General features: G+C 67.9%; 47 protein-coding genes (1 of these 47 cut by a window edge). 19 read left to right on the top strand and 28 right to left on the bottom strand.

The genetic code is table 11. The features are described 5' to 3' along the window. The first annotated feature begins 141 nt into the window (after positions 1-141). Positions 142-1,890 carry an LpqB family beta-propeller domain-containing protein gene (locus CLV71_RS17770; RefSeq protein WP_133903853.1) on the top strand — a complete coding sequence of 583 codons (1,749 nt, stop codon included), beginning with the start codon at positions 142-144 and terminating at the stop codon, positions 1,888-1,890. Between the two features lie 51 nt (positions 1,891-1,941). On the opposite strand, the gene CLV71_RS17765 is transcribed toward CLV71_RS17770, so the two are convergent. After that, positions 1,942-2,559: a ComF family protein gene (locus CLV71_RS17765; RefSeq protein ID WP_133903852.1), complete on the bottom strand. Its 618-nt coding sequence runs from the start codon at positions 2,557-2,559 to the stop codon at positions 1,942-1,944. A 543-nt stretch (positions 2,560-3,102) separates the two neighbouring features. Here CLV71_RS17765 and hpf point away from each other — a divergent pair. Together hpf and secA are read left to right on the top strand one after the other, a co-directional pair. Continuing rightward, positions 3,103-3,774: a ribosome hibernation-promoting factor, HPF/YfiA family gene (hpf, locus tag CLV71_RS17760; protein WP_133903851.1), complete on the top strand. Its 672-nt coding sequence runs from the start codon at positions 3,103-3,105 to the stop codon at positions 3,772-3,774. A 198-nt stretch (positions 3,775-3,972) separates the two neighbouring features. Continuing rightward, positions 3,973-6,855, top strand: coding sequence for a preprotein translocase subunit SecA (gene secA, locus CLV71_RS17755; RefSeq protein WP_133903850.1), 2,883 nt, complete (start codon positions 3,973-3,975; stop codon positions 6,853-6,855). 62 nt (positions 6,856-6,917) lie between these two features. Here the strand turns inward: secA and CLV71_RS17750 are convergent, their stop codons facing one another. The 3 genes from CLV71_RS17750 to CLV71_RS17740 all read right to left on the bottom strand — a co-directional run bounded on the left by CLV71_RS17750 (position 6,918) and on the right by CLV71_RS17740 (position 11,256). Beyond that, positions 6,918-7,556, bottom strand: a complete 639-nt coding sequence (locus CLV71_RS17750) for a hypothetical protein (protein WP_133903849.1) — start codon at positions 7,554-7,556, stop codon at positions 6,918-6,920. 144 nt (positions 7,557-7,700) lie between these two features. Then, complete coding sequence (locus CLV71_RS17745; protein WP_133903848.1) at positions 7,701-10,610, bottom strand: AfsR/SARP family transcriptional regulator; 2,910 nt, start codon at positions 10,608-10,610, stop codon at positions 7,701-7,703. A 139-nt stretch (positions 10,611-10,749) separates the two neighbouring features. After that, positions 10,750-11,256 (bottom strand): DUF6912 family protein, encoded by a 507-nt coding sequence (locus tag CLV71_RS17740; protein WP_133903847.1) that lies wholly within the window; start codon positions 11,254-11,256, stop codon positions 10,750-10,752. A gap of 83 nt (positions 11,257-11,339) precedes the next feature. On the opposite strand from CLV71_RS17740, the gene CLV71_RS17735 reads away from it, so the two are divergent. Continuing rightward, positions 11,340-12,059, top strand: coding sequence for a TrmH family RNA methyltransferase (locus CLV71_RS17735; RefSeq protein WP_243866533.1), 720 nt, complete (start codon positions 11,340-11,342; stop codon positions 12,057-12,059). Here CLV71_RS17735 and CLV71_RS17730 read toward each other — a convergent pair. Then, positions 12,053-13,060 carry a medium chain dehydrogenase/reductase family protein gene (locus tag CLV71_RS17730; protein WP_133903845.1) on the bottom strand — a complete coding sequence of 336 codons (1,008 nt, stop codon included), beginning with the start codon at positions 13,058-13,060 and terminating at the stop codon, positions 12,053-12,055. The two genes, CLV71_RS17735 and CLV71_RS17730, sit on opposite strands and share 7 nt — an antisense overlap. Before the next feature lie 79 nt (positions 13,061-13,139). Between CLV71_RS17730 and CLV71_RS17725 the strand changes: the two genes are divergently transcribed. Then, positions 13,140-13,796 carry a TetR/AcrR family transcriptional regulator gene (locus CLV71_RS17725; protein ID WP_133903844.1) on the top strand — a complete coding sequence of 219 codons (657 nt, stop codon included), beginning with the start codon at positions 13,140-13,142 and terminating at the stop codon, positions 13,794-13,796. 51 nt (positions 13,797-13,847) lie between these two features. Next, positions 13,848-15,476: an L-glutamate gamma-semialdehyde dehydrogenase gene (pruA, locus tag CLV71_RS17720; protein WP_133903843.1), complete on the top strand. Its 1,629-nt coding sequence runs from the start codon at positions 13,848-13,850 to the stop codon at positions 15,474-15,476. A 79-nt stretch (positions 15,477-15,555) separates the two neighbouring features. On the opposite strand, the gene CLV71_RS17715 is transcribed toward pruA, so the two are convergent. Then, positions 15,556-16,533 (bottom strand): LCP family protein, encoded by a 978-nt coding sequence (locus tag CLV71_RS17715; RefSeq protein WP_133903842.1) that lies wholly within the window; start codon positions 16,531-16,533, stop codon positions 15,556-15,558. Beyond that, entirely contained in the window at positions 16,530-17,036 is a 507-nt protein-coding gene (locus CLV71_RS17710) for a SigE family RNA polymerase sigma factor (protein ID WP_133903841.1), read from the bottom strand. Before CLV71_RS17710 ends, CLV71_RS17715 begins: the two co-directional genes overlap by 4 nt. Before the next feature lie 362 nt (positions 17,037-17,398). On the opposite strand from CLV71_RS17710, the gene CLV71_RS17705 reads away from it, so the two are divergent. Both CLV71_RS17705 and CLV71_RS17700 read left to right on the top strand, forming a co-directional pair. After that, positions 17,399-20,611, top strand: a complete 3,213-nt coding sequence (locus CLV71_RS17705; RefSeq protein ID WP_133903840.1) for a S8 family peptidase — start codon at positions 17,399-17,401, stop codon at positions 20,609-20,611. Positions 20,612-20,643: 32 nt separating this feature from the next. Next, positions 20,644-21,411, top strand: coding sequence for an alpha/beta fold hydrolase (locus CLV71_RS17700; protein WP_208297595.1), 768 nt, complete (start codon positions 20,644-20,646; stop codon positions 21,409-21,411). A gap of 43 nt (positions 21,412-21,454) precedes the next feature. Here the strand turns inward: CLV71_RS17700 and CLV71_RS17695 are convergent, their stop codons facing one another. The 3 genes from CLV71_RS17695 to aroA all read right to left on the bottom strand — a co-directional run bounded on the left by CLV71_RS17695 (position 21,455) and on the right by aroA (position 24,612). Further along, positions 21,455-22,252, bottom strand: coding sequence for an SCO4651 family lipoprotein (locus CLV71_RS17695; RefSeq protein WP_133903839.1), 798 nt, complete (start codon positions 22,250-22,252; stop codon positions 21,455-21,457). Positions 22,253-22,324: 72 nt separating this feature from the next. Then, a complete protein-coding gene (gene rsgA, locus CLV71_RS17690; protein WP_424923883.1) occupies positions 22,325-23,377 on the bottom strand; it encodes a ribosome small subunit-dependent GTPase A in 1,053 nt (350 codons plus the stop codon). Then, on the bottom strand, positions 23,347-24,612 hold the full coding sequence (gene aroA / locus CLV71_RS17685; RefSeq protein WP_133903837.1) for a 3-phosphoshikimate 1-carboxyvinyltransferase: 1,266 nt from the start codon (positions 24,610-24,612) through the stop codon (positions 23,347-23,349). Before aroA ends, rsgA begins: the two co-directional genes overlap by 31 nt. Before the next feature lie 80 nt (positions 24,613-24,692). Here aroA and CLV71_RS17680 point away from each other — a divergent pair, with 80 nt between their 5' ends. The 5 genes from CLV71_RS17680 to CLV71_RS17660 all read left to right on the top strand — a co-directional run bounded on the left by CLV71_RS17680 (position 24,693) and on the right by CLV71_RS17660 (position 28,631). Continuing rightward, positions 24,693-25,445 (top strand): SOS response-associated peptidase, encoded by a 753-nt coding sequence (locus tag CLV71_RS17680; protein WP_133903921.1) that lies wholly within the window; start codon positions 24,693-24,695, stop codon positions 25,443-25,445. Further along, positions 25,442-26,053 carry an alpha/beta hydrolase family protein gene (locus CLV71_RS17675; protein WP_133903836.1) on the top strand — a complete coding sequence of 204 codons (612 nt, stop codon included), beginning with the start codon at positions 25,442-25,444 and terminating at the stop codon, positions 26,051-26,053. The genes CLV71_RS17680 and CLV71_RS17675 overlap by 4 nt, the downstream gene beginning before the upstream one ends. 140 nt (positions 26,054-26,193) lie before the next feature. Continuing rightward, entirely contained in the window at positions 26,194-26,835 is a 642-nt protein-coding gene (locus CLV71_RS17670) for a sigma-70 family RNA polymerase sigma factor (protein WP_166664141.1), read from the top strand. Further along, on the top strand, positions 26,832-27,125 hold the full coding sequence (gene rsrA / locus CLV71_RS17665) for a mycothiol system anti-sigma-R factor (RefSeq protein WP_133903834.1): 294 nt from the start codon (positions 26,832-26,834) through the stop codon (positions 27,123-27,125). The genes CLV71_RS17670 and rsrA overlap by 4 nt, the downstream gene beginning before the upstream one ends. A 15-nt stretch (positions 27,126-27,140) precedes the next feature. Then, positions 27,141-28,631 (top strand): sensor histidine kinase, encoded by a 1,491-nt coding sequence (locus CLV71_RS17660; RefSeq protein ID WP_133903833.1) that lies wholly within the window; start codon positions 27,141-27,143, stop codon positions 28,629-28,631. 70 nt (positions 28,632-28,701) lie between these two features. Here the strand turns inward: CLV71_RS17660 and CLV71_RS17655 are convergent, their stop codons facing one another. After that, entirely contained in the window at positions 28,702-28,956 is a 255-nt protein-coding gene (locus CLV71_RS17655; RefSeq protein WP_133903832.1) for a WhiB family transcriptional regulator, read from the bottom strand. A gap of 229 nt (positions 28,957-29,185) precedes the next feature. Next, positions 29,186-30,121, bottom strand: a complete 936-nt coding sequence (locus CLV71_RS17650) for a diacylglycerol/lipid kinase family protein (RefSeq protein WP_133903831.1) — start codon at positions 30,119-30,121, stop codon at positions 29,186-29,188. Positions 30,122-30,179: 58 nt separating this feature from the next. On the opposite strand from CLV71_RS17650, the gene CLV71_RS17645 reads away from it, so the two are divergent. Both CLV71_RS17645 and CLV71_RS17640 read left to right on the top strand, forming a co-directional pair. Beyond that, a complete protein-coding gene (locus CLV71_RS17645) occupies positions 30,180-30,572 on the top strand; it encodes a hypothetical protein (protein WP_133903830.1) in 393 nt (130 codons plus the stop codon). A 94-nt stretch (positions 30,573-30,666) separates the two neighbouring features. Continuing rightward, entirely contained in the window at positions 30,667-31,392 is a 726-nt protein-coding gene (locus CLV71_RS17640) for a S1 family peptidase (protein ID WP_133903829.1), read from the top strand. A 44-nt stretch (positions 31,393-31,436) separates the two neighbouring features. On the opposite strand, the gene CLV71_RS17635 is transcribed toward CLV71_RS17640, so the two are convergent. After that, entirely contained in the window at positions 31,437-31,910 is a 474-nt protein-coding gene (locus CLV71_RS17635; RefSeq protein ID WP_133903828.1) for a GNAT family N-acetyltransferase, read from the bottom strand. Then, positions 31,903-32,514 carry an acid phosphatase gene (locus tag CLV71_RS17630; protein ID WP_133903827.1) on the bottom strand — a complete coding sequence of 204 codons (612 nt, stop codon included), beginning with the start codon at positions 32,512-32,514 and terminating at the stop codon, positions 31,903-31,905. The genes CLV71_RS17635 and CLV71_RS17630 overlap by 8 nt, the downstream gene beginning before the upstream one ends. Positions 32,515-32,633: 119 nt before the next feature. Here CLV71_RS17630 and CLV71_RS17625 point away from each other — a divergent pair, with 119 nt between their 5' ends. Both CLV71_RS17625 and CLV71_RS17620 read left to right on the top strand, forming a co-directional pair. Further along, complete coding sequence (locus CLV71_RS17625; RefSeq protein WP_133903826.1) at positions 32,634-33,059, top strand: SRPBCC domain-containing protein; 426 nt, start codon at positions 32,634-32,636, stop codon at positions 33,057-33,059. After that, positions 33,056-33,547 carry a TetR/AcrR family transcriptional regulator gene (locus CLV71_RS17620; protein WP_133903825.1) on the top strand — a complete coding sequence of 164 codons (492 nt, stop codon included), beginning with the start codon at positions 33,056-33,058 and terminating at the stop codon, positions 33,545-33,547. Before CLV71_RS17625 ends, CLV71_RS17620 begins: the two co-directional genes overlap by 4 nt. Before the next feature lie 3 nt (positions 33,548-33,550). Here the strand turns inward: CLV71_RS17620 and CLV71_RS17615 are convergent, their stop codons facing one another. The 13 genes from CLV71_RS17615 to CLV71_RS17555 all read right to left on the bottom strand — a co-directional run bounded on the left by CLV71_RS17615 (position 33,551) and on the right by CLV71_RS17555 (position 45,545). Further along, complete coding sequence (locus CLV71_RS17615) at positions 33,551-34,678, bottom strand: toll/interleukin-1 receptor domain-containing protein (protein ID WP_133903824.1); 1,128 nt, start codon at positions 34,676-34,678, stop codon at positions 33,551-33,553. A gap of 103 nt (positions 34,679-34,781) precedes the next feature. After that, positions 34,782-35,561, bottom strand: coding sequence for a hypothetical protein (locus CLV71_RS17610; RefSeq protein ID WP_208297594.1), 780 nt, complete (start codon positions 35,559-35,561; stop codon positions 34,782-34,784). 55 nt (positions 35,562-35,616) lie between these two features. Beyond that, positions 35,617-35,877, bottom strand: coding sequence for a hypothetical protein (locus CLV71_RS17605; protein ID WP_133903822.1), 261 nt, complete (start codon positions 35,875-35,877; stop codon positions 35,617-35,619). Between the two features lie 369 nt (positions 35,878-36,246). Next, positions 36,247-36,996: a HEPN domain-containing protein gene (locus tag CLV71_RS17600; protein WP_133903821.1), complete on the bottom strand. Its 750-nt coding sequence runs from the start codon at positions 36,994-36,996 to the stop codon at positions 36,247-36,249. Then, positions 36,993-38,150 carry a DUF262 domain-containing protein gene (locus CLV71_RS17595; RefSeq protein WP_133903820.1) on the bottom strand — a complete coding sequence of 386 codons (1,158 nt, stop codon included), beginning with the start codon at positions 38,148-38,150 and terminating at the stop codon, positions 36,993-36,995. The genes CLV71_RS17600 and CLV71_RS17595 overlap by 4 nt, the downstream gene beginning before the upstream one ends. Before the next feature lie 261 nt (positions 38,151-38,411). Next, the gene (locus CLV71_RS17590; protein WP_133903819.1) at positions 38,412-39,668 is read right to left on the bottom strand and encodes a tyrosine-type recombinase/integrase; all 1,257 of its coding nucleotides are present in this window, start codon (positions 39,666-39,668) and stop codon (positions 38,412-38,414) included. Positions 39,669-39,704: 36 nt separating this feature from the next. Then, positions 39,705-39,887: a helix-turn-helix transcriptional regulator gene (locus CLV71_RS17585; RefSeq protein ID WP_133903818.1), complete on the bottom strand. Its 183-nt coding sequence runs from the start codon at positions 39,885-39,887 to the stop codon at positions 39,705-39,707. Further along, a complete protein-coding gene (locus CLV71_RS17580; RefSeq protein WP_133903817.1) occupies positions 39,884-41,488 on the bottom strand; it encodes a replication initiator in 1,605 nt (534 codons plus the stop codon). Before CLV71_RS17580 ends, CLV71_RS17585 begins: the two co-directional genes overlap by 4 nt. After that, positions 41,488-41,934: a hypothetical protein gene (locus tag CLV71_RS17575; RefSeq protein WP_133903816.1), complete on the bottom strand. Its 447-nt coding sequence runs from the start codon at positions 41,932-41,934 to the stop codon at positions 41,488-41,490. The genes CLV71_RS17580 and CLV71_RS17575 overlap by 1 nt, the downstream gene beginning before the upstream one ends. Before the next feature lie 31 nt (positions 41,935-41,965). Continuing rightward, positions 41,966-43,552, bottom strand: coding sequence for an FtsK/SpoIIIE domain-containing protein (locus CLV71_RS17570; protein WP_133903815.1), 1,587 nt, complete (start codon positions 43,550-43,552; stop codon positions 41,966-41,968). A 320-nt stretch (positions 43,553-43,872) separates the two neighbouring features. Continuing rightward, positions 43,873-44,397 (bottom strand): helix-turn-helix domain-containing protein, encoded by a 525-nt coding sequence (locus CLV71_RS17565; RefSeq protein WP_133903814.1) that lies wholly within the window; start codon positions 44,395-44,397, stop codon positions 43,873-43,875. Continuing rightward, positions 44,394-44,639, bottom strand: a complete 246-nt coding sequence (locus tag CLV71_RS17560) for an AMED_5909 family protein (protein WP_133903813.1) — start codon at positions 44,637-44,639, stop codon at positions 44,394-44,396. Before CLV71_RS17560 ends, CLV71_RS17565 begins: the two co-directional genes overlap by 4 nt. A 459-nt stretch (positions 44,640-45,098) precedes the next feature. After that, on the bottom strand, positions 45,099-45,545 hold the full coding sequence (locus CLV71_RS17555) for a hypothetical protein (protein ID WP_133903812.1): 447 nt from the start codon (positions 45,543-45,545) through the stop codon (positions 45,099-45,101). Positions 45,546-45,702: 157 nt separating this feature from the next. Here CLV71_RS17555 and CLV71_RS17550 point away from each other — a divergent pair, with 157 nt between their 5' ends. Together CLV71_RS17550 and CLV71_RS17545 are read left to right on the top strand one after the other, a co-directional pair. Further along, entirely contained in the window at positions 45,703-46,482 is a 780-nt protein-coding gene (locus CLV71_RS17550; RefSeq protein ID WP_133903811.1) for a hypothetical protein, read from the top strand. 17 nt (positions 46,483-46,499) lie between these two features. After that, entirely contained in the window at positions 46,500-46,889 is a 390-nt protein-coding gene (locus CLV71_RS17545; RefSeq protein WP_133903810.1) for a VOC family protein, read from the top strand. An 84-nt stretch (positions 46,890-46,973) separates the two neighbouring features. Here CLV71_RS17545 and CLV71_RS17540 read toward each other — a convergent pair whose 3' ends face one another. Continuing rightward, positions 46,974-47,968 carry the 3' portion of a hypothetical protein gene (locus CLV71_RS17540; RefSeq protein ID WP_133903809.1) on the bottom strand. Its footprint extends 76 nt past the window's final position, so the window shows 995 of its 1,071 coding nt (coding positions 77-1,071); its start codon lies off the right edge, out of view — the gene reads right to left on this strand; the stop codon is at positions 46,974-46,976.

Below are 47,968 nucleotides of genomic sequence, written 5' to 3'. Positions count from 1 at the left end.
CTCCAGGGACGCCGTCTCATGACAGTCCTCGCAGGACAAGCGAAGCAAGCGTTCCCCGGAGGTCCCGGCCATGAACGAAGGTAGTCCTATCAGCGGAACCTGCGGAGCGTTCCGGCGCATCGAAGCGGACGAGGTGGCGTCATGAGGCGCCGTGCCTACGCCGCACTGCTGCTCGCCGCCCTGCTGCTCGTGGCAGGGTGCGCGAACATCCCGGAGGAGTCGACACCGCACGCGGTGCGCGACGACCAGCAGCAGCCCACCGAGGCCGTCCAGCAGCCACCGACGCCCAACCTCAACGCGTTCGACCTCGTGCGCGAGTTCGTCCGCAGGTCCGGCAACCCCGACGCGGCCAGGCAGTACCTGACGGCCAAGGGCCAGTCGGCGTGGAAGAGCGAGGAAAAGCCGACGATCATCCACGACACGTTCGGCACCGTCCCGCAGCAGAACCAGGACCAACGGCAGTCCGGCGAGGACCAGGGCGGCGTCGAGGACACCCGCGTCACGGTGATACTGCGGGTGACCGAGCTCGGCCGCCTCGGCCAGGACAACGCGTTCATCCCGTCGATCAACGAGAACACGTACCGGGTCGGCGTCGTGCGGGACAAGGGACAGTGGCGCATCGACGTGCCGCCGGACCACGTGTACGTGCCACTGGCCGACTTCAACATCAGCTACCGGCCCGTCACCCTGTACTTCTTCGACCCGGACCTGCGCATCACCGTGCCCGACCAGCGCTACGTCGCCGCCGAGCCCGAGGAGGGCCTGCCGACGCGGGTGATCGCCGTGCTGCTCAGCGGCCCGTCGGACTCGATGCGCAGCTCGGTCGTCTCCCCGCTGAAGGGCGTCGGCGCACGCACCAACGTCGTGCCCGACTCCGACGGCACCCTGGTCGTCGACCTGGTCCCGCTGGGCGACAAGAGCGAGGAACAGCGTGAGCTGATCGCCGCCCAGATCGTCCTGACGATGCAGAGCGTGACCTACAGCAGGCTGCGCATCAAGGGCGACGGACAGGACCTCATCCAGGGCCACGGCGACTGGCGACCGGGTGACATCAAGCAGTACGACGCGTCGACCAAGCCGAGCCCGGACCAGCCGGGGCTGGTGAGCTCGGGCGGCAGACTGCGCACGCTGCTCGACGGCAAGTCGGTCCCCGGCCCGGCGGGTAACGGCGAGTACGACGTCGTGAGCGCGGCACAGTCCATCGACGGCGGTCAGCTCGCGGTCGTCACCCAGGTCGGCGACAAGCTCCGACTGCGGGTCGGCGCCTACGGCCAGCCGCTGCAGGAGATCAACCTCGACGCGACGACCATGACCAGACCCACCTGGCGCGTGTCCACGGCCGAGGGCCAGGACGCGAGCGAGGTGTGGACCGTCGAGGACGGCAACGTCGTCCGCATCGTCCGTGCCGGCGACGAGACCTGGAAGTCGGTCGAGGTCAACGCGTCGTCGCTGGACAGCTTCGGGCCGATCCGTGAGCTGCGCCTGTCCCGGGACGGCACCCGCGCGGCGATCGTCACGGCCAGCGGGAAGCTGGTCGTCACCGCCGTCGTGCGCGACAAGGACTCGGTGAGCCTCTCCCTGCCGCGCACCCTCCAGCCGAGGATGATCATCAGTGCCGTGGGGGTGGACTGGCTCAACCAGCACACCCTCGTCGTCGTGACCGGTCAGACGGACCTTCCGGTGCTCCGCCTGTCGGTGGACGGACTGATGATCGACACCTTCGACTCGAACAACCTGCAGTTCCCGATGCACTCGGTGACGGCGGCACCGGAGCGCGATGTCGTCGTCACCGACAACGCCGCGGTGCTCGTCGCTCCCGGGCTCGGACAGGTCTGGCGCCAGCTGCAGAACGGCCAGGGGTCGACCGCGATCCCGTTCTACCCGGGCTGACGGGCTACACGGCGATCACTTCCTTCGGTGGGAGGGTCATGGGTCCTTCCTTCAGGCCGTGGCGGTGAACGCCAGGACGGTCGTCTGTCTCGTGCCCGCCGCGGCCAGGGCGGCCACGCAGGCCACCGCGGTCGCGCCGGTGGTGATCACGTCGTCGAGCAGGACGGCTGACGGCGGACCGGGGCCCGAGGTCCGCAGCCGGCCACTGAGGTTGGCCACCCGGGCCCTCGGGTCGAGGCCGACCGAGTCCCTGGCGCGGCCCGACAGCCGCAGCACGGGAGCCACCGAGGCCTGGTGGCCCGCCCGCGTCAGGGCCAGCGCGCACGCGCGTGCCACCGCCACCATGTGCTGGCCGTAGCGGGCCCTGGCGGCGGACGGGCGCGACGGCGCCGGAACGAGCGTGAACGGCCCCGCCCGGATCGTCGGGAGGGCGGCGGCCAGTGCGCCACCGAGCACCCCGGACAGTCGGTGACGGCCCTTTTCCTTGTAGGCCAACACTGCCCGCCGGGCCGGGCCCGTGTACCCGGTCAACGCGTACGCATGGCGAAGGCCGGGGCGGGGTACCCGCACGACACCGAGCGAGCGGGCGCAGGCCGGGCACCACGGCGTGCCGGGGAGGTCGCAGCCTGCGCAGTGGTCGGGGAGGACGAGGTCCAGTATCGAACGCATGGTCGTATTGTGCCCGCGTCCACCGACAACCGCCTCCCGGGAGCCGCGCGAGGAACGGGTTGGTTGGACACACAAAGTGGAGTTTCGCCACGTGAACAGGGTTCATACCCCCGACCGGGTGAACTTCGGAGGGGAACTTCGATCATCGGAAGATCGTTGGGCGGGTATGTCAAAGGCGCTGAACCGACTGGAAAGTAGGCCCACTGTGCCTGGTCGGGACGGCGGAACGCGGTTCGTGTCTCCCGCGGGCGAGGCGCGGGGCGGGCGCGGGAACCGCGTCGCGCTCAGTAACGCTGGTGGGACCGGCAAGTTCGCCCCCCGCAGGGGCTTTTGCAAAGGCACAACGCGGGATAACGTCTCGGCATCAGCTTTCCCGGTTTCCGCAGGGAGGAGGCGAGCAGCCATGCCCCTGGCGCCGGAGGAGCGCTGAGGCGGGGAGTCCCCTCAAGCCCCTTTCTGGCCGTCCACCGACCAACATGGACCCCAGAACTGTCCGGCGCCGTTGTACACCCACTATCTCGCTGTTGGCGAGGGAGGTTGTGTATGGACATCGTCGTTAAAGGCCGCAACGTCGAGGTGCCCGACCACTACCGAGTGCACGTCGAGGAAAAGCTGACCAGGCTCGAACGCTACGACCGCAAGGTGATCCGTTTCGACGTGGAACTGTTCCACGAGCCCAACCGCAGGCAGTCGAAGAACTGCCAGCGCGTCGAGATCACGGGCAAGGGCAGGGGACCCGCCGTACGGGCGGAGGCCTGCGCCGGCGACTTCTACGCCGCACTCGACGCCGCCGTCGCGAAGTTGGAGAACCGTCTCCGCAAGCTCCACGACCGTCGCCGCGTCCACTACGGGCGCAGAGGCCAGACCTCGGTCGCGGAGGCCACCGCCTCCGCCGCCACACAGCTTGCCGCGCCACCCGCCACCAATGGGCGCGCGCAAACAGCGGTACTACCCGCGCGAACGGAGACGGAGCAGTCCACCGGTCTTCCCGAGGTGCCCGCGCAGCGCTGGGAGAGCGCAGAGGACGACGACCTGCCCGGCCGCATCGTCCGCGAGAAGGAGCACACGTCCACCCCCATGACCGTCGACCAGGCTCTTTACCAGATGGAGCTGGTCGGGCACGACTTCTTCCTCTTCCAGGACGCCGAATGCGGACAGCCGAGCGTGGTCTACCGCAGGAGGGGCTTCGACTACGGCGTGATCAGGCTGGTCTGACGCGAACCGCCTGAACACGCTCCACCGACACGCGAAATGCTCCCGAGTCGCAGGCTCGGGGGCTTTCGCATGCCCGAGTTGTCCACAGGCCTGGCGAAGGCATCGGCACTCCGCATCCGGGACGGCCTACGATGGGCACTGGGTGAATCGACTCGCCCAACACAAGCGCGCGACGATCCAGCTAGCGAGGTTGACCTGATGGTGCTGTCCCGGATACTCCGAGCGGGCGAGGGCAAGACGCTCAAGCATCTGAAGCGGATCGTCGACGAGGTCAACGATCTCGAGGACTCCGTCGTCGACCTGACGGATGCCCAGCTGCGTGCGAAGACCGACGAGTTCCGCAAGCGCTACGACGCCGACCGCGATCCCGACCTGCCGGAGGGCGAGTCCGACGAGGACGTCCTCGGCGACCTGCTGCCCGAGGCGTTCGCGGTGACCAGGGAGGCCGCGAAGCGGGTCCTGGGCCAGCGGCACTTCGACGTGCAGCTCATGGGTGGCGCCGCGCTCCACCTCGGCAAGGTCTCCGAGATGCGCACCGGTGAGGGCAAGACCCTGACCGCGGTCCTGCCCGCGTACCTCAACGCCATCTCGGGCAACGGCGTGCACGTGGTCACGGTCAACGACTACCTGGCCAAACGTGACGCGGAGTGGATGGGCCGCATCCACCGCTTCCTCGGTCTCGAGGTCGGCGCGATCCTCTCGGAGATGACCCCGGAGCAGCGCCGCCGCGCCTACCGGGCCGACATCACCTACGGCACGAACAACGAGTTCGGCTTCGACTACCTGCGCGACAACATGGCCTGGACGCTGGACGACATGGTGCAGCGCGGTCACAACTTCGCCATCGTCGACGAGGTGGACTCGATCCTCATTGACGAGGCGCGCACGCCGCTGATCATCTCCGGCCCTGCCGACCAGTCCTCGCGCTGGTACACCGAGTTCGCGCGGATGGCGCCGATGATGAAGAAGGACACGCACTACGAGGTCGACGAGCGCAAGCGGACCGTCGGCGTCACCGAGCAGGGCGTGGAGCTCATCGAGGACCAGCTCGGCATCGAGAACCTGTACGAGGCGGCCAACACCCCGCTCGTCGGCTACCTGAACAACGCGCTGAAGGCCAAGGAGCTGTTCAAGCGCGACAAGGACTACATCGTCCGCGACGGCGAGGTCCTGATCGTCGACGAGTTCACCGGCCGCATCCTGGCGGGCCGCCGCTACAACGAGGGCATGCACCAGGCCATCGAGGCCAAGGAGAAGGTCGAGATCAAGGCCGAGAACCAGACTCTCGCCACGATCACCCTCCAGAACTACTTCCGCCTCTACAACAAGCTCTCCGGCATGACCGGTACCGCCGAGACCGAGGCCGCGGAGTTCCAGGGCACCTACAAGCTCGGCGTGACCCCGATCCCGACGAACCGGCCGATGGTCCGCATCGACCGCTCCGACCTGATCTACAAGTCGGAGGAGGCGAAGTTCGAGGCGGTCGCCGACGACATCGCCGAGCGGCACGAGAAGGGCCAGCCGGTCCTGGTCGGCACCACGTCGGTCGAGCGCTCCGAGTACCTGTCGAAACTGCTGGTCAAGCGCCGCATCCCGCACAACGTGCTGAACGCGAAGCACCACGAGAAGGAGTCGGCGATCGTCGCCGAGGCCGGCCACCGGGGCGCGGTCACGGTCGCGACGAACATGGCGGGCCGCGGTACCGACATCGTGCTCGGCGGCAACCCCGACCACCTGGCGGAGAACCGGCTGCGTGAGCGGGGCCTCGACCCGGTGGAGACGCCGGACGAGTGGAAGGCCGCCCTGCCCGGCGAGCTCGAGAGGGCCCGCGAGGACGTGCGTTCCGAGGCCGAGGCGGTCCGCGAGGCCGGTGGGCTGTACGTGCTGGGCACCGAGCGGCACGAGTCACGCCGCATCGACAACCAGCTGCGTGGCCGCTCCGGCCGTCAGGGCGACCCCGGCGAGTCGCGCTTCTACCTTTCGCTGAACGACGAGCTGATGCGGCGGTTCAACGCGGCGTTCGTCGAGCGCGTGATGGTGACGATGCGCGTGCCGGACGACCAGCCGATCGAGGCGAAGATGGTGACCCGCGCGATCAAGAGCGCGCAGACCCAGGTCGAGCAGCAGAACTTCGAGATCCGCAAGGACGTCCTCAAGTACGACGAGGTCATGAACCGCCAGCGCAAGGTCATCTACGGCGAGCGCCAGCGGGTGCTGAAGGGCGAGGACCTGCGCGACCAGATCGAGAACATGGTCATCGACGTGGTGACCGACTACGTGCGGGCGGAGACCACCGCCGGGTACTCGGAGGACTGGGACCACGAGAAGCTGTGGACGGCGCTGAAGTCGCTGTACCCGATCTCGCTCAAGTGGGACGAGCTCACCGACCGGATGGAGGCCGACGGCCAGGACCTCACCGGGGAGCACCTCGAGGAGGTCATCGTCGAGGACTCCAAGCACGCGTACGCCGAGCGCGAGGCCGACATCGAGAGCAAGGCCGGCCCCGGTGCCATGCGGCAGCTGGAGCGTCAGGTCATGCTCACGGTGCTCGACCGCAAGTGGCGCGAGCACCTCTACGAGATGGACTACCTCAAGCAGGGCATCGGCCTGCGGGCCATGGCGCAGCGCGACCCGCTGATCGAGTACCAGCGCGAGGGCTTCGACATGTTTGCCACGATGCTCGACGCGTTGAAGGAGGAGTGCGTCAGCTTCCTGTTCAACCTGCCGGTCGAGCAGCGTGAGCCGGAGCCCTCCGACGCCGCCGCGTTGCCCACCGCCGCCGCCCAGCAGGCACGCGCCCAGCGGGCCGCCCAGGCAGCGCAGGCCGCTCAGGCCGCCCAGGCGGCGCAGCGACAGGCCGCCGAGGACCGGATCCCGCCGGCCCTGCGTGGGAAGGGGCTCGGTGGGCCCGCCCAGGAGCAGCAGCGGTTCACCTACTCCGGGCCCGCCGAGGGTGGCGGGGTCGAGTCCCGCGGCAACAAGAACGGGTCCGGCGACGGCGCGACCGGGGGCACCCGGCGCGACCGGCGTGCCGCGGCCAGGGATGCCCAGAAGAAGGGCAAGAAGGGCCCCCGGCGCTAGTTCCCACTGACGAAGAGGCGCCTCCACCGAAACGGTGGAGGCGCCTCTTCGTCGTGTGGGGGTCAGCCGACGCCCCAGCTCCAGCCCCAGTTGCCGTTGCCCGCGATGCCTATCTGCGACCACGGGTACCAGTTGGCCCAGCAGCCGTAGGTCAGGACGCACTGCTGGAGGTGGCGCTGCATCGTGGAGTAGCCGACCGAGGCGGGAAGCGGGGTCGCCGAGTTGGCCGTCAGTTCCTTGGCCTCGACGGTCGGGTCCGCGTAGACCAGCTGGTCGTAGCGGTTCTCCCAGCTGGTGACCGCACCGGCCTGGACGTCGATGCAGAATCCCGCGTGGTGCTTCCACACGAAGAGATCGAAGCCCAGGACCGTGTAGGCGGTCACCGTCACCTCGATCCAGTTGTCGCAGACCACCACGCCGCTGGCGATGGCGCCGGGGGCCTGTTTCAGGCCCAGCTTCGGGCTGGTGGCGGTGGTCACCGTCGTCCTGCTCGGGTCGGCCACCACCTTCGCCAGCTCGGGGTCGGCCTTGACCAGCGACAGGTCGGCCGCCGTGCCGGTGCCGGAGGTCACGCGGGCCGCCGCGGCCGCCAGCACTGGGTTCGGCGCACTCGCCGGGGCGGCAGGAGCCGTCGTGACCGCCGTCAGCATGAGTGCGGCCGTCGTCGTCAGCGCGATCAGTGATCTTCGGAGTATCGACATTGTTTCTCCCGGTGGTTGGTCACATCAAACAGCCGAGGTAAACGGGGTGGGGGAACAGTTCCGCCTATTCGGGGAACGTCACGGTCGTCTGTCGCGAACTCGCGAGTCGAACCATACGGATTCGGTTTGGACGAAATTTGGACGTCAGTTGGACGGCAGGCGAGCTGTTGTCAGGTTCGCCATCGCCGTTTTCGCCCGATCTTGTTCGTCCTTGTCACCGGTCTCGGTCGCGATGCGCAGTGCGGCCGTGTGGTGGGCCAGCGCTTCCGGCAGGCCTGCCGCGTGCAGCGCCTCGCCGAGGCTGTTGAGCACCGATGCCTCCCCGTAGCGGTGACCCGTCTCCCGGAACAGGAGCAGTGCCGCGTTCAATTGCTCCACCGCCAGGTCGTGCCTGCCGAGTCTTGTTTGGACGGTGCCAAGGTTCGACAGCGCGATCGCCTGTCCGTAGCGGTGTTTCATGTCCTGGAACAGGATCAGCGCCGCGTCCAGGTGCTTCTCGGCCTGCCGGTAGCGGCCGAGGTTCATGTCCGCGTCACCCAGGTTCGACAGCGCGGACGCCTCGCCGGTGCGGTCGCCGAGCTCACGGAAGAGCTGCGCCGCCTCCGTCAGGTACCGGGCCGCCTTCGCGTAGTTGTCCGGCCGGAGGCACAGGCCGCCGAGGTTCGTCAGCACCGCTGCGATGCCGTAGGGGTTGGCCAGTTCCCGGTACCGGTCCAGTGCCTCACTCAGGTGCCTGCTCGCGGGCTCGTACTGGCCGAGGCGGTCCTCGACGATGCCGAGGTTCGACAGGGTCCGTGCCTCGCCGTGCCGGTCGCCGGTCGCCCGGTGCAGTTCCAGTGCCTGCGTCAGGCGGTCCGTCGCCGGGTCGTACTGGCCCAGCAGCCGGTAGACCGCGCCGAGGTTGGTCAGTGCGTGCGCCTCACCTGCCCGGTCGCCGGACTCCTTCGCCGCACGCAGGCCAGAGGTGTGCACCGCCAACGCGTCCGCGTGGTGGCCGCCCTCCAGGTAGCGGTACAGCGTGTTCGCGAGGCTCACCGCGTGGCCGGCCAGTCCTCGGGTCGCCGCGTGGGCGCAGGCCGCCACGAGGTTGCGGCGTTCCGCGTCCAGCCAGGACCTCGGGTCCGGCGGGACCACCGCCACGGGCGGTGTCGTGCCCGTTCGGTGACGGCCTTCCTTGGGGTACAACAGATCCATCGCGGCGGCCGTCGTCGCCAGGTAGTGGTCCAGCAGGCGGACCATGCCTGCGGCGCGGTCCACGTCGGAGTCCATCGCCGCCGACAGCTCGACCGCGTAGGCACGCAGCAGGTCGTGCATGCCGTACCTGCCGTGGGAGTCCAGGACCACCAGGTGTGCTCGCGTCAGCCGGTCCAGCAGCTCGTGCGTGTCCTCCGGCGCCAGGCCCGCGAGCGCCGCCGCCGCGTGGACGTCCAGGTCCGCGCCGGGATGCCGGCCCAGCACCCGGAACAGGCGTGCCGCCGACTCGGGAAGGTGGCGGTAGGACCAGGACAGCACCGTCCGCACCGCCGCCCGCGGGTCGCCTCCCGCGTTCAGGAGCCGGAGCCTGCGCTGACGGTCCCGCAGCTCGCCCGCCAGGTGCGCCAAGGGGGTCACCGCGCGGGTCACGGCCAGCTCCGCGGCGACCCGCAGTGCCAGCGGCAGCCTCGCGCACTGCTCGACCAGGTCGCCCGCAGCCGCCGGGTCCAGTGCCGCTCGTTCGCCGACAAGTTCGTGCAGCAACGTCTTCGCGTCGTCGGGGGACAGTGGGGCCAGGCCGAGCCGGTGTGAGCCGTGCAGTGCGACGAGACCGGCCATGCTGTCGCGGCTGGTGACCACCACGAAACACGACGGGGTGCCCGGCAGGAGGCCGCGTACCTGCTCGACCGACGCGGCGTTGTCCAGCACCACCAGCATCCGGCGGTCGGCGATCTCCGTGCGGTACCTGGCGATCCGCCCGTCCTCGGTCAGCGGGACGCCGTGACCTGGCACGCCGAGCGCCTCCAGGAGCCGCGCCAGCGCCTCGGTGACCGGCATCGGCTGGTCCGGGTCGTAGCCGCGCAGGTCGAGGTACAGCTGCCCGTCGGGGAACCGGTCCCGGACACGTTGCGCCCAGTGCAGCACCAACGCCGTCTTCCCGACCCCCGCGGTGCCCGACACCGCGCAGATCGGCATGCCCGCCCCCGGCTCGGCCAGCAACCGGTCCAGCGCGGACAGCTCCGTGGCCCGGCCGGTGAAGCCCGCCACGTCCGCGGGCAGCTCGGCAGGCACCGGCGCCGCCTTCGGCCGCACGGCACGCGGTTCCTGCCGGACCAGCGTGGCGTGCACCTCCGCCAGGTCCTGGCCCGGGTCGACGCCGAGCTCCGTCGCGAGCGTGCGCCTGGTGGCGTCGTACACGGCGAACGCCTTGGCCCGCTGGCCCGCCGCCGCGTACACCCGCATCAGCGTGGCCGCGAGCGTCTCGTCCAGCGGCTGTGCGGCCGCCTCCTCGGCGACGGCCGCCGACACGTCGGCCGCGCGGCCGGTCTCGATCATCACCCGCGCGTACGCCAGCACCGCGTCCCGCCGCGCGGCCACCAGGGCGAGCACCGCGGGGTGCGACGAGAACGCGGGCAGGTCGGCCATCGGCGGCCCGTGCCAGAGCCGCAGCGCCTCCGCGAGCGCCGTCGCCGCCTGCTCGTGCCGGTCTGCGCGCTGCGTCTCGTCCGCGGTCCGCACGAGGCCGTGGAACCGCTCCAGGTCGACGTGGTCGGGCGGCACCCGCAGCGCGTAGCCCTCGCCGACCGTCGGCAGGCTCTGGCTGCGGGCGTAGGCGTCGCGCTCCGGGTCGAGCATCCGCCGAAGGTGCTTGACGTGGGTCTGGATGATGTTCGTCGCGCTCGGCGGTGGTCTGCTGCCCCACAACGCGTCGACCAACTCGGTCCTCGGCAGGGCACGTCCCCTGGCCAGCACGAGGAAACCGAGCACCGCACGACGGCCGGGTGGCCCGAGATCGAGCTCCCGACCGTTCCGCCAGGCCCGTACGGGCCCGAGCACCTGGACGCGCACGCGTACCCCCATGGCCGCCAGAACGACTCACCTTGGTAAGGCAGTCACACCACTGTCAAGCGACTCGTCTGCAAGCAACATCCGGGTACGGCGAATGGCGTCGGCACGTAGACAAACGGGAGGAATTGGTGAATCGGATTCGGCTTGACGCCTACAGCAGCTCCAGCAGGAACGGCAGCTCCTCCGGCGAGTACCACGCGAGCTCGTGGTCCTCCGCCTCACCGAGCGCGAACTCCGCGTCGGCGTCGCCGAGGTCGGCCGCGTCGATCGCGGCGGCCGCCGCCCGCACCGCCTCCTCCGCGTCCGAGGTGTCCAGGTGGATGGCCGCGACCTGCTTCAGCTGCACCGGCCCCGCGAGCTTGACCACCGCGTAGTCCAGGTCCGGTCGCAGGGTGGCGCCGTCGACGTCCGCCGACACCACGGCCCGCCTCGGCAGCACCAGCTCGGGGTCCAGCTCGAGGTCCGCCTCCAGCAGGCGAAGCGACGCGCGGGCCGCCTCGAGCATGGCGGCGTACTCCAGCTCCTCGGACGTGCCGGAGGCATAGGACTCGCGCAGCATCGGGGTCAGCGCGAACGCCGTGCCGTTCACCGCGGACAGCTCCCCCGCGGCGTTCAGCGTGCGCAGCAGCAACACCGTCGCCGGTATGTAGACCCTCACGGCAGTAGATCCTGACACACCCCGCGCCCGCGCACGTGACATGCTCTTCCTCCGTGGCAGGCCAATCACCGAAGGACCGGTTCGTGACCGTGTTCGGTCGCAAGCCCGTGCTGGAGGCGCTCGCCGACCGGCGGCTCGACGTGGACAAGGTCATCCTCGCCGACAACGCCAGGGGCGCCGCCGCGAAGGAGATCATCGACGCGGCGGGCGCGCGGTCCGTGCGGGTCGAGCGGGCGAGTGCGCACCGGGTGAAGGTGTTGGCAGGCAACGGCAAGCAGGACCAGGGCGTGCTCGCGGACGTCGTCGCGCCGCGCATGCGCAGGCTCGACGACGCACTCGCGAGGCGGCCTGCCAGGGTGCTCGTGCTCGACGGGGTCACCACGCCGGCGAACGTCGGCATGATCCTGCGGACCGCCACGGCGGCGGGCGTCGAGGGGATCGTCGTGCCGAGGCGTGGTGTGGCGAGCATCGACCCGCTGGTGGTGAAGGCCTCCGCGGGCGTGGCCTTCCACGCGCCGATCCTGCGCTGCTACACGGCCGAGGAGGCCTGCCGCGCGCTCCGCGACGCCGGTTACCCGCTGTACGCGCTGGCAGGCGACGCCCGCCAGTCGCTGTTCGACGCGCAGCTGCCGCGCCGGGCGGCCTACGTGCTGGGCGGCGAGACCGACGGGGTGAGCGAGGAGGTCCGGCGGCTGGTCACGGGCCTGCTGTCGATCCCGATGGCAGGTGGGGTGGAGTCGCTCAACGTGGCGAGCGCGGCGGCCGTGCTGTGCTTCGACCTCGTGCGCCGCGGCACTCAGTGAGCTGAGGCCTCGAGCACGATCTTGCCCGTCACCCCGCCCGCCAGCAGCATCCGCAGGCCCTCCGCGGCGTCCTCCAGCGGCAGCCGCGTCTCGATGGCCGGGGTCAGCGTGCCCGCCGAGACCAGCCGGTACACCTCCGGCAGCGCCCGGTTGAACGACGCGTTGGGCTTGACGTAGTAGAAGCTCGCCCTGCGGCCACGTGCCCGGCCGGCGAGCCTGCCCAGCCACCAGCCCGCGAAGCGGCCCATGGTCCGCACGTACGGCACCGCCCAGTGGTTGTCGTCCTTCAGGGTCGACGCGGAGCCGTAGTTGACCAGGATGCCGCCGTCTGCCAGCAGCGCGTACGACTGGGCGAGGCTGTCCCCGCCCAGGTGGTCGAACACGGCGTCCACGCCCTTCGGGGCGAGCGCGCGGACCGCGGCCGCGACGTCCTCGCGGTAGTCGATCGGCTCGGCCCCGAGCGCGCGGACCGCGTCGTGCTTGCCCTTCGACGCTGTGCCGAGCACCCGTGCGCCCGCCGCGACCGCGAGCTGCACCAGCAGCGTGCCGACGCCGCCCGACGCGCCGTGCACCAGCACGGTCTGCCCCTGCCGCACACGCGCGGTCTCGTGCACCATCTGCCACGCGGTCACACCGTTCATGGTCGCCGCCGCTGCCACCCCGGAGTCGAGGCCGTCCGGCACGGGGACCAGCCGGTTCGCGGGCACCAGCACGTGCGTGCGCCACGCGCCGGTCACCATCAGCGCCGCCACCCGGTCGCCGACGGCCACGCCGGACACGTCCTGCCCGACCGCCGTCACCTCGCCCACCAGGTCGTAACCCGGCACGAACGGGTACTTCGGCTGCATCGGGTAGCGGTGCCCCAGCATCTGCACCTCCGCGAAGCTCACGCCGCTCGCGAGCACCCGAACCCGCACCTGGCCCTTGCCGGGCCCCGGTGCGTCCGTGTCGTCGGTCCGCAGCATCTCGGGTCCGCCCCTGCCGGTCAGCACGATCTCCATCGTCCCGCTCCTTCTGTTAGAGGTTCTAACTCTAATTAGAGGGTGTTAGACTTCGGTTGTCAAGCGGACGGAGTGGCACGTGGACCGACGGCAGGCCTACCGGGAGCAGACCCGGCAGGAGGTCAAGCGCATCGCGTTGGAGCAGCTCGCCGAGCACGGCGTTGCGGGCGTCTCCGTGAACGCCATCGGCAAGCGGATGGGGGTAACCGGCCCGGCCCTGTACCGCTACTTCGCCAACCGCGACGCGCTGCTGACCGAGTTGATCTCCGACGGTTACCACGACCTGGCCGACACCCTCGAACGGGCGATCACCGACGTGGAAACCCCGGCGGCCAGGCTGCGGGCGGGCGCGCACGCCATGCGTGCGTGGGCGCTCGCGGCACCGCACCGGTACCTGCTGCTCTTCGGCACCCCGATCCCCGGCTACGAGGCACCGGAGCACACGTTGGCGGCAGCGAGCCGAAGCATGGCCGCGTTGCTGTCCGCTGTCGGCGAGGACAGTGCGCCACCCGGCAGGGGGAAGCTCGCGGGACAGCTCAGGGCGTGGGGCGAGCGGATGTCCTACGGCGACCTGACACCCCGGCAGCTGCACTGGGGGCTCGTCGCGTGGTCGCGGCTGCACGGCCACCTCAGCCTCGAGACCGCCGGTCAGCTCACCCTGATCGGGGTCGATCCCGGGTCGCTGTTCGACGCCGAGGTGACGGCGCTGACGGGGTGGTGGCCCGACGACTCGTGACAGGATGGACGGTAAGCCACAAGCCTTGAGAGAAGCAGGAGGCGCCACACCATGGACGCCGTTTCGTCCGTCCCCGTGCCGGTCAACGAGCCGGTTCGCACGTACCGGCCGGGCAGTGCCGAGACCGAGTCACTGCGGCGCAGGATCGCCGAGCTGGAGGATGAGCGTCACGAGCTCACCATGACCGTCGGCGGCGAGCGGCGGATGGCGGGCGGCGACCCGATCGACGTGGTCCAGCCGCACGACCACCGGCACGTGCTCGGCGTCACCGCGCACGCCACCGCAAAGGACGTCGCCGACGCGGTCGCCTCGGCCAAGCAGGCCGCGCCCGCCTGGCGGGAGCTGCCGTTCGACGAGCGTGCCGCCGTGCTGCTGCGTGCCGCTGACCTGCTCTCGGGGCCGTGGCGCGACACTCTCAACGCCGCGACCGTCTTGGGGCAGTCGAAGTCCGTGCAGCAGGCCGAGATCGACAGCGCCTGCGAGCTGATCGACTTCTGGCGGTACAACGTCGAGTTCGCGCGCCGCATCCTCGCCGAGCAGCCCGGCTCGAGCCCCGGCATCTGGAACCGCTTCGACCACCGGCCGCTCGACGGGTTCGTCACCGCGATCACGCCGTTCAACTTCACGGCCATCGCGGGCAACCTGCCGACCGCGCCCGCGCTCATGGGCAACACGGTCGTGTGGAAGCCGTCGCCGACCCAGCAGCTCGCCGCTCACTTCACGATGCGCCTGCTGGAGGCCGCGGGCCTGCCGCCCGGGGTGATCAACATGGTCACCGGCGACGGCGCCGCGGTCAGCGAGGTCGCGATGGCCGACCCGGACTTCGCGGGCCTGCACTTCACCGGCTCCACGAAGACGTTCAAGCACCTGTGGCGCCTCATGGCCGACAACCTCGACACGTACCGGTCCTACCCGAGGATCGTCGGCGAGACCGGCGGCAAGGATTTCGTGATCGCGCACCGCTCGGCCGACCCCGCGTCGCTGGTCACCGGGCTCGTGCGCGGCGCGTTCGAGTACCAGGGCCAGAAGTGCTCGGCGGCCTCGCGTGCCTACATCTCCCGGTCGCTGTGGGAGAGCGGCGTGCGTGAGCAGCTGGTCGACGTCACGAAGTCGCTGTCCTTCGGGGACGTCACTGACTTCGGCCACTTCGGCGGCGCGGTCATCGACGCGCGGGCGTTCGCCAAGCACAAGGGCGTGCTGCTGACGGCGTCGGCGACCTCGACACTCGAGGTCCTGACCGGCGGCACCGCGGACGACTCGGTCGGCTACTTCGTCCAGCCGACGGTCCTGCTCGGCTCCGACCCGACGAACGAGGTGTTCACCACCGAGTGGTTCGGGCCGATCCTCGCGGTGCACGTGTTCGACGACGGCGACTACGGCAAGGTGCTGGAGCTGGCCGACACCTCGACCCCGTACGCGCTGACCGGCGCGGTGTTCGCGACCGACCGGGCCGCGATCGAGGAGGCCCACCGGACCCTGCGGTTCGCGGCGGGCAACTTCTACGTCAACGACAAGCCGACCGGCGCGGTCGTCGGGCAGCAGCCCTTCGGCGGCAGCCGGGGCTCCGGCACCAACGACAAGGCGGGCTCGATCTACAACCTGCAGCGGTGGGTGAGCCCGCGCTCGGTCAAGGAGACGTTCGTCCCGCCGACCGAGCACGGCTACCCCCACATGGGCTGAGCGGCCCAACCGCACTGAAGGACGCCTTCCTTACGCCCAGCGTTACGAAGGCGTCCTTCAGTGCGTTCAGCGGGGCCGGCTAGTTGACGCAGGGCAGGCCGCCGCTCGCCGGTGGCGTGCTCGGCAGGTCCGTGACGAACTGCCTGACCTGCGCCGGGTCGACCTCGATCGCCGAGCCGCTCTCCGGGGTCTGGAAGTCGACGTCCCCGACCGGGATCGTGGCGTAGCGCAGCTTGCCGCCCTGGAGCACGTCCTGCAGGAAGCCGATCGCGTCCAGGCCGGGATCCATCCTGACGTGGTCCCCGACAGCGTCGAGCAGCGCTGGCAGCTGCCGCACGGTCACCTTGGCCAACGCGGAACGCAGGAAGACCTGCAGGCGGACGACCCGGTCGAGGTCGCCGTGCGGCAGCCCGTGCCGCTGCCGGACGAACGGCAGCGCCGCGTCGCCGGAGATGACCTGCCTGCCTGCCACGAAGTCCGCGCCGGAGTAGAGGTCGGACGTGGCCCGACGAAGGCAGACCTCGACGCCGCCGACCGCGTCGGCGAGGTCGGCGACCGCCGTCGTGTCGACCACGGCCCAGTGGTCGACCGGGGCGCCGGTGAGGTCGCCGACCGCCGCCGCCAGACCGTCGATGCCGGAGTTCTTGTAGACCTGGTTGAGCTTGGTCATGGTGCCCGCCGAGGACACCCACGAGTCACGCGGCAGCGAGATCACACTGGTCGTGCCGTCCTCGGCGAGGCGGACCAGCACGATCGAGTCCGTGTAGTCGTTCGCGTCCGTGCCGACGACCAGCACGTTGGTCGGCGTGATCGCGTCGGTGGCCTGCTGGTGCTGCTGCGTCGCGGCCGGCGTGCTCTCCCGGAACACCTTCGGCACCACGAAGGTCGCGACGGCGGCGACCACCACCACGACGGCCGCGGCGGCGAGCACGAGCCCGTAGGACCGGCGCGGCTTCCTGCCACGCACGGCGGCGAGCACCTCCCGCGAGTCGACGGCGTGTGCCGCCTCGTCGGCGAAGGCGTCCCTGATCAGCTGTTCTGTGCGGTCGTTGGTCATGACAGTGCCTCCCGCACGGCGTGCTGGTGGGTGGCGCGCAGCGTGCTGAGCGCGCGTGAGATGTGGCTGCGGACCGTGCCGGTCGAGCAGCCGAGCAGGTCGGCGATCTCGGCGTCGTCGCGGTCGCAGTAGTAGCGGAGCATCAGTGCGGCCCGCTGTTTGCGCGGCAGCCGGGCGATGTGGCCACGCATGGCCTCCCGTTCGGCGTAGCCCGTGGCCGGGTCGGCGGTCGGCGTACCGAGGGCGTCCAGCGTGCTGTGCGTGGCGGCCACGGTTCTCGACGCCTTCCTGCGCCGCCACGACAGGTACTCGTTGACGATCATGCGGCGGACGTACTGGTCGCGCCCGGGCATGGGCCCGATCCGCGCCCAGCGGTGTTGCACGCGCACGAGTACCTCCTGCACCACGTCCTGCGCGAGGTGTGGGTCACAGGTCAGCGCCGTGGTGAAGCGCAGCAGCCGATCGATGCGATCGGCCGCGAACCGGTCGAAGGTGTCCAGCACCGCGACTCCGTTCCTTCTCGATGAGGGTCGACACTAGTGCCGCGTCCAGGCGAGGAGGGCACGTTTCTCCGCGGCCCAGGCGGCCGCTGGCGGCGTTGCCGGAAAGCCCGAGTACAACCCGGTACGAGCGGCTTCCCGGCGCCTTGCCAGCGACCACCTGGATCCACGGATAAACGACCCTCCCCACCTGGACACGGCACTAGAACGCCGCGAACCGGCCGGTTGTTGAGTGCGACATCGAGAGTCCGCGGCCGAGGCGAACCTGTGAACGTGAGCAGGGCAACCAGGCAACAGGTAGTGACGTATGGATCACTAGCCGCGGTGACCGGCGAGGAGTCACCGCATGGCGCCTGGAGGGGTTGATGATCTACAAACGGGCTCTGCCGAGCCTGCTCGCCGCCGTGCTCGCGGTCGGCGTCGTCGCGCCGTCCGCGTGGGCCGCACCGGATGCCGCGGGGGCTGTCGCGGCGTCCGGTGCCGGCCCGACCGTGACACTGCTGACCGGGGACAAGGTCACGCTCGGCGGGATGCGTGGCGTGACGGTGCGTGCGGCGAAGGGCCGCGAGCAGATCGCCTTCTTCACCCGCGAGGACGAGCAGGGCGACACGCACGTGATCCCCTCGGACGCGGTCACCCCGCTGTCACAGGGAACGCTCGACCCGAGGCTGTTCGACGTCACGGAGCTGGTCCGTGCGAAGTACGACGACGCGTCGCGGACCACGCTGCCGCTGATCGTCGACTTCGGGGGCAGGACCCCGAGGGCGGCCGGTGCGCAGGTCAGCCGTGAGCTGCCCGCCATGGGTGCCACCGCCGTGTCGGCCGACCGGTCGGCCACGTTCTGGGCGACCGCCAGGACAGCCGAGCACGTCTGGCTGGACGGCCCGGTGCGGGCGAGCCTCGACCACTCGGTGCCGCAGATCGGCGCGCCGGCGGCCTGGGCCGCAGGTCACACGGGTGCGGGCACGACGGTCGCCGTGCTGGACACCGGGATCGACGTGTCGCACCCGGATCTCGCGGACGCGGTGACGGGGGCGCAGAACTTCAGCGACGCCGGGGACGCGGACGACCACTTCGGGCACGGCACGCACGTCGCGTCGATCATCACCGGCAGCGGTGCGGCGTCCGGCGGCACGTACAAGGGCGTCGCGCCGGACACGAGGCTGCTGAACGGCAAGGTGCTCAACGACTTCGGCGGCGGCCAGGAGTCGTGGATCATCGCGGGGATGGAGTGGGCGGCCCGCAGCGGCGCCGACGTCGTCAACATGAGCCTCGGCACCGGGGACTGGAGTGACGGCACCGACCCGATGTCCCAGGCGGTCAACCGGCTCACCGCCGAGACCGGCGCGCTGTTCGTGGTCGCCTCAGGCAACTCCGGTTACCTCGTGGGCAGTCCGGCCGCCGCGGACTCGGCGCTCACCGTCGGCGCCGTGGACCGCGACGACCAGCTCGCCGAGTTCTCCAGCCGCGGCAGGATCGACGAGGTCCTCAAGCCGGACATCACCGCACCGGGCGTGGACATCGTGGCCGCGAAGGCCGCGAACGGCATGATCGGCGACCCCGCCGCCGACGGGTACGTCTCCCTGTCCGGCACGTCCATGGCGACCCCGCACGTCGCGGGCGCCGCGGCCATCCTCGCCGGCGAGCACCCGGACTGGACCCCTGACCAGCTCAAGGCGACGCTCATGGGCAGCGCCGAGCCGACCGGCGGCGTGAGCGTGTACGACCAGGGTGCCGGTCGCGTCGACGTCGCCAAGGCCACGACCTCGACGGTCTCCGCGTCGCCTGCGAGCATCAGCAACGGCGTCGTGCAGTGGCCGCACGACGACGACCAACCGGTCGCGAAGACGTTGACCTACACCAACACCGGGACCGAACCGGTCACGCTCGACCTGTCCGACGAGATGACCGGCCCGGGTGGAACCGCGGCGCCGTCGGGAATGTTCACGATCTCGCCCGCGTCGCTGACCGTGCCTGCCGGCGGCCAGGCCAGTGCGACCATCACGACCGACACCAGGGTCGAGGCACCGGACGGCCAGTACGGCGGCGAGATCATCGCGACCGGTAGCGGCCAGACCGTGCGCACGCCGTTCGCCGTGACCCGCGAGGTCGAGAGCTACGACGTCACGGTGCGCTTCCTCGACCACAACGGTTCCGCGACCGAGAACTACTTCTACCGGTTCGTGGACGTGAACAACCCCAAGGCGTACCTGCCCTACGACCCGTCCGGCACGGTCGTCGTGCGTCTGCCGAAGGGCGAGTTCTACTTCGAGGCCACGGTGCAGACGGAGAAGGCCCCGTCCGACTACCTGTTCGCCAACTTCGCCGAACCGGCCTTCACGGTCACCGGCGACACGTCGCTGACGGTGGACGCGCGGGAGGCGCAGAAGGTCGCCTTCACGGTCGACCGGCCGGACGCGAGGACCGGCACGGCGATGTTCCAGTTCGCGCTCGAGACCGACTGGGGCCCAACGGGTACGACCGCGTACATCCCGAACTTCGACGACTTCTCCATCAAGCCGTCGACGACCTCCAAGAAGGGCAGGTTCACCTTCACGGCCGAGGAACGCATGGCCGCGTGGAACGGCACGTCCTTCGACGGCAGCCCGTACCTGTACAACGTGCGGCACGTCGAGGACGGTGTCGTCCCGTCGACGCTGCGGTGGACCGTGCACGACCGCCAGCTCGCGAAGGTGCGGGCCGAGTACGCGGCGGCCACACCGGACGCGTACGGCAGGCGGGAGTACTTCGTCACGATGAAGCTGCCCGCGACGCTGACCGAGTACTACACGCCGGACGTGCCGTGGGACGCCCAGTTCGACGAGATCTCCGACCCGAGCGGGCAGGAGACGGTGTCGACCCTCCTGCAGGCCGCGCCCAAGGTGTACAAGCGCGGTGCCACGACGAGGGAACGCTGGAACGTCGGCGTGTACGGACCGGCGTGGCCGGACACCAGCGCCGGGTACTACTTCGCCGCGCGACTCGGTGACGACACCCGTCTCAACCTGCCCATGGCCACCGACCAGGGCACGGGACGGGCAGGCTTCGCGATCGGCGAGGGCTCCACGACCCTGTTGCGCAACGGCGAGGTCATCGCGGAGGACCCGTACCCGGGCGGTGGCGGGATAACCCTCGACCCCGAGGTGGCGAACTACACGCTGCGGTCGACGCTCAACCGCACCGGCGCCCGACTGTCCACAGTGGTCAGTGGGGAGTGGACGTTCAGGTCGGGGCACGTCGACGGCGATGATCCGGCCCAGCTGCCGCTGCTGGCCGTCCGGTTCAGGCCGAACCTGGACGACCACAACTTCGCGCCTGCCGGGAGGCGGTTCTCCTTGCCGGTCACCGTGGAACGCAACGGCGGACCGGTGGGCAGGGTGAGCACGCCGGTGGTCGAGGTGTCCTACGACGACGGCGCCACGTGGCGGCCCGTCAGGGTCACGCGCGACCACGACCAGTGGCAGGCGACCGTCGACCACCCGAGGGGCGCGGCGTTCGTGTCCCTGCGGGCGAGCACCGGTGACCAGGACGGGAACAGCACGAAGGAGACGATCATCCGCGCGTATGCCCTGAAGTAAGCGCGATCCGGCGGCGCCGCCCTCATAATGGGATGGTCGAGACCATTGACCAGGAGGGGGCGGCGTTGCCCACCATCGAAGTCAACGGCACCACGCTGGCCTACGACGACACCGGCGGCGACGGCCCCGCCGTGGTGTTCAGCCATTCCCTGTACTTCGACAGGAGCATGTTCGAGGCGCAGGTGGCGCGGTTCGGGCGGGCGTTCCGCGTGGTCACCTACGACCACCGCGGCCAGGGCGGCAGCGCCCGCTCGTCGAGCGTCGACATGGACACCCTGACCGAGGACGCGGCGGCCCTGATCGAGGCGCTGTCCCTCGGGCCAGCACACCTCGTCGGCAACGCGATGGGCGGGTTCGTCGTGTTGCGGCTGGTCGCCCGGCATCCCGAGCTGGTGCGATCGGCCGCCGTCCTGGCGTCCTCGGCGGACGAGGAGCCGGAGGAGTGCACGATCCTGCCACTGGACGCCCTGATGTTCGGCGAGACCACGCTGACCGAGCGGGTCGCGTTGCGGGACCGGTGGTGCGAGCACTTCGGGGCGCTGGACTCCTCGGCACTGACGGCCGCGGAGGGCGTGCTGTCCCGCAAGGGCGTGCTGGACGAGCTGGTGGACGCGACGGTCCCGATGCTGGTCCTGTCCGCCGACGAGGACAACGTCTACCCGAGACCGCACTCCCAGCGCATCGCCGACACCGCCGCGAACACCCACCACGTCACGGTGAAACGTGCGGGCAACTCGCTGGCGGTCGAGCGCCCGGACGCGGTCAACGCGTTGCTGGCCGAGCACTTCGACGCCGTCTGAGCGCGGAGGAGTCCCCGCCGGGTGCGGCGGGGACGTCCTTCCGTCAGTCGGCCTTGCCCTTGACGATCTGGTCCTCGGGCGGCGCGGTGATCGTCACCGGGGTGCCCCAGTCCGTGTAGTCCACCCGCAGTTTCAGTGACGTCACGCGGCCAGAGCCATCCTGTGCGGGGGAGTCGAGGGTGAACCTGGCGGGCAGGCCCTGCTCGTCGACCCACAGCTCGGCCCCGAAGTTCGTCATGCCGCCGGCGAGCGCGGCCTGGATGGCCTGCCGCGACGCCGGGGTCAGCTGGGTCTGGGCGACCCGCGCCACGTCGACGGAAATGGTGTAGTGCCGGACCTTCCTGCCGTCCAGGTCCTCGTCCCTCGCGGCGGTGATCTCGCCGGCCTGGTGGAACGCCCGCAGTGTCGTGTGCGGGTCGGCGGCCTTGCTCAGCTGGTCGTTCAGCGGGCCGAACATCCTCGACAGCCGGCTCCTGCCGTACGGGTCGATCTCCAGCCACGGCTTGCCCGGCGCGACCTCCTGCGGCAGCCGCATGAACAGCGTCCCGCCCACCTGCACCGTCGGGATCGCGCCCTTCTCCGTCGTGAGGTCGAGCGCCATCGCCGCGTCCTCGGCGGCGAACCTGACGTCGCCGCTGCCCTTCGTCTCCGTGTCCGCGCCGGACGCGATGATCGCCATGTGCGCCGAGCCCGCTCGCGTGGTCTCGTCGCCGATCGACTTCGCCAGCACGAACAGCTCCGCCGACGCGGCGGCGCGCTCGGGGCTGTCGCCGTTGCCGATCCACGCGCCCACTGCCACTGCCAACGCGAACGCGCCCAGTGCGAGGACTGCCTTCCGCATAGGTCGCTCTCTCCCTCAGGTGGATGAGAGCACCACACTAGACTGAACGGCGCAGTCGATTACTCCGGGTGCTCAGTCCGCGTACTCGTCGAGTCGCGCACGGGACGTGAGCAGGCGGCGGACCGACTCCAGGCGCCCAGGTGTCGCCCTGCCCTCCTCGGTGACCACGTCGAGCATGCAGTCCGGGTCCTCCGGCGGCCCGAGATGTCCGCAGTTGGACGGGCACTCCTCGACCGCCTCGACGAACTCCGGGAACGCCGCCACGATGTCGTCCGGCTCGATGTGCGCCAGCCCGAAGGACCGGATGCCGGGGGTGTCCACGACCCAGCCGCCGCCGGGCAGCGGCAGGGAGATCGCGCCCACCGAGGTGTGGCGGCCCTTGCCGACCGCGCTCACGGCGCTCACCGCGCGGAAGGCGTCCGGCACCAGCTTGTTCACCAGCGTCGACTTGCCGACGCCGGAGTGCCCCACGAGCGCGGACACCTGGTTCGCCAGCCGTTCGCGCACCTCGTCGGGCTCCTGGTCGCTGCGGGTCACCAGTGTCGGCAGGTCCAGGTCCGCGTACGCCGCGACCACCTGGGCAGGCGAGGCGAGGTCCGACTTCGTCAGGCACAGCACGGGTTTGAGCCCGCCCGCGAACGCGGCGACGAGGCAGCGGTCGATGAAACCCGTGCGGGGCGGGGGATCGGCGAGGGAGCACACGATCAGCAGCTGTTGTGCGTTGGCGACGACCACGCGCTCGTACGGGTCGTTGTCGTCCGCGGTGCGGCGCAGCACGCTCGACCTGTCGGCCACCCGCACGACCCGGGCGAGCGTGTCCGGCCTGCCCGACGTGTCGCCCACCAGGTCGACGAGGTCGCCGACGACGATCGGCGTACGGCCCAGCTCGCGGGCACGCATCGCGACGACCTGCTGGTCGGGCTTGCCATCCAGCGCGCACGTCCAGCGGCCCCGGTCGACCGCGGTCACCATCGCGGCCCGCGCGTCGGCGTGCTCCGGCCTCCGCTTGCTGCGCGGCCGGGTGCCCTTTCCCGGTCGCACCCGGACGTCGGACTCGTCCAGGCGCTTCCAGTCCGATCGCCGGCCGCGCGGGGTCACCCCGCCGCGCCGAGCATCCGGTCCCACATGGCGGGGAAGTCCGGCAGCGTCTTCGAGGTCGTGCCGATGTCGTCGACCCGGACACCGGCCACCTTCAGGCCGATCACCGCGCCCGCGGTGGCCATCCGGTGGTCCTCGTAGGCCAGCCACAACCCCGCGCCGAGTGGTTTCGGCCTGATCACCAGGCCGTCGTCGGTCTCGGTGGCGTCGCCGCCCAGCTTGTTGATCTCGGTGGCCAGCGCGGCGAGCCGGTCCGTCTCGTGGCCGCGCAGGTGGGCGATGCCCCGCAGGACGCTCGGCCCGTTCGCCAGGACGGCCAGCGCGGCGACGGTCGGGGTCAGCTCGCCGACGTCGTGCAGGTCGAAGTCGATGCCGGTCAGCTCGTCGGGGCCGGTGAGGGTCAGCGCGTGCTCGTCGTGCTGGACGGTGCAGCCCATCCCGGCCGCGATCTCCCGGAAGACATCACCCGGCTGGGTCGTGTGCTCCGGCCAGCCGGGGATCGTCAGGGAACCACCCGTGACGGCCGCGGCCGCGAGGAACGGCGTCGCGTTCGACAGGTCCGGCTCGATCACCCAGTCGCGTGATTCGATCGGTCCCGGTTCGACACGCCACGTGTTGTGCGCGCTGTCGTCGACCGTCACCCCGGCCGCACGCAGCATCGCCACGGTCATCTCGATGTGCGGCAGCGAGGGGACCGGCTTGCCGTCGTGGTGCACGGTCAGGCCGGAGTCGTACCTGGCACCCGCGAGCAGCAGCCCCGACACGAACTGGGACGACGCCGACGCGTCGATCGTGACCGTGCCGCCGGGCAGCGCGCCCTTGCCGTGCAGGGTGAACGGCAGCGCGTCGCCGTCGACCGCCGCGCCGAGCGCACGCAACGCGTCCAGCACCGTGCTCATGGGCCGTTCCCGCGCCCTCGGGTCACCGTCGAAGTGCACGTCCCCGTCCGCGATGGCCGCGGCGGGCGGCACGAACCGCATGACCGTGCCCGCGAGCCCGCAGTCGACCTCGGACGGACCGCGCAGCCCCTGGTGAGGGCCCACGACGACCTGGTCACCCTCGTCGACGGGCACGCCGAGCGCACGCAGTGCGTCGATCATCAGCTTGCTGTCCCGGCTGCGCAGCGCACCGGTCAGCGTGCCGCCCCGCTCGCTCAGCGCGGCGAGCACCAGCGCCCGGTTGGTGATCGACTTCGAGCCCGGCACAGCCACGGTGGCACGGACGGGCTCGGTCGCGAACGGCGCGTTCCACGGCTGGGTCATGCACTGATGATCCCGCACCTCGGTCGACGCGGTGCAGACTGTCGGTAGGTGACACGATGGCCTGCAGGGAGGTGATCGAGGTGTGCGGGAGATACGCGGCCACGAAGGACCCGGCCACGCTGGCCGCCGAGTTCGACGCGCTCGACGAGACGGACGACCACGCGCCCGCGACGGACTACAACGTCGCGCCGACCAAGGACGTCGTGGCCGTCGTGCAGCGCCACCCTCGCGACGAGGACGGCGAGCCGGACCCGTCGACGACCGTGCGCAGCCTGCGGGTCATGCGCTGGGGCCTGATCCCCGCGTGGGCGAAGGACAGGTCCATCGGCGCCAGGATGATCAACGCGCGTGCCGAGAAGGCCGCCACGACCTCGGCGTTCCGCACGTCCGTCGCCAAGCGGCGCTGCCTGGTCCCCGCCGACGGCTGGTTCGAGTGGAAGCGTGACGGCAAAGTCAAGCAGCCGTACTTCATGACCGGTCCCGACGGGCACAGCCTCGCCATGGCAGGCCTGTGGACGGTCTGGCGCGACCCGGAGGACAAGGACGGGCCGCCGGTGGTGAGCGCGGCGGTGCTGACCACGGACGCGGTCGGCCCGCTCGCCGACATCCACGACCGGATGCCGCTGCTCATGTCCCCGGACTCGTGGGCGGCCTGGCTGGACCCCGACGTCGACGAGGTCTCGGAGCTGCTCGCGACGCCGCCGCCGCTCGAGCTGGTGGAGTCGCTCGAGCTGCGCCCGGTGTCCACGAAGGTCAACAATGTCCGCAACAACGGACCCGAGCTGCTGGCACGTGAGGAAGAGAAGGCGGACCTGACGCTGTTCGACCGATGACGACGCTGACGATCGACACCCCGCACGGGCCCGCCCGTGCGGAGCTGCACTGTGCCGAGGAGGGCCGTGCGGCGCTGCTGCTCGGCCACGGCGCGGGCGGTGGGGTCGGCGCACCCGACCTGGTCGCGGCCTCCCGGGCAGCCGCGGCGGCCGGCGTGCACGTGGCGCTGGTCGAGCAGCCCTACCGGGTGGCGGGCCGGCGTGCGCCTGCCCCGGCGAAGCAGCTGGACACCGCGTGGCTCGCGGTCGTCGAGGCGTTGACGGCGGAGTGGTTCCACGACCTGCCGCTGGTGTTCGGCGGCCGGTCCTCCGGCGCCCGCGTGGCCTGCCGCACGTCGGCGGAGGGCCAGGCGGTGGCCGTGCTGTGCCTCGCCTTCCCGGTGCACCCGCCGGGCAGGCCGGAGAAGACCCGGATGCCCGAGCTGGACGCCGTGACGGTGCCGACACTGGTCGTCCAGGGCGAGTCCGACCCGTTCGGCATGCCGGGCCCCGCCCAGCACCGCGAGATCCTCGCCCTCCCGGGAGACCACTCGCTCAAGAGGGACCTGAAGACGGTCTCCAGGACGGTCGAGGAGTGGCTCGGCCGGATCCTGCGCCCCCACGGCTGAGCGCCTGATGAGGCAGGACACAGCACCGTTCACGAAGGAATGAGCGGGGCGGGCCCGGCGTTGACGTGGACGTGCTGACTCAGACTCGCCGCGTATCCTCACAGGGGTCCTGTGCGATTCCGACGACGGGACTGTTCCGACTGGAAGGGAGCACGGTGCCGAGCACCGAAACCCAGCCAAACCCGCAGGCTGAGACCGAGCAGGAGCGGGCAGAGCGCTTCGAGCGCGACGCCATGCCGCTGCTGGACCAGCTGTACTCCGCCGCGCTGCGGATGACCCGCAACCCGGCCGACGCCGAGGACCTGGTCCAGGAGACCTACCTCAAGGCGTACGCCGCGTTCGCGTCGTTCTCGGCGGGCACCAACCTCAAGGCCTGGCTGTACCGGATCCTCACCAACACCTACATCAACGGGTACCGGAAGAGGCAGCGGCAGCCGCAGCAGTCACCGACCGAGGAGATCACCGACTGGCAGCTCGCGCAGGCCGAGTCGCACACGTCGAGCGGGCTCCGCTCCGCGGAGATCGAGGCGATGGACCGCCTCCCCGACAACGACGTGAAGGAGGCGCTGCAGCAGCTGCCCGAGGAGTTCCGCCTCGCGGTCTACCTCGCCGACGTCGAGGGCTTCGCTTACAAGGAGATCGCGGAGATAATGCACACGCCGATCGGGACGGTGATGTCTCGACTGCACCGTGGCCGTCGGCAGCTGCGCGACCTGTTGGCAGGGGTCGCACGTGACCGCGGCTTCCTGCGGTCGTCCGACCGTGAGGTGACCGGATCATGAGCTGCGGCGAACCACATGACACCGACTGCTCGGAGGTGCTGTCCGAGGTGTGGCTGTTCCTTGACCACGAATGCGACGAGAAGCGTCGCCTGCTTCTGGAGCAGCACCTCGACGAGTGCAGTCCGTGCCTCGAGCAGTACGGCATCGACGAGCACCTGAAGGTGTTGCTGGCCCGCAAGTGCGGTGGCGAACACGCCCCGGACTCGCTCAAGGCGCGGCTCCGCGCCGAGATCAGGAAGACCGTCGTGGAGCAGGGCGTGGTCATACAGGACAGGTCCGACACCCAGTGACGGTGGACTAGCGCCTTGTCGACGCTCTCGGACCTACTCGCCGAGCACACGAAGCTCTCCGGTGGCGAGGTCGATCACCTGCAGATGGTCGTGGCCGAGTGGCAGCTGCTCTCGGACCTGTCGTTCGCGGACCTGCTGATGTGGGTGCCCGTCGGCGAGGGCCCCGCGCTGGACGACTACCTGTGCGTCGCGCAGGCGCGTGCCACCACGGCACCCACCGCCCACCCGGAGGACGTCGTCGGCACCCGCGTGGGTGTCGCCGACCACCCGCAGCTACGCAGGGCCATGACGGAAGGCCGGGTGTGCCGCGAGGAGGACCCGTCCTGGTACCTGGGCGTACCCGTCCGACGCGAGACCATCCCGGTGACCTACGACGACCGGGTGATCGCGGTCCTGTCTCGGGAGACCGACCTCGCGGTGCCGAGGGTGCCGTCGTCACTGGAGATCGCGTACCTGGGCATCGCGGCCGACCTGTGCCAGATGATCGCGGACGGCAGCTTCCCGACCTCCGAACCGGCGCCGGACGTGCACACGTCCCCCCGGGTCGGTGACGGCCTGATCCGCCTGGACCCGACGGGCGCGGTCGTGTTCGCGTCCCCGAACGCACAGTCGGCCTACCACCGCATGGGTCACCCCTCGGAGCTGATCGGCGTGCGCCTGGCACCGCTGACCCGGGGCCTGATCGCGGATCCGTTCGACGCGACGGAGATAGCGCAGCGCATCCTGGCGGCCCTCGACGGCCAGCCGTCGATGCGGGCGGAGGCGGAGTCCGGTCGTGGCGCGGCGGTGTTGTTCCGTGCCCTGCCACTGCGTCCGGGCGGCAAGGCGGCGGGTGCGCTGGTGCTCGTCCGTGACGTCACGGAGGTCCGGCGCCGGGACCGTGCGTTGATGTCGAAGGACGCGACGATCCGCGAGATCCATCACCGGGTGAAGAACAACCTGCAGACGGTGGCCGCGTTGCTGCGCCTGCAGTCCCGCCGCACGGCGAGCGAGGAGGCCAGGGCCGCTCTTGGCGAGTCGGTCCGCCGGGTCGCGGCGATCGCGGCGGTCCACGAGGCGCTCTCGACGTCGGTCGACGAGCGGGTGGACCTGAACTCCTTGGTGGACAAGGTGATCCCGGTGGTCGGCGACGTGGCGGTCGCGGAGAACCACGTGCGGGTCCGCCGCACGGGCCAGTTCGGGGTCGTGGCGGCGGAGGTGGCCACCCCGCTGGTCATGGTCCTCACGGAGCTGGTCCAGAACGCCGTGGAACACGCCTATCCGCCCGGGGCGAGCGGCGAGGTGGTGGTGTCGGCCGAACGCTCGGCCCGCTGGCTGGACGTGTCGGTCACCGACGACGGCCGGGGCCTGCCACGGGGGTTCTCACTCGAACGCTCGAACGGCCTGGGGCTACAGATAGTCCGCACGCTCGTGGAGTCCGAGCTGCGTGGTTCCCTTTCGCTGCGCGGCAGGCAGCGGGGCGGCACGGAAGCCCAGCTCAGGGTTCCGCTGTCCCACCGGCGTTAGCCACTCGAGACGCACGAAGGCCCGGCACCTGTGCGGTGGTACCGGGCCCTGGCGGGTTTCGCTTCGCTGGTCAGATATTGCTGCGTGTGCGGACCCGAGCATTGCGACGCTTGAGCGCACGCCGCTCGTCCTCACTCATCCCGCCCCAGACGCCCGCATCCTGACCGCTCTGGAGCGCCCAGGTCAGGCAGTCGGAAGCGACGGGGCAGCGATGGCAAACGGCCTTCGCCTGGGCAACCTGCAGAATGGCAGGACCGCTGGTCCCCACGGGGAAGAACAGCTCCGGGTCCTCGTCACGGCAGGCCGCGTTGTGGCGCCAGTCCATTTCTACTTGCTCCTCGCTTGGGCGCGTTCCGGTGCGCCTCTAGTCGTCAACCGGTCGTTTGGGGTGCTTGTGAATGCTTTCACGAACCAGCCATATGTCAAGACCCCTTCATCACCGAGTACACGAACTCACCCGAAAGCTCGACGTCAGAGGCCTGCCGCTGCGGAGAGCAACAATTAGGTCACAGCTGTGCAACCCCCGGCGCCCTCCGGGCGACCGTCCGGAGGGGTTACCCGACCACCGTGAGGGCATGCATGACCGACGAAATCTCCACGCTGGTACGCGAGCCGATCAGATCTCCGTCGCATTGCACTTGGACGGGAGTTTCGCTTGTGATGCGCAGTCCGGGAGCATTGTCACGGCGCAGCAGTTTGCGCCCCTTGGTCTCACCCTTTTGACTGATCGCCTGACGGAGATGGCGAACCACGGTCGGTAGAGCGAGGCTGTGCAGGGCGAACACGCCGAGCCCGCCGTCGAAGCCCGTGCCGCGGTTGAGGTGGATCGGCCGCGAGCCGAGGTAGGTCCACGGGTCGGTGTTGGACACGAAGACCAGCCGCAGGTCGGAAACCCGTTCCTCACCGGGGATCTCGACCGTCAGCCGGGGCTCGCCGTGTGCCGGTCTGAGGTATTGCGTCAGCGCGACCCGCAGGTACAGCGCGGGGCTCGCCTTCTTGCCCCGCTTGCGGTCCACCTCGGCCACGACGTCGGCGTCCCAGCCGACCCCCGCGCTGAACGTGAACCAGCGGGGCGCCTCGCCCGGCGCACCCGGCTCGACACGGCCGAGCCCGACCCGCCGCTTGCGTCTGTCCTCCAGCGCGTGCAGCAGTTGGTGCGTCGCCTCGACCGGGTCGCGCGGCACGCCGAGGGAGCGCGCGAACACGTTCGCCGACCCGCCCGGCACGATGCCCAGCATCGGCACCGAGCTGCTCGGCCCGCTCGCGAGCAGTCCGTTGACGACCTCGTTCACCGTGCCGTCGCCACCGTGCGCGACCACCAGGTCGGCGCCGTCCACCATCGCCTGCGCGGCGGCGGCCATCGCGTGGCCCCGGTAGTCGGTCTCGATGACGTCGAGTTTGACCTCGCTGGCCAGTGCGTGCGCGAGCACGTCCCGGCCGGCCGCGGTGGTCGCGGTCGCCTTCGGGTTCACTACCAGCACGGCACGCACACCGGCAGCGTAGCTACGATTCGGGACGTTCGTAGGATCTCGCGGGGAAGGCCACACAGTGCGACTCGACGCCGACGCCCCAAGGACCGTCCGGATCGCCGGGGCCGTCATCGGGCTGCAGGGCCTCGTCGGGCTCGTGTTCGCGGTCGTCCTCGCGTTCGCGCCGGGCACTCTCACCAGCAAGGACCGCTTCGGCGAGGCCGGGTTCTTCGCGTTGATGGCCGCCGCGGTCATCGGCTTCGGGGTGGCGCTCGTGCTCGGCAGGCGCGGTGCGCGAAGCCCCGCGGTGGTGGTCCAGCTCATCCTGATCGGCATCGCCGGGTACGTGACGGTCCCGTCCGGCCAGGCGGCCTACGGCATCCCGATCGCCATCGTCTGCATCGGCGTGCTGTATCTGCTGCTCAACCCCGCCGCACGTACCTGGGTGATGGGTCGCGAGGATCCCGACTAACGGCGGGTAGTGGATCTCACACGAACGCGTGACGCTGAAGAGGTCCTTGTTAACCCTGCTCCGTGACTCACAGTCACGGTATCGAGGTGATCAAATGCGTCTCAGTCGTGTCGGGGCGGCTCTGGCGGGTGTGGCACTGGCGTTGTTCCTGTCACCACAGGCCGGCGCCGACGAACCGGGCGGCACTGTCGGCCCGGCGATCATCGACGGCGGCAACGCGTCTTCCGGCCCGTGGGCAGCGCGTCTGTTCGTCGACGGCCAGGAGAACTGCTCCGCGACCATCATCGCGCCGACCTGGATCCTCACCGCGCAACACTGTGTCGCGGGGAGCGGCACCTACACGTTCCACATCGGCAGTCTCGACCAGACACAGGGCGAGTCGGCGACCGGCGTGTCCATCCACACGCATCCGTCGGCGGACCTGGCGCTGGTGGAGCTGGACCACGCGGTCTCGGCGACGTACTCGCCACTCGGCAGTCCAGGCGCGGTCGCGGTCGGCGACACCGTCCAGGTGTACGGCTGGGGCGCGACGTGCACGGACCGCCCGGAGATCGAGTGCCAGGCGCAGCTGCTGAAGGTCGCGAACGTCAGCGTCTCGTCGATCAGCTGCTCGGACTACATCGGCGGCACGGCGGTCTGCGCCAACCGCGTCGACGGCATCACCGCGGGCGGCGACTCGGGTGGCCCGATGTTCGCGACGGCGCCGGACGGCAGCTACGTGCAGATCGGCGTCGCGTCCACGAGCGACCGCCAGAGCTTCACGGCGTACGGCAACGTCACGGTGTACCGCGACTGGATCGCGAGCGTCGCGGGCGTGTGACCTTTCGGCAGGGGGACGCCGCGGCTCGCGGCGTCCCCTGCCGCTCAGGAACCCAGCCGCCGCAACGGCTCGTCGGTCAGCCGGAACAGCCGCCACTCGTCCTGGGGCACCGCGCCGATCGACTCGTAGAACTCGATGCTGGGCTTCAGCCACTCCAGCACCATCCACTCGAGGCGGGAGTACCCGCGCCGCACGCACTCCGCGGCCAGCTCGGTGAGCAAACCCTTGCCCAGGCCCGTTCCCCGGTGCTCCGGCAGGACGAACAGGTCCTCGAGGTAGATCCCGTGCGTGCCACGCCAGGTCGAGTAGTTGAGGAACCACAGGGCATAGCCGACGACCTCGTCGTCCACGGTGGCCACGTGGCCGAACAGGGCGGGTGAGGAGCGGAAGAGGGCGTCGTGCAGTGACTCGGCCGTCAGGTGGCACTCCTGGGGCGCCCGCTCGTGTGCGGCGAGCGCGTGGACCAGCTTGACCACGACGTCCACATCGGACGGACGGATGCGGCGGATCTCAGACATGGGGGAGTCCTCGCTCGGGCAGGGGCGGTACGTTCAGCCGACGGATCTGTGGCACCCCGCGCTCGTCGCCCAGTTCGGAGACGGCGGCGGCGTCGAGCGCGAAGCGCACGCCCTCGGTAGGGGGTAGTTCGAGCCAGGTGGCCACGAGCACGCGACCGAAGTGCCCGTGCCCGACGAGCACCACGTCGCCGTCGGCCAGTGCCTTCCTGGCGCGGGCGAGAACCCGCTGGGCCCGTGCGCCGACCTGTTCGGCGGTCTCACCGCCGGGACAGGGGTGCGTCCACACGGTCCAGTCCGGGATGGTCTCGCGGATCTGCGGGGTGGTGAGGCCCTCGCACTCGCCGTAGTCCCACTCGGCGAGGTCCTCGGTCACGTCGGTGACGGAGAGCCCCGCCAGCTCGGCCGTCCTCGTCGCACGGCTGCGGGGCGAGGACATGACGAGCGCCAGCGGCTCGTCCCCGCGCAGCCCGGCGAGCATGCGCCCGGCGTCGGCCGCTCGCCGCTCCCCGTTGGCCGTGAGGGGGATGTCGGTTCTGCCGGTGTGCTGCCCGCTGAGTGACCACTCGGTCTCACCGTGGCGAAGCAGGTACAGGTGCCCAGACATGACTCGGATTGTGCCGGTCCCGGGCGCGGCACGGGTGACGGCAGGCCCCCTTGACGCGGCTAACGCCGTTAGCTTAGAGTCGGGCTAACAGCGTTAGCCACGACGAAAGGAGTCCGGAAATGCGCAGGATCAGCGTCACCACCGAGATCGAGGCCCCGGTCGAGGCCGTGTGGGCCGAACTGACCGCGACCGAGGCGTTCCCGACGTGGAACCCGTTCATCCAGTCCCTGACCGGCAGGCTCGCGGTCGGCGAGAAGCTGGTCGCCCGCATCGCGCCCCCGGACGGCAAGGCGATGACGTTCCGCCCGACGGTGACGGTGTGCGAGAAGGGGCGGCGCCTGGAGTGGCTGGGCCGCGTGGTGCTGCCGGGCGTGTTCGACGGTCGCCACTCGTTCACGCTGGAGCCGTTCGAAGGTGGTACCCGGCTGACCCAGTCGGAGACGTTCACGGGCATCCTGGTCCCCCTGCTCGCGTCGACGCTGACCAGGACGGAGGAGGGCTTCCGCAGGATGAACGAGGCACTGCGCGCGAGGGTGGTGGCGTGACCCGCAGGGAGGAGATCCTCGACGTGGCGGAGTCGCTGCTGGAGCGGGAGGGCCCCGACTCGCTGACGATGCGCCGCGTGGCGGAGGCGATGGGCATTCGGGCGCCGTCGCTGTACAAGCACATCGCCAACAAGGAGGACATCGAGGCGGGGCTGCAGGAACGCGCCTTGCGTGGCCTGACCGGGACGCTGTCCTCGGCCGGTACCGACCTGATGGCGATCACGGCTGCCTACCGGCGTTGGGCGCTGGCCCGGCCGGCCCTGTACGAGCTGGCCACGCGCCGCCCTCTGCGCCGGGACGTCATCCCGCCCGAGGTGGAAGCCGCGGCGGCAGCCCCGATAGTGGCCGCGGCGGGCGGTGACGAGCACCGGGCCAGGGCGTTGTGGGCGCTGGCCCACGGCCTGGTGGACCTGGAGCTGGCAGGCAGGTTTCCCCCTGACGCGGACCTGGACCAGACCTGGCGAGCGGCGCTGACCCCATTCCTGTGAGCGTCACTGTCCGAGCTTGGTCCAGGACTCCATCGTCGCCACCGCGACCTGGATCGAGTTCACCCCGAGCCGGAGCGGACGCAGCGCCTTGCGCAGCGGGGCGCTCAGCACCTCCACAGGCTGGATCTGCTTGACGAAATCAGCCATCACGTCCATCACGTTCTGAATCTCGGAGAACTGTTTTTCCAGTCCGTCGAGATCGCGTTTCATGGTCTGCTTCATATCATCCGACCCGAACTCCATGATGAGCGCGTGGTACTGGCGCAGGTCGGCATCCACCGCGCTGATGGTGGTTTCCATCTGACCGCCGGCACGCTGAATATTTATGGTGACTTCCTCGATGTCCCGTGCGACCTCCGCGGCCACAGCGGTCGTCACGTCGCGGGGCGCGTTGTTCAAGCGTTGTGTGCTGCCTTGGAAGACGGTCAGTAGGTTCCCCAGGCTCCCGACGGCCTCGTTGGCAGACGTCTCGAAACTCGATATCCCCGCTTGCACGCGGAGATTGAGTTCGTAGAGGCCGAGATGGTTGTCCTCGCCTGCTGAGGAGACGCTCCCGTTCTGCGCGATGTCGACCAGCGACGCCGCACCGCGATCCTGGATGATCTTCTCGGCACCCTCGACCGCGGCAACGAGCCGCGCCGCGATGTCGAGCATCGTCGTGCGCCACTCCCGGGTCTTCGGACCGGAGATAACGGCGTCCTGGATGTCGAGGTGCTGGAGTTTCTCCACCATGCGGATCAGCGCGTCGTCGCTCTCACTCGTGATCCGGTCCTTGCCGAACGCGACGAGCGGGAGCAGCAGCTCGGTGACGCCGAGGTTCTTGGCCGCAGCGTGGAACGCCTGCAACTCGGCCCGACAGGCTTCGCGCGCGAAGAACTGAAGGCTGACGACCGGGATGAAGACCGTGGCGTTGTTGAGACTGTCGGCGATCCTGTCGCGCCAGTCGTCACCCCAGCCAATCGACTCACGGTCGAGGAACACCTCGAGTTTGCGCCCACACTGGGAGAAACAGTTGTGCTCGAGGGTCGTCTTGAGGGCGTGGATGAACTCGTATTCCTCGTCATCCGCTCGCGCGTAGCTCAGGAAGCAGCGAATGGGGAGCTGAGTGGACATGGATTCGTCGATCGACACAAGCGACGAACCTAATGCACCTGCACCCGATTTCGAACGTCTGACCAGTTCTTGTCCTTGAGCTGTCCCGTTCCGGCCGCCCGGTTGACGAGGCAATTATTGCTCAATGAGTGCCTTCGTTGCCGAGGGCGAGGATCTTGCTCGCGACTTCCGACGGGAACAGCGTCGACCAGCCGATCTCTCCAGGTAGTGGTTCCATCTCCGCGATGGGAGACGGCTCGGGTTGCCAGTCGTCAGACGCGACTCCGGGAACGCAGTCGAGGAGCTGTGCGAATATCTGGGAATCCGGAACGCCTTCGGCGATGATCGCCAGGTATGCCTCATGGCCACTGTCTGCCCGTACAAGCGCCTTGACGCGATGTGTTCGAAACTGGGCCACGGCCACGCGGCCAGTCCCGAGAGATGTGCAGATGAGCCTGATTATCATCCGCTTCATCGCAGTTCGCCACGCAACCGCCAGCTCCGCATCGAGTCGGTTTCGGTCCCAGGTGGTCGGAAGGAGGCGAGCGGTCGATACGGTTCTGCCAGTGCACTCACGCCTGATCGATTCGTAGAAGTCACGCTGTGGGCTGTCGGCCTGACGGTGTCCCGCTGCCGCGACCCACCATCCGCCAATGCACCAAGAATGTTTTTCCAGAAGATCGTTGCGGGTTATCTGCGTGGCGATTGCGCGTTGATCGCTCGTCTTGACCTTGAACCAGATTCTGTCGCTGAGGGACAGGACTCGTTGCGCTCCGCCGGCATCCCGCTGCTCAGGAACCGCCTGGGCGGCGGCGATGATGGGGTTGTCGATCTCATCGAGCCGATGGCCCAAGTCCGGGACTGCTACATCGAGATCGTCGAGGCAGCGTCTGGTTGGGCGTACGCCGTCGGGGCCGGTCACGGTCCACCATGCTAGAGAACATTCTGACGACAGCATTCAGCGGACACGCATAATGCTACTTCGGGACGCCGCCTAGTTCTTGGAGTTCGTCAGCGCTCAGTCCGGTCATCAATGAGACGGCAGTGACGTCGGAGCCGTTGAGTTGACCAAGTGCGGCCTTGATGCCGGCGTTGATTTCGTCACGATGTGCGTCGATGTACTCACGTACGGCCGCGTCGACGATGTCCTTCTTCGAACGCGACATGAAATGAGCCGCGTGAGACACGAGAGCATCAGTCGCGGCGTCTACCTTGATGGGCGCGGTGGCGGCAGGCATGACCGAAACCCTTCCCTGGACGATGTGAGCAGGTCGAGCAGGTACCATGGTACCAGTGGCTACCGGTCGCACCCCAATGAAAACGACGCCAACCTACGGAAGAGTTTCCGCTGGTCAGCGTCGTTCAGTGGTGCGACCTCAGCCCTGCTTGGTCTCCCAGAAGATCTTGTCGATCTCAACCACTCAGGGGCCTGAACTGGGGTTATGCCTTGGGCGGGTCGTTCTGGGCCGCGTCTGGGTCGCCTCAGAGGGGCCTTTGCCGATCTCATCCGACGGTGTCTGGGCTCTTCGTCCGGTACCACCCGGCGCCGCTCGCACAGGTCGGGTAGAGCAACTGCCTTAAGCTGGCGCCTGCCGTCTCCTGGAGACTCAGCCCTCGGGATCACTTGCCCAATCGTCCTCAGCGGCAGATCCTGCCTGCTGCAGTGTCTGCGCCATGGAGATACACGACTCGATATGAGAGTCGAGCGTCTCAAGGGCGGCTTCTCCTAGGGCGTCAATAAATGCTGCAGTCTCTGTTAGATACGACCGAACAATATGGTTGGAAACCGCAGTGTGGGCGACTTGATTGCGAGACCTAACTAGCTCATCTAACTTATCTTTGCAGAATGTCTGAATAACCGGCTCGTGCCATCTCTTTACGAAACTAGCCTGCAAAGCATTCCATGCACTCTTTCTGCCAACTGCAGAGAACATATTTGATACTGTTTCGGAATTTGGGTTGCTCTTCGTGGAAGAAAGTGCTCGTGGTGAGAATCCTCCCGCACCTACCGTTCTGGCGATCATGATAGATGTGGGGATGCGTTCTGGACGCTTCTGTTGGTTTCCCACATCGCCCTTGTGCGCGTATTCAAGCGAGTTGAATACAGCGGAAACGCGAAGAGAATCATTGTAATTGGCGAGCGGTATCTTAGCTTGCACGATTCGATCGAGCTGTTCCTCGAACAACGTTTGGAGAAAACCTTCAAAGCAGGCGAGTGTCAGTACGACAACAGAGCCGCGAAGGCCATCAGAGGCTGCGCGCTGCTCCGGGGCTGGCGGGTCCTGTAGCTTGTCCTCGAGTGCAATCAGGGCGTGGACCGCGTCCAGTGAACTCTTGAAGTCATCAATCGCTGTCACTTCTCCTTTAGAACCTCTCCGATCATATCGTGAATCGTAGAAATCCTTTCACGAAAGAACGAGGGTGTGTTGGTTCCAGCGTCGACTGCTTTGCGAAACTTAGCTTCTTCGAAGAGGGCCTTGAGGCGTTCTATCAAGATCGCTTGGTGTGCGCGTAGTGCGTCTTCCTCGTATGCGTCAGCGCTGAAGATTTCAGCATCGAAAGCCGCGGCCAGAACCTGTTGCCGCCAGGACCGCTTATCTGGCTGCCATCGGCGGAATGCGAACTCGCCGAATGCGGCAGTTGCTTTTCGAACGGCGCTACGGAATTTTTCCCGCAGCTCATCTACCTCGTCTTTGTGCATCGAATGGTTGCTCTCCATATACTGGTCCATTCGACGCCCCATTCCGCCGCTGAACGTACTCCAAACATCATGAAAAGTCAGATATCGTAGGACGAACTCTGCATCGCGCATCTCTTGATAAATGGCCGAGTTGTTGCGATCAATTATTCCGAGGGCTGAGTGAAATTCAGACGTCGTGGATTCCTGTAGAATCATGTTGTTGAGATCGCCTGGCCAGGCACTATTGCGAATCTCCTGTGGATTAAGTCGCATGCCGCCGGTGTTCAGACGGTTAAACACTTCAAACTTGATGTCTGAGTCGGATTGTCGAAGGATGATGAGTGCGCGGATGTTAGCTCGAGTCTCGAGCACTGTCTGAAGGGTAGAGGGCAAGTCATCGAACGTTTTATGGTTCAACTCGCCGAATACATCCAAGCCAGTCAATGCGTATCGCCCTAGGAGAAACTCGTGAATGGCGGTAAGGCGCTGCTTGCCGTCGATTACCGAATATTTCCCGTATTCATCTTCATTGAGAAATATAGGTGGCACAGGAACATTCATAAGGAACGATTCGATTAGCGCCGACTTCCGCTTCACGTCCCAGCGGTTTCGTCGCTGATACTTAGGCGAAAGATCAATTTGCTTTGCTTTAATTAGGCTCGAAATGGAGCTGAGATTGTAGTCCACGGCACTCGTGAGCAGGGACCGTTGCTTCTGTTCCCAGAAACTGACAGAGCTAGGGGCGTCTTCTTCGTCAAGAACCGCTTCTGGCTCCTCAACGTCGCGACTGTCCGTGTGCCAGTCGTCAAATTCGTCCTCTGGCTGAGTCATCTCTGGACCTCCGAAAGCTTGCGTGTGCTGCCAACGTAGTCGATGCCCTCGTCAGGCGGGCAGATCTTTGGGATGGCTCGGAACGTGTCCACCTCGACGACTGCTCAGAGGGCTACCGCACGACCGCCTGCAGGTAACTGCATATTTGCCTGCCAGCGTGTGTCGAAGGGCTTGCTCGCAGACGACCGCGCGGTCCGACTGAGCAAAGGTCGATGGGCCGATCCTGGGTCTCGAGGAGCCAGAACCGGCCCTGACCAGCGGTCACTCTGCTTTCTGAGCAGCCTGTGTTGTGTCCGGGCTATCCGAGGCGGTGTCAGGGCGCCGGCTGTAGAGGTCGCCGATCACGTTCTTGGTCCGGTCGGAGCTGCTCGGCATGAGGTGCGTGTAGATCTTGAGAGTAAACGACGGGTCGGCGTGTCCCAGCCACTCGGCCACGGCCTTGATCGACTCGCCCTGGTCGAGCAGCACCGAGGCGAAGAAGTGACGTAGCTCATGCATGCCGTTCTCGTACCGGCCGTACGGCACCCCGGTCGCCTTGAGCGCGACCTTCCAGTAGTTCCGATTGAAGTCGTTCGCCGCCACGACCAGGCCACGCGCCGAGGTGACGATGAGTCGGGCCGTGGTCGGCTTCCCGTCCGGCTTGTCCCAGGGAAGTGTGATCTCCTTCGGCGGGTACCTCCGGATGTGCTCAGCGAGCGCCAGCTTGACCGGTTCGGACAGCGGTACGTCACGCGTCTTGTCGTACTTGGGCAGCGCGAATACATGCTTGTATCGGACTGTCTTGACCTGTCGCCGGACATGCACGACGCCCCGCAGGAAGTCCACGTCCTCCACGGCCAGGCCGAAGCACTCACCCTGGCGCAGCCCGATCCCGGCAGCCAGGTCGACGATCACGTGGAACCGGTCCTTGAGCTGCTGCTGGACGGTCCACACCCGCTCCTCCGCCCATGGAATGATCTTCTTCTGTGTCGCCTTGGGTTTCTTGACGGACTTCCCGCGGCACGGGTGCTTGACGATGAGCCCGTCTTCCATTGCGGCCGTGAACATCGCCGACACGTTGCCGAAAAGCGTGTGCCGGTATCGGTCGGACAGGCTGTCTTCTCGGAGCATCCGGTCCCAGTTTCGAATTACTGAAGGTTTGACCGCAGCGAGTTCCGTCTTGCCCATGTAGGGGATCACGCGTTTTCGAAACCGCATCTCCATGTTTTGCAACGACAGTTCGTCGACATCGAGGTCGGCGAGCCAGCTCTTCGCGAACGTGGCTACGGTGATCTTGCCGGCCTTCGGGTCGACGTACATGCCACGTGCCAGATCAACTTCCTGCTGTGCCTTCCAGGCCCGTGCTGCCTTGAGCTGACCATCTGGGAACGACTTCGAACGTTCCTCGCCGTCTGGGGCGAGCCAACGCACCTTGTAGCGCAGGCCCTTGCCGTGCTGACTCGTCTGAATCCGCTTGGTCTTCTTCGGGTTCACCGGATCGGGAACCTGCTTGTACCAGCGGTCTTGGATGTGTGCCATGGGCAGACCTCTCCTCAGTCTCGAATTGCAGAAAGCTCAGGCGGCTATGTCTTGATCAAGCCATTCCCGTACCTTCGCGGGGTCATAGCGAAGATGTTTTCCGATCTTGCGCGCTGGCGGACCGTAGTTCTTGGTCCGCCAGCCCCGAATTGTTTGGACGGGGATGCCGAGATATTCGGACAGCTCCTCAACGCCCCACAGGCGTTCGAACTCACTCATGCGGCATCCACCCACCGATCTGCCGAAAGATCTGGCGATGGTTCGTTGGCCGGGAGTAGGGCGCGGTCGTACTCGGCTCTCCACCGGATACGTTCGGCGATGGCGTGCATGAGCAGGTGGTCGCGTGGTGGCTGGTTTGGATCGCCGGGCTGGACCTTGTGCCAGACCAGCCGTGACCGGTCCGGTTCTGACTTGGTGATCCCGACAGCCGCCAGGGACTCCAGGACGAATGCCTTCCGGTCGGCGCGGTGGTCGGCAAGGGTCTTGCCGGACCACTTCCGGGACACGAGCACTCGCCGGCCGGGTAGGCCGAGGGTGGTTCGGCGGTGGGCACGTCCCTTGCAGTGGCCAGGGTGGGTCTTGCCGCCGGCGCCCATGGGCTCTATTCCGTACAGCAGCCAGACCGCACAGCGCGGTGAACACGGTGTCACTCGCAGCTCGTCATGCAACCGGTCGTGGTGAGCCCGCTGGCGATCACTGGCGGCCTCGATCACCTCACCCGTGGCCTTGGTGAGGTACTTCGTCAGGTAGCCGATGTGTCGGCCGGCTTCCTCGGAGCCGCCGAGGATGCCTTTGGAGTGCACCTGCCGCCCGAACGAGACGACGTGAGCCGGCTCGTCCAACTCATCGATCGCATCGGCCCAGGTCGTGAGCGGGCCACGGGTGGCAGGGTCGACGAACCGTTGGCCGTCCCACACCGGCAGCTGGTCGCCGTCGTAGACCAGCTCGTCGTGCTCCGGCCACCACACTTGGTGATAGGTGGCCGCCGCGACCTGCCGCAGCACCTCATGCGACACCGAGCCCCGGACGGCGGCGTGCAGATGCGGAGCACAACGACGCTGCGGCTCGACGGTGGCGAAGTACTGGACGTCCCAGCCAACGACGCGGCGGAGGTTCTGCCACCACCGATCGACCAGGGCCGCGAAGTGGACCGCGTCCCGAGCGGCCCGCCGGTAGTCGTACGACGCCGGGTCGACCGGTGTCCCGTCATCGCGAATTCGCCCGTAGGTGTCGCAGGTCAGGGTGACGAACATGGACGGCCGGAACCGCCCGGCGTACTCCCGGCCCACGGTCCGCTTCTCCACACGCCGCCGAGGCAGCTCAGGTGTGTCTTGCCGACGTTTCGTCGACCGCTTCGGTGGCCGTTTTCCCGGACCGTCCGGGCTGGGTAGCCGGCCGCGCATGCCGAGTTGCCGAAGTTCCTCGTCCACCGAGCGGATCTCGTCGCGCAGCTCGTCTGCGTCAGCCGCTCCGGTTCCCGCGGCTTGCTGGTAGGCAACCACCAGGTCAGCGCGTAGCTCGAGCAACGCCGTGTGGTCGGTCGTCGGTTCGTCCGGGGTGAAGTCCGGTTCGTCGGTCAGGTGCCACCCCTCGCGACACTGGACCATCCGCAGCGCACGGGCCTTCCGCGCGCACGGTCCACATTGCGACTCGATCGTTGAGCCGCAGGGCACGGCGACGTAGCGCAGTTCCCCGGTGTCGAGGTCACCGACCTCCATCGTGAACGGCCGTACGCACACGCCGTGTTGCTCTGCGGTCGCGGCGATGACGTCCGAGGCGAGGGGTTGTTTCATCCGCTCCGCGCGGGTGCCGGTATCCATCAGGCCACCTCCCGCTCGTGCTGGCGGTGCTCACGGAGGGCGGTGTGGAACAGGTACAGCTCGTCGATCGACACGCCGTCGGTCTCGTCGGGCGCGAGTGAGACCAGGCCGAGGCATTCGGAGAAGTGGCCGCCGCCGTAGACACGGACACGCGCACCTGTGGTGGTGCGGCCGCGAATCGAGATGTGCAGGCGGTCGCCATCGGTGCGCCACCACTTGGCGGTGACGTCAGAGAGCGTGTACGCCCACAGCAGCACGTTCCCGAGCTGAGTGACCAGGTTGGTCTGTCCTTCCGGCTGAATGGCGATCTCACGAGATCCGGCATCAAAGCCGAGCGAGACCGGCGCTGGCAGCACTCGACGGCGAACATGGGCACGGAACGCGGTCAGCAGCGACCCCGCGGCTGAGGTAGTGGTCAGGATGTTCGAAGGCATGGTTTTGGACATGGCAGAGGAAGACCTTTCGAGAGAGGGAATGTCAGGCGGCGCCGCTCGACGGATCGCGCCGAGGGGTCCGAAGTAGATGGACCGTTCCCGGCCCGGTGCGAACCCCGCCTGTGACAAAGGTTTCGAGTTGCTTGATCGTCTCGTCGGGCACCCATCCGCCCCGCACACGCAGGGGTTCGCGGATGCCTTCGCCGAACAGGTAGCCCACGCCGGGCTCTGACTCGCTGATGCGATTGGCCCACGCGCCCCGGTCGTATGCCTGGTCGCCGAGCACCATCCCCACGTGTGACTTCGTGGCGACCCGCAGACAGATCCGACGCGGGAACAGCTCCCGCACCGGGACGGTGTCCTTCGTGGGCTCCTGGACGTAGCCGCGCACCGTGCACGCCAACGCCCGCCCCTGCGTCGTCAGCAGTGCGACGCGGTCGGTGATCGCTTCCCGTAGCTTGCGGTCACCGATGTAGCGGATCAACGCTCCGATCTCGTCGAACTCCACGATCTCCAACGGGAACTCCCGGGAGATCGGCACCGACCGCAACCGGCCAGCGAACTCCGTCTTCCTCTTCTCCATCTCTGTGATCACGTCATCGAGCAGTGCGAGCGCGTCCTTACCGTTCACGGCGTAGCGGTGGAAGATCCCGCGCCCGTAGGCCAGTTCCATCCCCTTCGGATCGATCCCCGACACCCGCACCAGACCGTCTCGGATAGCCGGCGCGATCGACACCAGCGGACACCACATCTGCGCGCCCTTACCCGCACCAGTGACCCCGGCCAGCAGAGTGTGTGAGCCGACAAGTGATTGGTGCCAGTCGGTTCCGTAGTCGGTTCGGCCGCTCCACACCGTGGTCAGATCCACATCTGAGCCAGGAACGTCGACCAGGCCGTCGAGGTCTCGGCAGGCCACGGTGTCGGCCAGGAGGTTGCGCCGCTGGAAGTCGATGGACACCACCCGAGGCGACAGCTCCCGTACCTGACACCGCCACACTCCGCGTGCGACGGCCAGCTCGCGCGCCTTCTCGTCGAAGTCCTCCGGCTTCTGGCCGGCGACCAGGCGCACACGCACCTCATCCCACGACGCACCCGAGCGCACCCGCAGCACACGCGGCACCTGATCCCCGCCGGCCCGAGCCCGCCGCCGTACCTTTCCCCGGCGCAGCGGGTTCACGACCAACACAACGCGCTGGTCCGCCTCCTGCACCGTCAGCCCGCACGCCCGCAGCCAGCCCGGTAGCCGGCGGGCATAGACCGTCCACCGCAGCCACCAGGACCGCAGCCACCGACCGACCCATTGCTCGTAGGACAGCTGGCCACGCCACCGCCACACGACCAGCCCCACACCGGCCGCCGAGGCGACGATCACGAGAGACAGCCAGCCCCACCACCACAGCCACAGTGCCGTGACGGTCACGCCGGCAGTAGTGCGCGGATGGGTCACCGCGGACTTGATCATGAAGAACACGGCCTTGCCCGCCCACCACAGTGCGATCACTACGGTGGCCAACGTCGCCAGGGCCTCGAACAGCGCCGTCAGACCGCGCCCGATCTTGCGTAGCGCCGACACCGCGACCACCAGGCCGCCGCCGACCACCAGCAACGTCATGAGCGTGTGCGCGTTCATCACCGCTCACCACGCTTTGGCCGTGGCACGTACGCCAACGGCAGCATCCCGATGCAGCGGTCACACAGAGCCTCACCCGGCCACAACCGAGCGAACCGCTTGCACTTGCCGCAACGATCTCGTCGAGTCGCCCCATCTGGCGGGACGACCACAGAACGGTCTACCCTGTTCACTGTCTACCTCCGGGTGGACAGCGCAGGAGCGGAAATGGTTGCCAGACCTGGGATTCCGCTTCTGCGCCTACGGGATCAGCGCGCCGCACATGGACGTGCGCCATCGCCACACGACCCCGCGTGTGTTTTATCTACTGAGGACTTCAGCTACTGTGGAAGGCCTGCCAGTTTCCGTTCGTCTGCGCAGCCATCGGGCGCGAATCGTGCGAGATAGTCAGCCAGTTCCCTTGGGCTGCAACCGATGAACCTTGCGAGGTTGCGTACCACCGCCGGCTCGACCTCGACAATCCCGTTGGGGTGCTCGTTGAGTGTGTTCCGCGCCCACTGCGCGAGCGGCCGGAAGGTGACCCGGGTGTCAACGAGCAGAGCAAGGAGATCCACCGTGAGCGTCAGGTGCTCCACGAGAACACGTGCCCGCTGGAGCCCCCGAGCGAACAGGATGGGCGCCTCAACCTCCAGCGCCCAACTCAACTCGGCGAACCGCATCAGCGTGAGCTGTCGAGTCCCGTGTTCGTAGGACAGCAGGGTCCGGTCACCGATACCCGACGGCAGCAGTCCGACGAACTGAGCCCTCGACAACCCACGAGCCTCACGCAAACGCCGCAGCTCCTCACCGACAGCCCTGTTGACCCTGCCGTCCGTCAACTCAGCCGGCAGAGCTGACGCGTTCACGCGCCATCACCCTGAGAGCTGAGCCGGTGCTCGATATCGAGCGCCTTGCGCATCTCCAGTCCTGCACACTGTGTCGCCTCGTGGCGGTGCCGGAGATCGATCTTGGCCGTGGCCGCATACACCTGCGCTCTGTGCCGGTAAAACGCCGCCCACTTCGAAGGATGCGCGTCTCGATTCGGACGGGTCCGCCATAGAACCTCGTGTGCGTCGGCCAAGGTCTGCGGTTCCTGATCAGCCGGCATCGGTCACACCACCGACCTGGTCGTTCCGTACCGCGACCGGGTACGCCGGCCGTCGCCTGCGACCGTCACCGGCAACCGCGGACTGCCGCCCGTGCCTGGCCCGTGCTGCCCAGTCCTGCGCCTGGTGCTCAAACGCCTGAGCGGCAGTGGTTACCGCAGCAGTCGACCACCACGAGAGGTCCGCCTCCCCAGCGATGTCCCGCCACGCCGCCGCGACCGCGTCTGAAGCATGTGCCATCTGCTCCGCCGCCGCAGCGTCCCCGGGAGTCGACGCGTCGACCAACGCGGACGCAGACTTGTACGCCTCGTACGCCGTCTCCCAGCGCCCAACCAAGTAGTCCGGCACCATCACAATCACAGCCCTTCCCGCGTTGTGACGGACGGGAGCCGACCGACCGCCACGCGTGGCAGACTCGATCAGCGTTCCCGTCTCGCCCCACCAGGCATTCATCTCGTGCCTCACGCGGCCTTGTTGGCGGACTCAGGAGCCTTCCGTGTGCCACCAGCCACGCCGGTAGCGCGGAACCCAGCCGCCCGGAACAGGTATGACTGGTACTTGAACTCGCCGCTACCCGCGACGCGCGGCTCAGCCGTCAGGCCCTCCAACTCGACCGGTCGCACGCCCGGCAGCACCTCGACCGTGGCCGGCACCGGCTGAACGTCAGCCAGGAAGGTCACCTCGAACGAGGCCCTCTTGGCGTTCGGCTCGTTCGGGTCGGTGACCGTCGCCTTCCACTGCCGCCTACCGGTCAGCTCGTCGACGCGCTGCCGCACGGGCCGGCCGGCAGCCCGGTCCTCCCGCGACTGGTATTCAGTGTCCGGCGCGACCTCACCCATCAACACAAGACCCTGCGGAAAAGCGTCCGCGAATTCGATTGGAAATCGATGTCCCCGAGAGATTGCCATCTCGATGTGTACCCTTCTCGTCCTGCCGCGCCATTCGGAGCGACTGAGTACACAATCGGCGAGCTTGAGTCTCGTCCGGACGCCATGACCGTCCTGTCTCGTCCCAAGTAGACCCGCAGAGTCTCGACTTGTCTCGTCTTCGTGCTACCCTGGTCTCGTGACCAGCGACAACGATCCCGAAGAGACCGGGACCACACTCCTACTGAAGGTACTACTCAGGCAGCGTCACCTACAGGTCTACAGCGCATTCGCGCGGGAGTACATCAAGGCAGCCGCCAAGCTAGACCGTGAATTGATGAATACCGGCCCCAGCAAAGCCCAGTTCTATCGCTGGCTGTCCGGCGAGCTGACCAAACTCCCGTACTCACACCACTGCCGCGTACTGGAAGCCATGTTCCCCGACTGGGGTGTCGCGCAACTCTTCCAGCCCTACAGCGGCAGCATCAGCGTCGTACCGAGACCTGGCGCCTCGGCTCCCGCGCCGCCGCCGACCATCTCCACACCGAGCCGGCAGGTCGACGCTGGGAAGGTGGTCAGCCACGAGCTAGACCTGTCTGGCGACTGGTGGTGCGCCTGGCAGACGTCCAAGGACGACGTACCCCGCGTCGACGTCCACATGCTGACGGTCCACCAGCAAGGGGAGCGACTCCAGCTTGAGGCCGACAGGGCGCCGGCCGAAGGCAGCTACAGCTGGCGCGGCGAGCTGTGCATATGGGACAACGAGGCCCTTATGGGGTGGTACCGGTCAACAGAAGGTGCCGTGCGGTCCAAGGGCACGATGTACCTCGCCCTACACCCACACGGCGAACACGCCTGGGGTCGCTGGACCGGCATGAGCTACGACGGCGTCGTAGTCACCGGATGGGGCGTCATCGCCCGCAACGAGGAACTCGCTCACAGAGTCGCGCACAATCTCGTCGACGCCGGCAGGCCATGAGTTCACACGCGAGCCGAGTGGCTCACTTCGTTATCGACGTCGGTGACCTCGACCAAGGCACAGTCTTCTGGTCCGCCGCCCTCGAAGCAACAGAAGAACCCATCAATCCAGAAAGCAGCAAGGTGTATCGTCGCCTGCGCCTTCCTGACTCCGAGATACGCGTACTACTTCAACTCACTACCGACTCCAAGGCTGGCAAAGAGCGGATGCATCTCGACCTCGAAACCGACGACGTAGAGATCGAAGTGCGCCGCCTTGAAGCACTCGGCGCAACTCGCTGGGACCACCAACAAGAGCGGAGTCACGACTTCTGGGTAATGCGAGACCCCTGGGGCAACGAATTCTGCGTCCTTCAGACTGAATTCCCTGACTTGCTTGCGCGACGTCGCACGTCGTCATCTCGCTAGAATCAGGTTGTGGCATCTGATCGTTATGTGATGCCGCTCGCCGCTGCCTGCAATTTATCGCCCCTGAACTGAACATCGGCTGGCTTAGCTGTTAGCAGGCGAAAGGGCAGGCGTCTCTGCGGTGAGAGCGATTTGGAGTTCTGGGTCGGTGAAACTTAGTGCGCTGTCAAATGTGTGCTGTAGGTTGGCGACCAGTCGAGCAACGGTGTTGCCGCAAGCGCCTTCGTTAAGATATATGCGGAGCCAGTTCCGGCCGATGTCCATGCGAATGTCGTTTGCGACATGCAGATCAACGGCATGGACCGTTGCGTAATGCTCCTTTATTTCTGGAGAACCCCACAGGCGATACGGAGCGCGCGCTGAGAACAATGTTGTCGCAAAAGAATCTAGGTCAGCGATATTGCGTTTGAAATTTAGAACTATAGGGCCGCCGCGAAGGGTTCCGCCGGTTCCGTCCGTGTCGGTCGCGTATGCTCTGTATGAGATCGCCCTTTGTTCGCATAGCTTGACCAAGCGCTTGTAACGTTGGACAACTGATCTTACAAATTGAGCATGAAATTCGAATGAGTCACCTGTTACTACAAAGCGCCCCATTCGACTGACACCCTCTTCGACTTGACCTAGGTCTGGATCGATGAGTGACGCCTGGACGCGGTCAAATGAGACAGACGAACTGTACTCTTCAATGCGCGATATATGGTCGAGAAGGTTTGTCGCACTCCGCCCGGAGAGTTGCACGCGCAACTCGCCGGCGGATGAGTCCGTATCAAGGAACTTGCGGCCATCGAAAGTGGTGTGGACTCTTCTTGAAATAGAGTTCGGCCACAGGTTTCGAAGATGGCCTGAAGGAAGCCACATCCAGTCGAGTTCCCGGCGGCGTTCTATCTCTTTACTTAGAAAAGCTTTTGCCGCATGGGTTTGAAGGTCTGTGTGAATAGACCAAAATCGTCCATCTAACTGGTCTACCCACAGTGTGCCCTCGGGGCGGAGCGCCTTGAATAGGAAGGCGTCGCCCGTCGGCTCAACGTTCTTTGCGCCAACGATGTCTTCAAGCAAAGCGCGGGGCTGATCAGCGTGCG

The organism is Actinophytocola oryzae (assembly GCF_004364325.1).
Taxonomy (GTDB): domain Bacteria; phylum Actinomycetota; class Actinomycetes; order Mycobacteriales; family Pseudonocardiaceae; genus Actinophytocola; species Actinophytocola oryzae.
Note: the sequence above shows the minus strand (reverse complement) of the source record. Positions and strands in the feature narration are given on the sequence as shown.

Excerpts from the sequence above, each read along its gene's own strand:
- CLV71_RS17765 (WP_133903852.1), bottom strand. The coding sequence starts at position 2,559 with ATGCGTTCGATACTGGACCTCGTCCTCCCCGACCACTGCGCAGGCTGC.
- CLV71_RS17700 (WP_208297595.1), top strand. The coding sequence starts at position 20,644 with ATGGTCGAGACCATTGACCAGGAGGGGGCGGCGTTGCCCACCATCGAA.
- hpf (WP_133903851.1), top strand. The coding sequence starts at position 3,103 with ATGGACATCGTCGTTAAAGGCCGCAACGTCGAGGTGCCCGACCACTAC.
- CLV71_RS17705 (WP_133903840.1), top strand. The coding sequence starts at position 17,399 with ATGATCTACAAACGGGCTCTGCCGAGCCTGCTCGCCGCCGTGCTCGCG.
- CLV71_RS17575 (WP_133903816.1), bottom strand. The coding sequence starts at position 41,934 with ATGTCCAAAACCATGCCTTCGAACATCCTGACCACTACCTCAGCCGCG.
- CLV71_RS17695 (WP_133903839.1), bottom strand. The coding sequence starts at position 22,252 with ATGCGGAAGGCAGTCCTCGCACTGGGCGCGTTCGCGTTGGCAGTGGCA.
- CLV71_RS17655 (WP_133903832.1), bottom strand. The coding sequence starts at position 28,956 with ATGGACTGGCGCCACAACGCGGCCTGCCGTGACGAGGACCCGGAGCTG.
- CLV71_RS17590 (WP_133903819.1), bottom strand. The coding sequence starts at position 39,668 with ATGGCACACATCCAAGACCGCTGGTACAAGCAGGTTCCCGATCCGGTG.
- aroA (WP_133903837.1), bottom strand. The coding sequence starts at position 24,612 with ATGACCCAGCCGTGGAACGCGCCGTTCGCGACCGAGCCCGTCCGTGCC.
- CLV71_RS17570 (WP_133903815.1), bottom strand. The coding sequence starts at position 43,552 with ATGAACGCGCACACGCTCATGACGTTGCTGGTGGTCGGCGGCGGCCTG.
- CLV71_RS17630 (WP_133903827.1), bottom strand. The coding sequence starts at position 32,514 with ATGTCTGGGCACCTGTACCTGCTTCGCCACGGTGAGACCGAGTGGTCA.
- CLV71_RS17555 (WP_133903812.1), bottom strand. The coding sequence starts at position 45,545 with ATGGCAATCTCTCGGGGACATCGATTTCCAATCGAATTCGCGGACGCT.
- CLV71_RS17585 (WP_133903818.1), bottom strand. The coding sequence starts at position 39,887 with ATGAGTGAGTTCGAACGCCTGTGGGGCGTTGAGGAGCTGTCCGAATAT.
- rsrA (WP_133903834.1), top strand. The coding sequence starts at position 26,832 with ATGAGCTGCGGCGAACCACATGACACCGACTGCTCGGAGGTGCTGTCC.
- CLV71_RS17715 (WP_133903842.1), bottom strand. The coding sequence starts at position 16,533 with ATGACCAACGACCGCACAGAACAGCTGATCAGGGACGCCTTCGCCGAC.
- pruA (WP_133903843.1), top strand. The coding sequence starts at position 13,848 with ATGGACGCCGTTTCGTCCGTCCCCGTGCCGGTCAACGAGCCGGTTCGC.
- CLV71_RS17640 (WP_133903829.1), top strand. The coding sequence starts at position 30,667 with ATGCGTCTCAGTCGTGTCGGGGCGGCTCTGGCGGGTGTGGCACTGGCG.
- secA (WP_133903850.1), top strand. The coding sequence starts at position 3,973 with ATGGTGCTGTCCCGGATACTCCGAGCGGGCGAGGGCAAGACGCTCAAG.
- CLV71_RS17625 (WP_133903826.1), top strand. The coding sequence starts at position 32,634 with ATGCGCAGGATCAGCGTCACCACCGAGATCGAGGCCCCGGTCGAGGCC.
- CLV71_RS17580 (WP_133903817.1), bottom strand. The coding sequence starts at position 41,488 with ATGGATACCGGCACCCGCGCGGAGCGGATGAAACAACCCCTCGCCTCG.
- CLV71_RS17605 (WP_133903822.1), bottom strand. The coding sequence starts at position 35,877 with ATGCCTGCCGCCACCGCGCCCATCAAGGTAGACGCCGCGACTGATGCT.
- CLV71_RS17560 (WP_133903813.1), bottom strand. The coding sequence starts at position 44,639 with ATGCCGGCTGATCAGGAACCGCAGACCTTGGCCGACGCACACGAGGTT.
- CLV71_RS17635 (WP_133903828.1), bottom strand. The coding sequence starts at position 31,910 with ATGTCTGAGATCCGCCGCATCCGTCCGTCCGATGTGGACGTCGTGGTC.
- CLV71_RS17675 (WP_133903836.1), top strand. The coding sequence starts at position 25,442 with ATGACGACGCTGACGATCGACACCCCGCACGGGCCCGCCCGTGCGGAG.
- CLV71_RS17750 (WP_133903849.1), bottom strand. The coding sequence starts at position 7,556 with ATGTCGATACTCCGAAGATCACTGATCGCGCTGACGACGACGGCCGCA.
- CLV71_RS17745 (WP_133903848.1), bottom strand. The coding sequence starts at position 10,610 with ATGGGGGTACGCGTGCGCGTCCAGGTGCTCGGGCCCGTACGGGCCTGG.
- CLV71_RS17770 (WP_133903853.1), top strand. The coding sequence starts at position 142 with ATGAGGCGCCGTGCCTACGCCGCACTGCTGCTCGCCGCCCTGCTGCTC.
- CLV71_RS17730 (WP_133903845.1), bottom strand. The coding sequence starts at position 13,060 with ATGGAGATCGTGCTGACCGGCAGGGGCGGACCCGAGATGCTGCGGACC.
- CLV71_RS17595 (WP_133903820.1), bottom strand. The coding sequence starts at position 38,150 with ATGACTCAGCCAGAGGACGAATTTGACGACTGGCACACGGACAGTCGC.